Origin of the sequence: Rhodococcus sp. ARP2 (assembly GCF_001029585.1) — a bacterium.
Lineage (GTDB): Bacteria > Actinomycetota > Actinomycetes > Mycobacteriales > Mycobacteriaceae > Rhodococcus_F > Rhodococcus_F erythropolis.
On the sequence record NZ_LEKE01000023.1, the window covers coordinates 57672 to 112217 of the forward strand.

Annotated in this window: 63 protein-coding genes, 1 tRNA gene and 1 pseudogene (2 of these 65 running past the window's edge); 29 read left to right on the forward strand and 36 right to left on the reverse strand. The window is 63.0% G+C overall.

All coding sequences use genetic code 11. From position 1 onward, the window contains the following. On the forward strand, positions 1 to 164 hold the final stretch of the coding sequence (locus tag ABX74_RS04060) for a hypothetical protein (RefSeq protein WP_020970887.1). 280 nt of this gene lie to the left of the window's left edge; the window shows 164 of its 444 coding nt (coding positions 281-444); its start codon lies beyond the left edge, outside the window; the stop codon is at positions 162 to 164. Between the two features lie 4 nt (positions 165 to 168). Here ABX74_RS04060 and ABX74_RS04065 read toward each other — a convergent pair whose 3' ends face one another. Then, positions 169 to 1002 carry an alpha/beta fold hydrolase gene (locus ABX74_RS04065; RefSeq protein ID WP_047888295.1) on the reverse strand — a complete coding sequence of 278 codons (834 nt, stop codon included), beginning with the start codon at positions 1000 to 1002 and terminating at the stop codon, positions 169 to 171. Between the two features lie 75 nt (positions 1003 to 1077). Between ABX74_RS04065 and ABX74_RS04070 the strand changes: the two genes are divergently transcribed. The 5 genes from ABX74_RS04070 (at position 1078) to ABX74_RS04090 (ending at position 6972) form a co-directional block, all read left to right on the forward strand. Beyond that, complete coding sequence (locus ABX74_RS04070; protein WP_047888296.1) at positions 1078 to 1557, forward strand: MarR family winged helix-turn-helix transcriptional regulator; 480 nt, start codon at positions 1078 to 1080, stop codon at positions 1555 to 1557. Further along, positions 1554 to 2186 carry a 5-oxoprolinase subunit B family protein gene (locus ABX74_RS04075; protein ID WP_020909245.1) on the forward strand — a complete coding sequence of 211 codons (633 nt, stop codon included), beginning with the start codon at positions 1554 to 1556 and terminating at the stop codon, positions 2184 to 2186. The genes ABX74_RS04070 and ABX74_RS04075 overlap by 4 nt, the downstream gene beginning before the upstream one ends. Continuing rightward, the gene (locus ABX74_RS04080) at positions 2183 to 3046 is read left to right on the forward strand and encodes a biotin-dependent carboxyltransferase family protein (RefSeq protein ID WP_047888297.1); all 864 of its coding nucleotides are present in this window, start codon (positions 2183 to 2185) and stop codon (positions 3044 to 3046) included. Before ABX74_RS04075 ends, ABX74_RS04080 begins: the two co-directional genes overlap by 4 nt. Before the next feature lie 47 nt (positions 3047 to 3093). Next, positions 3094 to 4644: a bifunctional 3'-5' exonuclease/DNA polymerase gene (locus tag ABX74_RS04085; RefSeq protein WP_047888298.1), complete on the forward strand. Its 1551-nt coding sequence runs from the start codon at positions 3094 to 3096 to the stop codon at positions 4642 to 4644. A 102-nt stretch (positions 4645 to 4746) separates the two neighbouring features. Further along, complete coding sequence (locus ABX74_RS04090) at positions 4747 to 6972, forward strand: MMPL family transporter (RefSeq protein WP_047888299.1); 2226 nt, start codon at positions 4747 to 4749, stop codon at positions 6970 to 6972. A gap of 4 nt (positions 6973 to 6976) precedes the next feature. On the opposite strand, the gene ABX74_RS04095 is transcribed toward ABX74_RS04090, so the two are convergent. From ABX74_RS04095 to ABX74_RS04110, 4 genes are read right to left on the reverse strand one after another with little or no spacing between them, the layout of a single operon-like run. Continuing rightward, positions 6977 to 7822, reverse strand: a complete 846-nt coding sequence (locus tag ABX74_RS04095) for a DNA-3-methyladenine glycosylase family protein (protein ID WP_047888300.1) — start codon at positions 7820 to 7822, stop codon at positions 6977 to 6979. Next, positions 7819 to 8418, reverse strand: coding sequence for a methylated-DNA--[protein]-cysteine S-methyltransferase (locus ABX74_RS04100; RefSeq protein WP_046379350.1), 600 nt, complete (start codon positions 8416 to 8418; stop codon positions 7819 to 7821). Before ABX74_RS04100 ends, ABX74_RS04095 begins: the two co-directional genes overlap by 4 nt. Continuing rightward, the gene (locus tag ABX74_RS04105; protein WP_020909250.1) at positions 8415 to 8969 is read right to left on the reverse strand and encodes an RNA polymerase sigma factor; all 555 of its coding nucleotides are present in this window, start codon (positions 8967 to 8969) and stop codon (positions 8415 to 8417) included. The genes ABX74_RS04100 and ABX74_RS04105 overlap by 4 nt, the downstream gene beginning before the upstream one ends. Then, entirely contained in the window at positions 8956 to 9456 is a 501-nt protein-coding gene (locus ABX74_RS04110; protein WP_047888301.1) for a methylated-DNA--[protein]-cysteine S-methyltransferase, read from the reverse strand. Before ABX74_RS04110 ends, ABX74_RS04105 begins: the two co-directional genes overlap by 14 nt. Positions 9457 to 9600: 144 nt before the next feature. On the opposite strand from ABX74_RS04110, the gene ABX74_RS04115 reads away from it, so the two are divergent. Beyond that, positions 9601 to 10146 carry a hypothetical protein gene (locus tag ABX74_RS04115; RefSeq protein WP_046379352.1) on the forward strand — a complete coding sequence of 182 codons (546 nt, stop codon included), beginning with the start codon at positions 9601 to 9603 and terminating at the stop codon, positions 10144 to 10146. Positions 10147 to 10150: 4 nt separating this feature from the next. Here the strand turns inward: ABX74_RS04115 and ABX74_RS04120 are convergent, their stop codons facing one another. From ABX74_RS04120 to ABX74_RS04135, 4 genes are all read right to left on the reverse strand, one after another. Further along, on the reverse strand, positions 10151 to 10888 hold the full coding sequence (locus ABX74_RS04120; protein ID WP_047888302.1) for an SDR family NAD(P)-dependent oxidoreductase: 738 nt from the start codon (positions 10886 to 10888) through the stop codon (positions 10151 to 10153). Further along, on the reverse strand, positions 10885 to 11910 hold the full coding sequence (locus ABX74_RS04125; protein WP_021345641.1) for a phosphotransferase family protein: 1026 nt from the start codon (positions 11908 to 11910) through the stop codon (positions 10885 to 10887). The genes ABX74_RS04120 and ABX74_RS04125 overlap by 4 nt, the downstream gene beginning before the upstream one ends. After that, positions 11907 to 13118 carry an acyl-CoA dehydrogenase family protein gene (locus tag ABX74_RS04130; protein WP_047888319.1) on the reverse strand — a complete coding sequence of 404 codons (1212 nt, stop codon included), beginning with the start codon at positions 13116 to 13118 and terminating at the stop codon, positions 11907 to 11909. The genes ABX74_RS04125 and ABX74_RS04130 overlap by 4 nt, the downstream gene beginning before the upstream one ends. Before the next feature lie 75 nt (positions 13119 to 13193). Then, the gene (locus ABX74_RS04135; protein ID WP_047888320.1) at positions 13194 to 14972 is read right to left on the reverse strand and encodes an ABC transporter ATP-binding protein; all 1779 of its coding nucleotides are present in this window, start codon (positions 14970 to 14972) and stop codon (positions 13194 to 13196) included. A 95-nt stretch (positions 14973 to 15067) separates the two neighbouring features. Between ABX74_RS04135 and ABX74_RS04140 the strand changes: the two genes are divergently transcribed. Further along, positions 15068 to 15655, forward strand: a complete 588-nt coding sequence (locus ABX74_RS04140) for a TetR/AcrR family transcriptional regulator (protein WP_019745447.1) — start codon at positions 15068 to 15070, stop codon at positions 15653 to 15655. On the opposite strand, the gene ABX74_RS04145 is transcribed toward ABX74_RS04140, so the two are convergent. Next, on the reverse strand, positions 15590 to 17125 hold the full coding sequence (locus ABX74_RS04145) for a LuxR C-terminal-related transcriptional regulator (RefSeq protein ID WP_021345644.1): 1536 nt from the start codon (positions 17123 to 17125) through the stop codon (positions 15590 to 15592). The genes ABX74_RS04140 and ABX74_RS04145 overlap by 66 nt on opposite strands. A 168-nt stretch (positions 17126 to 17293) precedes the next feature. On the opposite strand from ABX74_RS04145, the gene ABX74_RS04150 reads away from it, so the two are divergent. The 6 genes from ABX74_RS04150 (at position 17294) to ABX74_RS04175 (ending at position 20744) form a co-directional block, all read left to right on the forward strand. Further along, positions 17294 to 17668 carry a PLDc N-terminal domain-containing protein gene (locus ABX74_RS04150; RefSeq protein WP_046379355.1) on the forward strand — a complete coding sequence of 125 codons (375 nt, stop codon included), beginning with the start codon at positions 17294 to 17296 and terminating at the stop codon, positions 17666 to 17668. Continuing rightward, positions 17665 to 18102 carry a DUF6325 family protein gene (locus ABX74_RS04155; RefSeq protein ID WP_019745451.1) on the forward strand — a complete coding sequence of 146 codons (438 nt, stop codon included), beginning with the start codon at positions 17665 to 17667 and terminating at the stop codon, positions 18100 to 18102. The genes ABX74_RS04150 and ABX74_RS04155 overlap by 4 nt, the downstream gene beginning before the upstream one ends. Before the next feature lies 1 nt (position 18103). Next, positions 18104 to 18400 carry an SHOCT domain-containing protein gene (locus ABX74_RS04160; protein ID WP_019745452.1) on the forward strand — a complete coding sequence of 99 codons (297 nt, stop codon included), beginning with the start codon at positions 18104 to 18106 and terminating at the stop codon, positions 18398 to 18400. 65 nt (positions 18401 to 18465) lie between these two features. Then, positions 18466 to 19443, forward strand: coding sequence for a DUF1214 domain-containing protein (locus tag ABX74_RS04165; protein WP_047888303.1), 978 nt, complete (start codon positions 18466 to 18468; stop codon positions 19441 to 19443). 27 nt (positions 19444 to 19470) lie between these two features. Continuing rightward, positions 19471 to 19884, forward strand: a complete 414-nt coding sequence (locus ABX74_RS04170; RefSeq protein ID WP_020970904.1) for a phage holin family protein — start codon at positions 19471 to 19473, stop codon at positions 19882 to 19884. Positions 19885 to 19922: 38 nt separating this feature from the next. Then, positions 19923 to 20744 carry a tyrosine-protein phosphatase gene (locus ABX74_RS04175; protein WP_047888321.1) on the forward strand — a complete coding sequence of 274 codons (822 nt, stop codon included), beginning with the start codon at positions 19923 to 19925 and terminating at the stop codon, positions 20742 to 20744. Here ABX74_RS04175 and ABX74_RS04180 read toward each other — a convergent pair. Further along, positions 20731 to 21660: a DMT family transporter gene (locus ABX74_RS04180; RefSeq protein ID WP_053061979.1), complete on the reverse strand. Its 930-nt coding sequence runs from the start codon at positions 21658 to 21660 to the stop codon at positions 20731 to 20733. The two genes, ABX74_RS04175 and ABX74_RS04180, sit on opposite strands and share 14 nt — an antisense overlap. 82 nt (positions 21661 to 21742) lie before the next feature. On the opposite strand from ABX74_RS04180, the gene ABX74_RS04185 reads away from it, so the two are divergent. Beyond that, a complete protein-coding gene (locus tag ABX74_RS04185) occupies positions 21743 to 22321 on the forward strand; it encodes a TetR/AcrR family transcriptional regulator (RefSeq protein ID WP_029256349.1) in 579 nt (192 codons plus the stop codon). A 6-nt stretch (positions 22322 to 22327) separates the two neighbouring features. Here ABX74_RS04185 and ABX74_RS04190 read toward each other — a convergent pair whose 3' ends face one another. Continuing rightward, on the reverse strand, positions 22328 to 22939 hold the full coding sequence (locus ABX74_RS04190) for a TetR/AcrR family transcriptional regulator (RefSeq protein WP_021345650.1): 612 nt from the start codon (positions 22937 to 22939) through the stop codon (positions 22328 to 22330). A gap of 89 nt (positions 22940 to 23028) precedes the next feature. Here ABX74_RS04190 and ABX74_RS04195 point away from each other — a divergent pair, with 89 nt between their 5' ends. Further along, positions 23029 to 23490, forward strand: a complete 462-nt coding sequence (locus ABX74_RS04195) for an SRPBCC family protein (RefSeq protein WP_029256351.1) — start codon at positions 23029 to 23031, stop codon at positions 23488 to 23490. Positions 23491 to 23492: 2 nt separating this feature from the next. On the opposite strand, the gene ABX74_RS04200 is transcribed toward ABX74_RS04195, so the two are convergent. The 3 genes from ABX74_RS04200 to ABX74_RS04210 form a co-directional block, all read right to left on the reverse strand. Continuing rightward, entirely contained in the window at positions 23493 to 24140 is a 648-nt protein-coding gene (locus ABX74_RS04200) for a TetR/AcrR family transcriptional regulator (RefSeq protein ID WP_019745481.1), read from the reverse strand. 97 nt (positions 24141 to 24237) lie between these two features. Then, positions 24238 to 24999 (reverse strand): SDR family NAD(P)-dependent oxidoreductase, encoded by a 762-nt coding sequence (locus ABX74_RS04205; protein ID WP_003939707.1) that lies wholly within the window; start codon positions 24997 to 24999, stop codon positions 24238 to 24240. A gap of 95 nt (positions 25000 to 25094) precedes the next feature. Continuing rightward, a complete protein-coding gene (locus ABX74_RS04210; RefSeq protein ID WP_007730036.1) occupies positions 25095 to 26240 on the reverse strand; it encodes an acyl-CoA dehydrogenase family protein in 1146 nt (381 codons plus the stop codon). A gap of 140 nt (positions 26241 to 26380) precedes the next feature. Here ABX74_RS04210 and ABX74_RS04215 point away from each other — a divergent pair, with 140 nt between their 5' ends. Continuing rightward, positions 26381 to 26980, forward strand: a complete 600-nt coding sequence (locus tag ABX74_RS04215; RefSeq protein ID WP_020970923.1) for a TetR/AcrR family transcriptional regulator — start codon at positions 26381 to 26383, stop codon at positions 26978 to 26980. Between the two features lie 35 nt (positions 26981 to 27015). Further along, positions 27016 to 27594, forward strand: coding sequence for a hypothetical protein (locus tag ABX74_RS04220; protein WP_029256353.1), 579 nt, complete (start codon positions 27016 to 27018; stop codon positions 27592 to 27594). Positions 27595 to 27601: 7 nt separating this feature from the next. Here the strand turns inward: ABX74_RS04220 and ABX74_RS04225 are convergent, their stop codons facing one another. Together ABX74_RS04225 and ABX74_RS04230 are read right to left on the reverse strand one after the other, a co-directional pair. Further along, positions 27602 to 28843 carry an RNA polymerase sigma factor gene (locus tag ABX74_RS04225; protein WP_029256354.1) on the reverse strand — a complete coding sequence of 414 codons (1242 nt, stop codon included), beginning with the start codon at positions 28841 to 28843 and terminating at the stop codon, positions 27602 to 27604. A gap of 6 nt (positions 28844 to 28849) precedes the next feature. After that, a complete protein-coding gene (locus ABX74_RS04230) occupies positions 28850 to 29194 on the reverse strand; it encodes a YciI family protein (RefSeq protein WP_007730031.1) in 345 nt (114 codons plus the stop codon). 140 nt (positions 29195 to 29334) lie between these two features. Here ABX74_RS04230 and ABX74_RS04235 point away from each other — a divergent pair, with 140 nt between their 5' ends. Together ABX74_RS04235 and ABX74_RS04240 are read left to right on the forward strand one after the other, a co-directional pair. Next, a complete protein-coding gene (locus tag ABX74_RS04235) occupies positions 29335 to 29811 on the forward strand; it encodes a DUF309 domain-containing protein (RefSeq protein WP_020970927.1) in 477 nt (158 codons plus the stop codon). Then, positions 29811 to 30449: an LON peptidase substrate-binding domain-containing protein gene (locus ABX74_RS04240; protein WP_029256355.1), complete on the forward strand. Its 639-nt coding sequence runs from the start codon at positions 29811 to 29813 to the stop codon at positions 30447 to 30449. Before ABX74_RS04235 ends, ABX74_RS04240 begins: the two co-directional genes overlap by 1 nt. Positions 30450 to 30455: 6 nt before the next feature. Here ABX74_RS04240 and ABX74_RS04245 read toward each other — a convergent pair whose 3' ends face one another. The 5 genes and pseudogenes from ABX74_RS04245 to ABX74_RS04265 all read right to left on the reverse strand — a co-directional run bounded on the left by ABX74_RS04245 (position 30456) and on the right by ABX74_RS04265 (position 34419). Next, positions 30456 to 31271 carry a mycofactocin-coupled SDR family oxidoreductase gene (locus tag ABX74_RS04245; RefSeq protein WP_019745487.1) on the reverse strand — a complete coding sequence of 272 codons (816 nt, stop codon included), beginning with the start codon at positions 31269 to 31271 and terminating at the stop codon, positions 30456 to 30458. Positions 31272 to 31329: 58 nt separating this feature from the next. Next, positions 31330 to 31956 (reverse strand): lactate utilization protein C, encoded by a 627-nt coding sequence (locus ABX74_RS04250; RefSeq protein WP_029256356.1) that lies wholly within the window; start codon positions 31954 to 31956, stop codon positions 31330 to 31332. Continuing rightward, positions 31953 to 32135: pseudogene (locus ABX74_RS04255) on the reverse strand ((4Fe-4S)-binding protein); the annotation flags it as partial. The gene ABX74_RS04250 and the pseudogene ABX74_RS04255, both read right to left, overlap by 4 nt. Before the next feature lie 17 nt (positions 32136 to 32152). After that, positions 32153 to 33673, reverse strand: a complete 1521-nt coding sequence (locus ABX74_RS04260; RefSeq protein WP_029256357.1) for a LutB/LldF family L-lactate oxidation iron-sulfur protein — start codon at positions 33671 to 33673, stop codon at positions 32153 to 32155. After that, positions 33670 to 34419: a (Fe-S)-binding protein gene (locus ABX74_RS04265; protein WP_019745490.1), complete on the reverse strand. Its 750-nt coding sequence runs from the start codon at positions 34417 to 34419 to the stop codon at positions 33670 to 33672. The genes ABX74_RS04260 and ABX74_RS04265 overlap by 4 nt, the downstream gene beginning before the upstream one ends. Before the next feature lie 98 nt (positions 34420 to 34517). Here ABX74_RS04265 and ABX74_RS04270 point away from each other — a divergent pair, with 98 nt between their 5' ends. Beyond that, entirely contained in the window at positions 34518 to 35228 is a 711-nt protein-coding gene (locus ABX74_RS04270) for a FadR/GntR family transcriptional regulator (RefSeq protein ID WP_029256358.1), read from the forward strand. A gap of 53 nt (positions 35229 to 35281) precedes the next feature. Continuing rightward, positions 35282 to 35355: transfer RNA gene (locus ABX74_RS04275), tRNA-Met, on the forward strand. Positions 35356 to 35452: 97 nt separating this feature from the next. Here ABX74_RS04275 and ABX74_RS04280 read toward each other — a convergent pair. The 8 genes from ABX74_RS04280 to ABX74_RS04315 are packed head-to-tail and all read right to left on the reverse strand — an operon-like array spanning position 35453 to position 42428. Then, positions 35453 to 36079, reverse strand: coding sequence for a TenA family protein (locus ABX74_RS04280; RefSeq protein WP_029256359.1), 627 nt, complete (start codon positions 36077 to 36079; stop codon positions 35453 to 35455). Then, positions 36076 to 36828 carry a glutamine amidotransferase gene (locus tag ABX74_RS04285; protein ID WP_003939869.1) on the reverse strand — a complete coding sequence of 251 codons (753 nt, stop codon included), beginning with the start codon at positions 36826 to 36828 and terminating at the stop codon, positions 36076 to 36078. The genes ABX74_RS04280 and ABX74_RS04285 overlap by 4 nt, the downstream gene beginning before the upstream one ends. Further along, positions 36821 to 37870 carry a phosphotriesterase gene (locus ABX74_RS04290; RefSeq protein WP_003940279.1) on the reverse strand — a complete coding sequence of 350 codons (1050 nt, stop codon included), beginning with the start codon at positions 37868 to 37870 and terminating at the stop codon, positions 36821 to 36823. Before ABX74_RS04290 ends, ABX74_RS04285 begins: the two co-directional genes overlap by 8 nt. Then, the gene (locus ABX74_RS04295) at positions 37867 to 38910 is read right to left on the reverse strand and encodes an ABC transporter permease (protein ID WP_003939698.1); all 1044 of its coding nucleotides are present in this window, start codon (positions 38908 to 38910) and stop codon (positions 37867 to 37869) included. Before ABX74_RS04295 ends, ABX74_RS04290 begins: the two co-directional genes overlap by 4 nt. Then, the gene (locus tag ABX74_RS04300; RefSeq protein WP_003939830.1) at positions 38907 to 39677 is read right to left on the reverse strand and encodes an ATP-binding cassette domain-containing protein; all 771 of its coding nucleotides are present in this window, start codon (positions 39675 to 39677) and stop codon (positions 38907 to 38909) included. Before ABX74_RS04300 ends, ABX74_RS04295 begins: the two co-directional genes overlap by 4 nt. A gap of 2 nt (positions 39678 to 39679) precedes the next feature. Continuing rightward, positions 39680 to 40687: a substrate-binding domain-containing protein gene (locus tag ABX74_RS04305; protein WP_019745494.1), complete on the reverse strand. Its 1008-nt coding sequence runs from the start codon at positions 40685 to 40687 to the stop codon at positions 39680 to 39682. Next, on the reverse strand, positions 40684 to 41583 hold the full coding sequence (locus tag ABX74_RS04310; protein ID WP_029256361.1) for a carbohydrate kinase family protein: 900 nt from the start codon (positions 41581 to 41583) through the stop codon (positions 40684 to 40686). The genes ABX74_RS04305 and ABX74_RS04310 overlap by 4 nt, the downstream gene beginning before the upstream one ends. 2 nt (positions 41584 to 41585) lie before the next feature. After that, positions 41586 to 42428, reverse strand: coding sequence for a BtpA/SgcQ family protein (locus ABX74_RS04315; RefSeq protein ID WP_029256362.1), 843 nt, complete (start codon positions 42426 to 42428; stop codon positions 41586 to 41588). A 234-nt stretch (positions 42429 to 42662) separates the two neighbouring features. On the opposite strand from ABX74_RS04315, the gene ABX74_RS04320 reads away from it, so the two are divergent. After that, complete coding sequence (locus tag ABX74_RS04320) at positions 42663 to 43688, forward strand: LacI family DNA-binding transcriptional regulator (RefSeq protein WP_019745496.1); 1026 nt, start codon at positions 42663 to 42665, stop codon at positions 43686 to 43688. Here ABX74_RS04320 and ABX74_RS04325 read toward each other — a convergent pair. From ABX74_RS04325 to ABX74_RS04340, 4 genes are all read right to left on the reverse strand, one after another. Further along, a complete protein-coding gene (locus ABX74_RS04325; protein WP_047888305.1) occupies positions 43649 to 44731 on the reverse strand; it encodes a M20/M25/M40 family metallo-hydrolase in 1083 nt (360 codons plus the stop codon). The genes ABX74_RS04320 and ABX74_RS04325 overlap by 40 nt on opposite strands. Positions 44732 to 44757: 26 nt before the next feature. Beyond that, positions 44758 to 45375: a sortase domain-bontaining protein gene (locus ABX74_RS04330; protein ID WP_041815307.1), complete on the reverse strand. Its 618-nt coding sequence runs from the start codon at positions 45373 to 45375 to the stop codon at positions 44758 to 44760. Beyond that, positions 45347 to 47041: a hypothetical protein gene (locus tag ABX74_RS04335; protein WP_047888306.1), complete on the reverse strand. Its 1695-nt coding sequence runs from the start codon at positions 47039 to 47041 to the stop codon at positions 45347 to 45349. The genes ABX74_RS04330 and ABX74_RS04335 overlap by 29 nt, the downstream gene beginning before the upstream one ends. A 133-nt stretch (positions 47042 to 47174) precedes the next feature. Next, positions 47175 to 47747, reverse strand: coding sequence for a peroxidase-related enzyme (locus ABX74_RS04340; protein ID WP_047888307.1), 573 nt, complete (start codon positions 47745 to 47747; stop codon positions 47175 to 47177). Between the two features lie 154 nt (positions 47748 to 47901). Here ABX74_RS04340 and ABX74_RS04345 point away from each other — a divergent pair, with 154 nt between their 5' ends. Then, on the forward strand, positions 47902 to 48780 hold the full coding sequence (locus tag ABX74_RS04345) for an AraC family transcriptional regulator (protein ID WP_047888308.1): 879 nt from the start codon (positions 47902 to 47904) through the stop codon (positions 48778 to 48780). A 63-nt stretch (positions 48781 to 48843) separates the two neighbouring features. Here ABX74_RS04345 and ABX74_RS04350 read toward each other — a convergent pair whose 3' ends face one another. Together ABX74_RS04350 and ABX74_RS04355 are read right to left on the reverse strand one after the other, a co-directional pair. Then, positions 48844 to 49491 carry a CoA transferase subunit B gene (locus ABX74_RS04350; RefSeq protein WP_019745502.1) on the reverse strand — a complete coding sequence of 216 codons (648 nt, stop codon included), beginning with the start codon at positions 49489 to 49491 and terminating at the stop codon, positions 48844 to 48846. Continuing rightward, complete coding sequence (locus tag ABX74_RS04355; RefSeq protein WP_007730016.1) at positions 49488 to 50234, reverse strand: CoA transferase subunit A; 747 nt, start codon at positions 50232 to 50234, stop codon at positions 49488 to 49490. The genes ABX74_RS04350 and ABX74_RS04355 overlap by 4 nt, the downstream gene beginning before the upstream one ends. Positions 50235 to 50405: 171 nt before the next feature. Here ABX74_RS04355 and pcaH point away from each other — a divergent pair, with 171 nt between their 5' ends. The 5 genes in view from pcaH to ABX74_RS04380 are tightly spaced (at most 11 nt apart) and all read left to right on the forward strand, a layout consistent with a single transcriptional unit that may run on beyond the window. Beyond that, positions 50406 to 51125, forward strand: coding sequence for a protocatechuate 3,4-dioxygenase subunit beta (gene pcaH, locus ABX74_RS04360; protein ID WP_046379373.1), 720 nt, complete (start codon positions 50406 to 50408; stop codon positions 51123 to 51125). Beyond that, entirely contained in the window at positions 51118 to 51759 is a 642-nt protein-coding gene (pcaG, locus tag ABX74_RS04365) for a protocatechuate 3,4-dioxygenase subunit alpha (protein WP_021331870.1), read from the forward strand. Before pcaH ends, pcaG begins: the two co-directional genes overlap by 8 nt. An 11-nt stretch (positions 51760 to 51770) precedes the next feature. Further along, positions 51771 to 53099: a 3-carboxy-cis,cis-muconate cycloisomerase gene (gene pcaB, locus ABX74_RS04370; protein ID WP_047888309.1), complete on the forward strand. Its 1329-nt coding sequence runs from the start codon at positions 51771 to 51773 to the stop codon at positions 53097 to 53099. Continuing rightward, the gene (gene pcaD / locus ABX74_RS04375) at positions 53096 to 54277 is read left to right on the forward strand and encodes a 3-oxoadipate enol-lactonase (RefSeq protein ID WP_047888310.1); all 1182 of its coding nucleotides are present in this window, start codon (positions 53096 to 53098) and stop codon (positions 54275 to 54277) included. The genes pcaB and pcaD overlap by 4 nt, the downstream gene beginning before the upstream one ends. Beyond that, on the forward strand, positions 54274 to 54546 hold the 5' portion of the coding sequence (locus tag ABX74_RS04380) for an IclR family transcriptional regulator C-terminal domain-containing protein (RefSeq protein ID WP_020909283.1). It continues 552 nt past the right edge of the window; only the first 273 of its 825 coding nucleotides appear in the window; it begins with the start codon at positions 54274 to 54276; its stop codon lies off the right edge, out of view. The genes pcaD and ABX74_RS04380 overlap by 4 nt, the downstream gene beginning before the upstream one ends.

Genomic DNA, 54546 nt, shown 5'->3' on the forward strand with positions numbered 1-54546 from the left:
TCACCTTGCCGGTTGTACTCGGCCACGCCGTCACGCTGTGGACTCCGACCGCACCCGGCGAACATTCTCTGATGGCCTACCAGACGTCCGCGGGCGGGCCGGTCACAACGGTCGATGTCAATCCGGCCACCCCGATCGGTCCGGGGTGTGTCGTCGCACCCTGATCCGCTAGCCCTCCAAGAAGTCGACGAGCACCCGGTTGAGTTCATCGGCGGGAACCATCGGAATACTGTGATGTGAAGCATCTTTCAGCACCTCGACACGTGCTGCGGGAATCCTCTCCCGCACCGACTTCGACACCGTTTCCGCATCATGCACCCGTCCGTCCTGTGCGAGGACCACCAGCAACTCGACATCCAGTGCGCTCAAGTCCTCTTTCGAAGGACGTTGAGGCACTACGAGATCGGGTCGCGGTAGATCCGAAGTGCCCACTTCCACAAGAGACAGCCAGTCGGAGTCGATACTCGACTCACCTGTCTCCCACTCCAACAGTCGTCGTCGGCGTGCTCGCGACGGGGACAGCAACAGCGGAAGCGCACGCAGAAGGTAGCCCGCCTTCATGCCGGCGAAACTCGAATTAGGATCGAGCAGAACAAGTTTCCCGACACGATCCGGTCGATGCAGCGCAAAGGCCAACGCAATCATTGCGCCGTAGGAATGTCCGATCACATCGACGGTGTCGGCGCCGGTGCAATCGACTATCGAGTCCATCCACTCGATCAGATCGTCGACGGACTTCATCGGATCACCATTGGGAATGCTGAGTCCGGCATCGCCCAGGGTGTCGACGGCAAAAACACGCCGGGATTTCGACAGCGCCGCAACGTTGTCGAACCACACCGTCGAAGTGGCACCTCCCCCGGGCAGAAGGATCAACGGCCGCGAGTCTTCAGGTCCACAGACGTTCACATGCGTTCGGCCGAACCGGCCTGAGAGATCCACACCCAGCGGTTTTTGCGGCCATTTGGTCAGTACGGCGTCGTATGCGCGATTGAAGTCCATTCCCCACCCCCATTTTCTCTCGACTATCGAGATAGTAGACAATCGAGAGACAACACACCAGGGCTGGAGGCATCCATGAGCGTCGGCGATGCAGAAGACGAAGCGATGGCGATCGTCCACTCGCTTCGCGCACTGACCGTCGACTTGAACGTGGCGGTTTCCGGCTTTGCGAACAAATACAAAATGCACTCCACCGACGTCCGCGCACTGATCTGCCTTCTCGATGCCGAGCGCTCGGACACACCGGCGACGCCTGGTTGGTTGGGCTCACAGCTCGGGATCAACTCGGCGTCGGTGACTGCACTGGTCGACCGGATGGTCAAAGCGAGGCACGTAGCTCGGGAGCGAGATTCAGCGGACCGTCGACGGGTGCTCTTGCAGGTCACACCATCGGCGGTCACTCTGGGCGAGAGCTTCTTCGGCCCCCTCATTTCACGGGCTGCGAGCACCGTCGGGAATTACACCGCGGCCGAGCGAGCTACCATCGCGAGTTTCATCGTGGCGATGCGAGCGGACGTGGAGCGGACTCGAATCGATCGGGAGCCCTCCCTGTGACTCGCATACTTCCCGCGGGAGAACGCGCATTTCTCGTAGACCTCGATTCCGAAGCTGACGTTCTCGCGTTCACCGAAGCACTGACGCGTAACACCCCGGTCGGGGTCGAAGACTTCCTCCCCGCAGCTCGCACGGTCCTGGTCACGTGCACCCAGGCGGCAGATCTCACGTACGTCCGGAAGTGCTTGAACGATCTCGAGCAAACCAATTCTGCCGCGACCACAGACGAGCATTCCGAGACGGATGCACTCACCATCGCCGTCAGGTACGACGGGCCCGACCTCGACGACGTCGCACAGTCACTCGGAATGAGCCGTTCCGAGGTGGTTGCGGCCCATACCGGGGCGATGTGGCGTTGCGCCTTCATCGGATTCGCACCCGGCTTCGCCTACCTGACTTCAGGCGACACTCGGCTCGACGTTCCACGTCGAACTCAGTCGCGAACCGCAGTGCCAGCCGGTTCCGTCGCCCTGGCCGCTGGATACAGCGCGATCTACCCGCGGGCATCGCCGGGTGGCTGGCAGATCATCGGGAGCACCGACGCCGTGATGTGGGATCTGAACGCCACACCACCGGCCGCCGTTCAGCCCGGGTGCCGCGTGCGCTTCGTCAACGAGGACGACCGATGAACGGTCTGGAGATACTCGACACCGGGCCGCTGAGTTTGATCCAGGACCTCGGACGGACCGGACACCTTCGCTCGGGCGTCGGGGTTTCCGGTGCTGCGGACAGGCGATCGCTCAAACTCGGCAACCGGCTCGTCGGCAACGACGAGGGCGCGGCAGGCGTCGAGGTCCTTCTGGGCGGACTGAGCATTCGAGCGCAGCAACAGGCAACGATCGCGTTCACCGGGGCGCCCGCACAGGCCTACCGCGACGGCATTCCGGTCGGGCATTCGAGCGTGATCGCTCTCGACGTCGGTCAGGCCGTCCGCCTCGACTACGCACCGAGTGGCCTGCGGACGTATCTGACCGTTCGAGGCGGCATTGTGGTTCCCGAGATCCTGGGATCGCGCAGCACCGACACCATGTCCGGGATAGGTCCGGCGCCTCTCGAGCCCAAGGTTGTTCTCCCGATCGGGCCTTCGCCGACCGCGTTCTCGCTCGTCGACCTTGCACCGGTTCCACCGATGACAAACGAGACTCTCGACATTCGAGTCGTATTCGGGCCGCGCGCAGATCGATTCACCAACCCCGAATCGCTCCTGCGGGGGCAGTGGGCGGTCTCGACCGACTCGGACCGAATCGGGGCGCGACTCGATCGTGTCGGCACCGACGAACTGCTGCAACAAACGAATGACGCCGAACTCCCCACCGAAGGCGTAGCGCTCGGATCGATCCAGGTCCCACCCAGCGGCCAACCTGTCGTGTTCCTCGCCGATCACCCGATCACCGGCGGGTATCCGGTGGTCGGAGTGGTCGCGGACGCAGATATCGACCGACTCGGCCAAGCCCGCCCGGGTCAGCACATCCGGTTCGTCGGGGCCTGAGCAGCGCCGAGCGATGGCGTGTCGGACCCTGCCGTCACACTGATGTCGTGCGAGTTGTCCTGGTCCCCGGTAGTACGACGTCCACGGGAGCTGTGACGGCAACTGTCCTACGGACCGATCCCGGTGGAACGCCGCTCGCCGATCCCGTCGAATACCCCGACCTGATCGCAGCGGTGCGCACCATCGAGGAAGCCGAGCACCCTCGGTGGGTGTGGCCGAGTACGGCGACCGTGTACCCACCGCTATTGCGGGCAGGCGTACGGGTTCAGCGGTGCCACGACATCTCCCTGACCCGCGCGATACTCGGAATGCGCGTCGGCAAACCGTCACCGCCTGCCGAGGAGTTCGACGACGATCGACTCGGACTCTTCGACACTGCACCCGTTCTCGATCCCCTCGCCGTCGTCACCGAATTCGCCGAGCAGCGCGCAACCATCGGCGCGGACGCTCGACTGGACTTGTTGATCGCAGCAGAATCGGCCGGCGCTCTCAGCGCCGCCGAGATGACGCACACGGGCCTTCCGTTCTCGACGCAGAAGCATCGCGAACTCCTCGAAGAACGGCTGGGGCCGCGGCCGACGGGATACGACCTCCCCGCTCGTATGCAGGAACTTGCCGCACAGATCAGCGAGGTCTTCGGGCGCACCGTCAATCCTTCGTCTTCGGTGGAGATCACCGAGGCGTTCGGGCGTCAGGGCATCGAACTTCCGTCGACGCGCAAGTGGTTTCTGCAGGAGATCGATCATCCGGCTGTGCCGCTACTCCTTCGTCATCGCGAACTCGCCAAGCTGTACAGCACCAACGGGTGGCAGTGGATGGACAGTTGGGTGCGGGGAGATCGATTCCGTCCGATCTACGTTCCTGGTGGTGTCGTGTCCGGCAGGTGGGCGAGTCGAGGCGGCGGGGCCCTCCAGATTCCGAAGACAATGCGCTCGAGCGTCGTCGCAGATCCGGGCCACGTGTTCGTCGTCGCCGACGCCGGTCAGCTCGAACCCCGAATTCTGGCCGCCATGTCCGGCGACCGCCGCATGATGGCTGCCGCCGGCGACGACGATCTGTACGCACTTGTCGGTGCAGAAGCCTTCGGCGGGGATCGCGCAAAAGCCAAGGTCGCAATCCTCGGAGTCCTGTACGGGGCGACGGCGGGTGAAGCCAAAGCACTGCTCATCTTGTTGCGGAAGCGATTCCCGGTCGCCGTCGAGTACGTCGAGCAAGCTGCCAAGGCAGGTGAGCGCGGCGAGGTGGTGAAGTCACTGCTCGGCCGGGCCTGTCCCCCACCGTCTCCCGACTTCTACTCCCACGGCGACGCTCATGCCCGCGGTCGTTTCACGCGAAACTTCGTCGTTCAGGCCACTGCGTCCGAGTGGGCGTTGTGCCTGCTCGCCGACCTCAGGCGCCGCCTCGCCGAAGATCCGGACGGCGAGTTGGTCTTCTTCCAGCACGACGAAGTGGTCGTGCATACCCGAAACCCCGAGTCAGGTGCCGCCCACGTGCTGGCCGCCGCGGCTTCGGCAACTCGATTGTTGTTCGGCGACACAGTCGTTCGTTTTCCCATGGACGTCGCAGCCCGCGAGACTTACGGCAAAGGCACTTCGTAGCGTCGTCAATTCCACTCCAAGTGGTTCCACCGCGCCCGTATTGCGTGTTCTACTGGAAAACGTTGCTTTGTTGGTGCTGGTCGACTGCGTTCGAGGAGAACCATGACCAAGCTGGATACAACTGATGCAGAACGGAACGAGCGCGGAACGGTCAAACGCCGTCGACTGCCGATCTTCACCGTGATCGCGCTTGCAATCTTTGCCTTCGTCGCAGGCGGATTCGGCGGTTCGTTCCAAGGCAAACTCGCCGAGGTTCAGAAGAACGACAACGCCTCGTACCTGCCGAGTTCCGCAGAATCGACGATCGTCAGCAATCAATCCGCGAACTTCCTCGCGGTCGAGACGATCCCTGGTTTTGTTCTGTTCCATCGAGATTCGGCCCTCACCGAGGCGGACAAATCTGCAATCAACTCGGCGTACGGCGCTATTGCCGGCATCTCCGGAGTAGACGCCGACGGAATGCAACCCACTCAGTACTCCGCCGACGGCACAACTGCGTCGATCTTCGTGCCACTCGTCGCCAAGGACGGAGACACATCCGTGGCAGGCGATGTCCTGGCGACCACCGAGCAGAACGTCATCGACGCAGCAAAACAAGCAGCTGGTGATGTCGAGGTACTCCCAGCCGGGCCAGGTGGGCTACTCGTTGCGTTCATCGACGCCTTTGCCGGTCTGGACGGAGCGCTCCTTGGCGCGGCACTCCTGGTCGTGATCCTCATCCTGCTTGTCGTGTACCGATCGCCGGTGTTGTGGTTCTTCCCGCTGTTCTCCGCGCTCCTCGCCATCGGCTTGTCGTCGATGGTGATCTATTTCCTCGCGAAAGCCGAATTACTCACTCTGACCGGACAATCTCAAGGCATCCTTTTCGTGTTGGTGATCGGTGCCGGTACCGACTACGCCCTACTCTTGATCTCTCGCTATCGCGAAGAACTACACACGTATCCCAACCGCTTCGACGCGATGATCAAGGCCTGGCGCGAGTCTGCGCCGGCCATCACCGCTTCGGCTGTCACCGTCATTCTCGGTCTGCTCTGCCTGACGTTCTCTCAACTCAACTCCAACAAGAGCCTCGGACCCGTCGCCGCCATCGGGATCGCCTGCACCTATCTGGTGATGATGACGTTCATGCCGGTCGCTCTGGCCGCCACCGGACGGTGGGTCTTCTGGCCGCGCAAGCCCAAGGTCGATCACGCCGCAGACCTTACGACGCACGGGATGTGGGGCAAGATCGCCGAGGCCGTCGGCAGCAAGGACCGCCCACTGTGGATCGGCGCCACAGTCTTGTTGATCATCCTGTTCGCGGCCGGGATCGGCAGTCTCAAAACCGATGGCCTGACATCCACCGAAAGCTTCACCAATCGTCCGGACGCTGTTGTCGGACAGGAACTCTACGACTCGAAGTTCGATCCCGGAGCCGGCGCACCGGCCGTGATCACCGCAAACGCCGACCAGGCCGACGCCGTCATCAAAGCAGCCAGCGGCGTCGAAGGTATCTCGCAGGATCCCGGCGCCGTCTGCACCCAGGTGGACGTCGCAAAGGTCAGCGAGCTGATCAAGACCAACCCCGCTGCCGTCGCACAAGCCGCCGCTGCGGGTTGCGCCCCTGCGGCTTTCACCGTTGCACCGATCGACGGCCGAACCATGATCAATGCAACCCTCGCCGACTCTTACGATTCGCCGCAGGCACTCGAAACTGTCAAGCGACTGCGGACTGCCGTCCACGACGTGCCCGGCGCCGACGCACTCGTCGGCGGCAGCACGGCCACCACCCTTGATGTCCAGGCGGCCTCGGTCCGCGACAGAAACCTGATCATCCCGATCGTGTTGGTGGTGATCTTCCTGGTCTTGGCCGCTTTGCTCCGCGCTCTGCTGATCCCGGTGATTCTCATTGTCACCGTGGTACTTTCCTTCGCGGCGACCCTCGGTGTGAGCGGATTCTTCTTCACACACGTATTCGGGTTCGCCGGGGCGGATCAATCGTTCCCACTGTTCGCCTTCGTGTTCCTGGTCGCTCTGGGTATCGACTACAACATCTTCCTGATGACCAGAGTCCGGGAGGAGACCGGAGAATTCGGTACCCGTGCAGGTGTCCTGCGCGGTCTTGCGGTGACCGGGGGTGTGATCACCTCAGCCGGAATCGTCTTGGCCGCAACATTTGCCGTACTGGGCATCCTGCCGCTGGTCTTCCTCGCCGAGATCGGATTTGCCGTGGCCTTCGGTGTGCTGCTCGATACGATCATCGTGCGCAGTGTCCTGGTGCCTGCGCTCTCTCACGACGTCGGGAAACGTATATGGTGGCCGTCCGAACTGGCCCGCGCGAAAGACTGACCGACTACAGAAACGCTTCCTTTGTCCACAGATGAAAGAGTGCGTACGCTCGCCAGGGTCGCCAGCGCTCGGACAACGCTGCGGCTTCTTTGCCCGACGAGACCCCCAACGCTCGCTTCAACACCAGATCGTCGGGTACGAAGGCGTCGCGATCACCGAGAATTCGAACAGTGAGATAGTCAGCGGTCCACGGCCCGATTCCCGATAGCGCCAACAGCTCTCGCCGAAATTGGACAGGATCCGCATCCCAGGAGAGATCGAGACCGTTCGCTGCCGCAGTTGCCAACGTGTGCACTGTTCTTGCACGCACTGTGGTCAATCCGACGGCTTTCTGTATGTCCTCCGGCGATTGCGCTGCAACCGCGTCCGGATCCGGGAAGGCAAGAAACTCCCCTTCCACCGGCGCTCCGAATGCGCTGACAAAACGACCACCGAACGTCCTCGCCGCGCCGAGCGAAACCTGTTGTCCCAGAACGGTGAGCACTGCGGTCTCGAACCCGTCCACCGAACCGAGCACCCGCAATCCCGGACGGGCGGCAACGAGTGGGGCCAACAACTCGTCGCTACCGAACGCTGCTTCGACAGCAGTGTGATCGGCGTCGAGGTCGAGCCAACGACGCACGATCACCTCCAGCACTGCGGAATCCCCCGCTGGCACATCGGAATCCACGACGACGCCGCCGTCTGTCCACGACACCGACATAACTGCCGGGCCGGAAGGCAACGGTATGACTCTGGTGTGAACACCGTCGTCGTGACGCTCGAGGCCTGCGACGCAGTGAGCCCGCAAGGCACCGGTGAGCGGTTCGACTGCATAGGGCGCCTGAAAGCGCAGCGTCACTGCGCTCACCGGCCGGCTTCCAGATCCAGCAGAATCGCTTTCAGTTCGGGGCCGCCGGCGTACTGCCCGAGGCTGCCGTCGCTGCGCACCACCCGGTGACACGGGACCACCAACGGCAGCGGATTCTTTGCGCATGCGGTCCCGACGGCACGCACCGCACGCGGGCTTCCCGACGCTGCTGCGACCACCGAATAGCTTGCAGTGTGGCCGTATTCGATCTCGGGGAGATGACGCAACACTTCGCGTCGGAACCCCTTCGCGAGTTGGAAGTCCAAGCGCAGATCGAATTCTCGACGCGCACCGGCAAAGTACTCGTCCAACTCGCGAGCGACAGTGTCCAGCCTGCGCGGGTAATGAAGCACACGGGGGCTGACGGTGTCCGCCAAACGTTCCAGAACGAGGTCGTGCCCTTCGACGGCAAAGGCAACCCGCACCAGGCCGGCATCGGTCGCCGCCAGCAGTAGCTTTCCGACCGGCGAATCGACGGTTCGATATGCCACGTCGATCAATTCAGCTTCGGACGCCTGAGCAGCCAGGCGCGCCCGTAGGCGGATCATGGCGTCAGCGTCAACGGCTGGAAGCGCCTCGAACACATCGTTACTCATGAGTGACTCCCTTCCGCAGCGGTAGCGGACAAGTAGGTTCTTCGTAGTGTGGCGATACCGTCGGCACCCGCGCGTCTGGCGGCCGCCGGGGTGTTGCCGAGGATGTCCGCGATCTCTGCGTACGGCAGCCCACCCAGAAAGTGATAGGCGACTGCCGCACGTTGTTTGAGCGGTAACTGTTCGAGTGCGTCCCAGAGTTCGTGATCCCACGTTCCGGGTACGCCGATTCGCGTCGGCAACTCCGGAACCTCGTCTGTCGGCACGGCCACGCGGGCGCGCACTCGGGTGATGTCGATTGCCTTGCGGTGCGCGATGGTCACCAGCCAGGCTTCGATGTTCGCGTCCGGATTCAGATCCGGATATGCCCGCATCGCTGCGATGAACGTCTCGGACCACGCGTCCTCGGCGTCGACGGGACCGACCACCGCGCGGCAGACACGGAGGACCACTGCACCGTATTCGGTCACGACGTCTTCGAACGGTTTGAGTCTCACGATCGGTAGACGTTCCCGATCACCGAATTGTGAGCCGAGCGCATCAGAAGAGGACATCCGATTCGCCGCCGTGCTCGCGGTCGAGCAGGAACCGCTTGCGTTCGAGGCCGCCGGCGAAACCGGTCAGACTTCCGTCGCTACCGACCACACGATGACAGGGAACGATGATGCTGATCGGATTCTTGCCGTTTGCCGCGGCGGCGGCACGGATCGCAAGCGGGTTACCCAAAGTTTGCGCGAGCTCCATGTATGTCCAGGTTTCGCCGTACGGGATCGTTCGCAAGGTATCCCACACCCGCTTCTGGAACTCGGTACCCACGGGCGCCAGCGGCACGGAGAACTCCGTGCGATCACCCTCGAAGTACTCGGTGAGCTGCGATTCGACTTCACTGAAGACCGCCGCGGAACGATCACCGAACGTGGACTCGTCCGGCTTGTGGCGATGCTCCGACATGTACAGCCCGCAGAGGTCGTCACCTGCTGCTACCAGCGTCAACGCCCCGATCGGCGAGTCGATCACGGTGTGCGTACGGATAGCCGTCATGTCTCGATCCTTCCAGGTTGCGCGGTGCAGCAGGCAGCGGGTGAATTGATTGTCCGCGCCGGCACCGACACCTCGAAGACGCCGCTGGCCTCGTGAATGTGAGATTTACCTGTACTTTGACGTCACATCAGGCAGTATCGAGGGATGGCTCTAGTTTTGCCCGGCAGCTCCACCGTCGTCCGCTCCGTCGGCGACGTGGTGCACTGGTCCCTGTCCACGGTCGCTTTTGCGGTCACCCTGCCCGCTCGACTCGAGGCGCTCCTCTTCTCGGTCGAGAGGTTGGTGGCACGCATCAACCAGATCGCCGACAACGCCGACCGCGTCGTCATCGGAGCCGCCGCCGTGACCGTTCGAGCTGAGACGCTGGTCGAGGCCGTCGAGCAGACCTCGGACATTGCGGGACAACTCCTCGAGATCTACGAGCCCATCGCCCTACAGCTCGCGCCGCTGGCCGCCAGGTTCGCCGACGACCTTTCCGAGGCAGAGGTCAGCGCCGCGATCAAGCTGATCGACCAACTACCGGAGCTCACCGACCGGGTGGCCGCGGTGCTGCCCATCCTCGGAACTCTCGACTCCGTCTCACCCGAGATCCACGAACTCCTCGGAGTGGTCAAGGACCTGCGGCAGGCAATCGTCGGAGTGCCTGGCTTTCACTTCTTTCGCAAGCGGGGCGAAGCCAAGCTGGATTGAAATTTCAGGCGGAGTAGCCGTTGGTCCCAGCACGCGTCATGACGACCTTCGGAACTACCGCTCGAGACGAGAGCTTGAGCAGACCGTCCACCAACTCCACGATGTCGTCGACCTTGATCATGGTGTCCGGTGTGATCCGATCGCGCGTCCACGCCGACATGTCGGTATCGACGTAACCGGGAGCGATGGCCGTCGCACTGACGCCGTTTCCGGATTCCTCGGCGTTGAGTGCCTCGACCATCGAAATCAGCGCAGCTTTGGTGGCTCCGTAGACGGCCAGGCCGCTCTCGGCATACACACCGGCCATCGAGGCGAGAGCGATCACCTTTGCTCCGCCGGCGAGGTCCGCGTCCGCCGCTGTACGCAGGAGCGGCAGCGACGCTTGCAATAGTGCGAACGGTGTCCGGAGATTGACGGCGACGGTCTTGTCGAAACGGCGCATCGGGTAATCCGCCACTCGCCCACTGGTTCCCACTCCGGCGTTGAGGACGAGGGCTCGCATGGAGCCGAATCGCTCGCCGTGCGTGGCTACGAGTGCTGCGGCGAAGTTCTCGTCCGCCATGTCGCCGGCCGAGACGACGACGTCCGGCGATCCGGCGCGCGTAAGTTCTTCGGCGACAACGGCGAGCCGTTCGGCATCACGCGCCGTGATGGTCAGCCCGTACCCTTGCGAAGCCAAGCGTGTTGCGATGCCGAGCCCGATTCCCTTGGAGGCGCCGGTGACCAGTGCTGATCGAGTCATTCGAATTTCCCTTGCAGTGCGTTGAGTCCGGCCGAGATCAGTTCCGGCACAGAAGATCCAGCCTTGTCGAATCCCCCGCCGACGGTGGCTCCTGCTCGGAATCGGTGATCGATGCCCTGCGCCACGACGGCGAGTTTGAAGAACCCGAGCGCCATGTAGAAGTTCCAATGCGCCAATTCACGACCCGAAACGGACGAATACCGTTGCGCCAGATCGACAACGGACGGTAGCGACGGGCTCGTCCACGCAGCAGGCTCACCCAGAACCAGATCCAGCGCGGGATGCCGATAGACGCACATCATCGCGATGTCCGCCAGCGGATCACCCAGCGTCGACAGTTCCCAGTCCACCACTGCGGCAACCTTGGTGACGTCGTTCGCCGCGAGAATCGTGTTGTCGATCCGGTAGTCGCCGTGCACGATCGACGAAGCCGATTCAGCCGGAATCAATTCCGCGAGGCTCGACGCCAACCTGTCCACATCGGCCGAGTCCTCGGTCTTGACGCGTGACCATTGACCGGCCCACAACTTCACCTGACGGGCTACGTAACCGTCGGGTCGGCCGAGTTCGCCGAGACCCACTGCGTTGTAGTCGACGTCGTGCAGGGCAGCGAGAACACGCACCAACTCGTCGGTGCACTGCGTGACCAGCTCTGCCGGAACAGCTTCCAACTCGGTTTTGGTCCGGATCACTTGACCGGTGACGAACTCGACCACCGTGAACGACGCACCCATCACCGAGGCGTCCTCGCACAGCACGACGGTCGGGGCGACCGGCACGGCGGTGTTCTGCAACGCCGAGGTGATTCGGAACTCGCGCGCAACGTCGTGCGCCGACGGCGTGAGGCCGGCCGTGGGTGGACGACGCAGAATCCACTTCGAGTTGTCGTCGAAGATTCCGTAGGTGAGATTGGATTTGCCGCCTGAAATCAGTTCGGCTCGCAACTCACCGCTCACCTCGACGCCTGCGGCTTGCAGATACTTGTGGAGCGCCGCGAGATCGAGTCCTGGGAAGTCCGTCACTTCGCCTCCTCCCGAGCAGCGCGCTTCGCAGCGCCGACAACACGTTTCGCAATTGCCCAGCGATGAACCTCGGACGGACCGTCGTAAACGCGGAAGGGACGCACTTCGCGGGACAACCGTGCCAGCGGCAGATCGCCGGACACGCCCATTCCGCCACACATCTGAATGGAGCGGTCGACGATCCGGAAGATCGCCTCGGCCGCGTAGGTCTTGGCGATGGACGTCGCGTTGCTCGCGTGCCCGCCCTGATCGAGTTCGAAGCAGGCCTGCACCAGAAGTGCGCGACTGGCTGCGATGTCGATCTCGTTGTCGGCGACCATCTTCTGGATCATTCCGAGATCACCGAGTTTCGAGCCGAAGCCTTCTCGTTCGGCAACCCTGGCCACGGCGACGTCGTGGCCGCGGCGTGCTGCACCGAGCCAGCGCATCACGTGCGTCATGCGGGCGGGACCGAGACGAACCTGCGCGTAGGCGAATCCCTGATCGACCTCACCGAGAACGGCCTCGTCGGGAACGAAGAGATCCTCGAACGTGACCTCGCAGTGCCCGCCGATCATGGACTTGTCGAGAGTGTCGATGTGTCGACCCACGATGAGACCCGCTGTGTCCGTCGGCGTCAGGAACATGGTCGCTCCGCCGCGCTGCCCGGGCTCGCCGGAGGTGCGCGCCATGATGATGAAGAATCCGGCGCCGTCGGCGCCGGTGATGAACCATTTCTTACCGTTGATCTTCCAGCCACCGGGGACTTTCTCGGCGCGGGTGTTCAAAGCCGAGGGATCGGATCCCGCTCCGGGCGCGGGTTCGGTCATGGCGAATGCCGACCGCATGTCCCCGCTTGCGAGCGGCGCGAGGAACTGCTGCTTCTGTGCTTCGTTCGCGACGTGGGCCAGCATGTGAACGTTGCCCTCGTCCGGCGCAGCGATGTTGAGCGCCGTCGGCCCGAAGAGCGAGTAGCCGGCTTCCTCGAAGACAGGCGCGCGATCACTCATGTTGAGTCCGTGGCCGCCGTACTCGATCGGTGCATGCGGTGCGAAGACACCGGCTTCTTTTGCTGCCGCCTGCATCTCGATGCGGATGGCATCGCCACCCGCGACGGCGATGTCACCGGCGTGTTCGTCTTCGATGGGGAGCACTACGTTGCGCGTGAAGTCGCGCGTCTTCTCGATCAGCGCCACCACCTCGGGCGCGTACGTCAGATCGATTGCCACCAGCCACCTCCGAAAGAACATCCCGACCGAGCGATCGCTCGGTAACAGCACTCTCGCACATGCCGATGCGCCGGGTCAACAATCTTCGAGCATCGCCTCGCCCTGATCGAGCCGGCCGGCAACCACCATGTCGCGGTACAGATCGTCCTTGTCCATGAGCTCGTCATGGTTGCCGATGTTGCGGATCCGACCGTCTTCCATGACCACGATCCAGTCGGCGTCACGCACCGTTGAGAGCCGGTGAGCGATGGTCACCACGGCCCCGGTACGTGCACGTTCGTTGATCGCGTCGACAATCGCGGCTTCGGTGAGTGTGTCGACCTGGGCAGTGGCTTCGTCGAGCAGAAGCAAAGCACTCGGTCGCAGAACTGCGCGTGCCATCGCGATCCGCTGACGTTGGCCGCCCGACAGCGAGGTGGCCGTCAGAGCGGTGTCGAGTCCGTTCGGCAGGGCCTCGATCGCGTCGTCGAGTCGGAGCAAGCGCAGAACGGCCTGGACTTCTTCGTCCGTCGCGTCGGGATGGCTGAAGACGACGTTCTCCCGAATCGTTCCGGGCACCACCGGCGTCTCTTGCTCCACGTACGCGAGACTCTCGCGCACAGCGCGGTGATCGAGCGCGTCGTAACCGACTCCATGCAGGAGAACCTCACCCGATCGCGGTTCGACAAATCGCAGCACAGTCGAGAGCAAGGTCGTCTTTCCGGCACCCGACGGGCCGACGATGGCCATGTGCCCACGCGTCGGAATGACCAGCGAGACATCGCGCAACGCCGGCTGGTTCGATCCGTGATAACTCACGGTGACGTCGCGCAACTCGATCAGCGGCGCGGCAGCGCTTGTTTTCGCGACCACGTCCACGACCTCGTCGTACTGCTCGGTGGGCAACGACTGCATCTCGCGAATCCGGATAGCTGCCGCGATTCCCGACTGAACGGAAGTCACGTTCTGCGCCAGCTCCGACACCGGCCCCATCAGGGTGAAGGCGTAGAGCAGAAACGCGATGAGCGTCGAGACTGCCATTTCGCCGTCGGCGACTCGCCACGCACCGAAGCCCAGGATGGCAATGATCGATCCTTGAATGGCGGTCCACGCGACAGTCCACGCGGTTGCCGACACTCGAACCGCCGTGATCGCATGCTTTTTCGCATCGGACGCATTGTTCGTCACCAGAGCGCCGACGCGATCCTCGGCGAGGGAAACCTTGACCGTCCGGATCGCACGCAAGCCACCCTCGAGTACGCCGCCAAGCTGACCGAGCGATTCCTGGGTTCGCGCTTCGGCTGCGGAAATCCGAGGCATCAGAACGGCAAAGAGTATGGAGGCGAACACGATTGCCACCATGGTGACCCCCAACAACGGCAGATCCAGAACGCCCATCAGAACAATCGTTCCGATGGTCAACGCGGCTGCGTTCAGAATATTCACCGCGGCCGACGACGCCGCCTCCCGCAGCAGCAAGGTGTCCGACGTGACCCGGGTGACCAATTCACCCACGGATCGCGATTGCAGCGAAGGTACGGTCGCCGCCAGGAATCGCCTCACCAGCGAAGACCTGGCGTCGAAGACAACCTTCTCGGCGGCGGTTCCGAGAACGATCCACTGAGCACAACCGAGCACAGCACCGACGATCAGAAGGACGACGAGCGTGAGGATCGGTCCCTTCAGCGACGCACCGGTATCGAGGGTGTCGAGAACCCACTTGGTGACCATCGGCGTTGCCAGCGTCGCCGCCGAGCCGCACAGCGCCAGTACCAATCCGAGGAGGAGCGACGGCAGATGCGGTCGAGCGAACTCCGAGAGGACGCGGAGATTGCTCCATTTCGGTGCGGGCTGAGGAGCGTCGGATTCAAGCATGAATTTATGGAACACGAATGTTCCATAAAGGGCAAGAGAAATTCCGATTCGGAAACACTGGATACCGAAACCGGACACGGCTACGCTTCGAATTCGTGACAACGATCCACAGCGCACCAGAACAAAGCGCGACCCGCGAGCGCACACGGAAGGCCATCCTCGATGCTGCCGTTTCGGTGTTCGCATCCAAGCCTGCTGCGACCCTCAGCGAGATCGCTTCGGCCGCGAAGGTCGGCCGGACCACTTTGCACCGCTACTTTCCCGAACGATCCGACCTGGTCGACGCAGTCGCGGCCGAGGCCACTCGCGCCGTCGGTGAGGCCGCAGCAGCGGCGCGACTCGGTGAGGGCACCGGAGCCGAGGCACTGGTTCGCCTCTGCCACGAATACTTCGAACTGGCCGACCTTTTGACGGTCCTGTTCTTCACTCCCGGCGTCTATCAAGAAGATTCGTTTGCCGAGTCCGCGTCGAACGACGACGGAGTCACCGACGCCATCGAACGCGGACACTCCGACGGGTCCATCGACCCCGACATGGGTTCGGACTGGGTGCAGAACCTACTGTGGTCACTGCTTTACACGTCGATGGACTACGTGAACCGCGGTTCCGGGACTCGACTACAAGCCTTGGATCTGACGGTTCGCAGCCTCCGTCGCGGAATCGCCCCCGATCCCGCGGTCTAGGTTGTCGGCTGCTTGAACAGCGGCACGCCGCTTGGCCACACCTAATTTGCGGTAAATCGAGCGAATGTGAGTCTTCACAGTGGGATAGGCGATGCCGAGGTGCGCAGCGATCTCGTCTGCAGTCATCGTGGTGCGCAGAAAAGTGAGAATCTCGTTCTCGCGTTCGGTCAGGACTCCGGCGAGCTGGGCAGAGAGCCGGCTCCGTTTTTCCAGAATCGTGCGCAGGAGGTCCTGGTGTCTCGACCCCTGTATTGCGTGCGCGTTCAAGAGATCGACAATTACCGGATCGCCGCTGAGAAAGGGGGCGAGGATCTGCTCCGGGATTGCCTCAGCCAGCGCACGATCCAGCTGCTCGTGCGCCTGCGGCCCACGCCCTGCGACGGAGCTCAGCGCTGCAGAGGTGACAAGTGTGCTCACCAGCGCATATCGCGGCAGCGCGGCCGAGCTTGCCAACCGAAGCGCCTGCGCCGACGGTTCCGGATCCCCCAAGACTCGATAGAGCTCGGCGAGCAGCGCGTGAGCGACCGCAGCACCTGTTCTGGTCAGCGTGGGCTTCGCGATGCGGCGCGCTTGCTCGTCCTGCCCCTGAGCGTGGGCGAGCCAGGCCGTGGTGACGCGCCGCAGCGTATCCCAAGGAATGCCGTGCTTGTCCGCAGTGCTCACGCCTCGCAGCAGCCGAGCGGCGTTGTGGTACCGGTCTTTCCGGTTCAGAGCGATCAGGCTCATCACCAGGTACAGACGGGCGAGCGCCTCGAAGTTGGTTCCGGGACTGCCCTCCACGATTATCGAGTCGAACTGAGCGATCGCTTCCTCGAAGTCGCCACGCCAATAGGCGATGCACCCTCGATTCGACTGTGGGAGTCCACCTTCGAAGCGTTCCCAGTCGGATGCAACCTCTCGGGCAGGAAGGCCGTCGAGGATCTGTTCGGCTTCGGTGAACACTCCCGCGTGGGTGAGTGCAAAAGCCAAATTGGATTGCGCGAGACGCAACGTCTCCGCACGCGACTGCAACCGCGCTTCATCGCCGGCGGAGCGAAGTAGCGCGATGGCGCGAGGTAGATCACGACGAAGCCTGATCTCGGTCCACCCGAGGAGGAAAAGTGCGGACGGGTAATCGTCCTCGGGCTCGCACTGGGCGAGGGCGTGACGCGCGCGATCGGCGATGACGGCCTTGGTCGAGGTGTCCGGAGCGAGCAGTAGGTCGGTGAAACAGACGACAAAATCGTCGGACGCGACCCGTAGACCCTGCCCGCGTAGAAACTCCGCGCCGTACGGATCGCCGCTGAGGTCGCGGCAGCACGCCCGTATCAGCAGGATGTGTGGATCGTGCGGATCGGGATGCGCAAGGCAGAGTTGCTCGAGTTCCCTGGTATGAGATTCGAGAATCAGACGGAGCCAGTTCTTCCGCAGGACGCGTCGAGCCTGCTCCGCCTCACCGGAGGCAAGTGCGTCACGCACGGCTTCGATCATGTGTCGAAGATACTCGAGACGTTCGACGGCCGTGGAAATCCCGTCTCATCCGCTTCGGATGAGACAGCGATCGAAGCATGCGGAAACCGGTGAGAATTGCCGGAATCAACTGAAAGCGCGAGTCGGCGGAATGCCGATGCGCAGGCCTGACACGAACGGACAAGACACATGAGTTTCTGGGAAAGCCTCGGCTGGATGCTGTGGGCGACCGTCTTCGTCGGATATCTTTTCGCGCTGTTCGCGATCGTCGCCGACCTGTTCCGCGACCACAAGCTGAGCGGCTGGTTGAAAGCTGTTTGGATATTTTTCCTGCTCTTCCTACCCATCCTCACCGCGCTCGTCTATCTCGTCGCCCGCGGCGATGGGATGACGGAACGCAGCAACAAGGCCGCACGCGAGGCCGAGAGCGCGGCCGAATCGTATATCCGCGAAGTCGCAGGAAAGAGTCCCAGCGAGGAAATCGCCGCAGCTGCAGCACTCCTCGAAGCCGGATCGATCAGCGAGGAAGAGTTCGCCGCACTCAAGCTGAAGGTGCTCTCGTGAGTGCCGCGCGTTTCGGCCCCGTCGACTTCTACCTTCTCGGTCTGCCGGGGCAGAGCCTCGACCCCGCCGCGTTCTCCGCGCTCACCGACATCACGGATACCGGCCTGGTACGACTCCTCGATCTGATCGTCATCTCCAAGTCCGACGACGGTGAACTCACCCTCGTCGAGGTCGAGGAATTGCCGAACGGCTTCGAGATCAACGTCGAAATGCTCGGCGCGTCCGGTCTGCTCGGGCATGAAGACATCACCGAACTCGCGGAGGCGATTCCCGCCGGCGCTTCAGCGCTGCTGGTCGCGCTCGAGCTGGTCTATCAGCGCGAACTCGCCGCCCGGACCGCCGAGTCCGGCGCGGTGTTGCTGGGTTACGAGCGGATACCCGCACCCGTCGTCAATGCCCTCATGGACACGATCATCCCGAAATTGGAGGTCTGACATGCCGTACATCCCGAGACGAGGACGCCCTGGACTGCTGGGCCTCGCCGCCCGCACCGCGGTCGTGACCGGTACCGCGACCGCCGTCAGCGACGGTATGGCCACCCGCCGGCAAAGGAGAGCTCAGGCCGACTACGAGCAGGCGCAGTACGAATTCGCCCAGCAGCAGGCCGTACTCCCCACACCCGCACCCCCGGTCGATCTCGTCGCCGAGTTGCAGAAACTCGGCGATCTCAAATCACAAGGCCTACTGAGCGACGCCGAGTTCCAAGCCGCGAAAGCACGACTGCTGGGCTGATTCACCCCGACGGGCCATGGATTACCGCGCCAGCTTCCGTACCCCGACACCGATTGGAATCCGCTATGTCCACGATCGCCGTCAACGTCCTGAACTTCAATCGGGCAGAATCCGATCTCATGTTCGCTCGCCTGGCCGCGGGCGTCGGCCTGGGCACGTGGAACCACACTCGCGAGCTCGGGTCACTCGACAACCAGCCGATCATCCGCCAGAACCGCGACACCCTGTACAGCAGCGCGATCATCGACGTGCGCGAAAACGTCACGATCACGGTGCCCGATACCGGCAAGCGCTACATCTCCGTCTGGGTGGTCAGTCAAGATCATTTCGGTCCCGTCATCCTGCGCGATCCGGGAGAGCACCTGCTCACACGCGAATTGGTCGGGACCGACTACGCCGCACTGATCGTGCGCATCCTCGTCGATCCGAACAGCCCCGAAGACGTCGCCGAGGTGAACCGGTTGCAAGACGCCCTCACCATCGACGGCGGCGGAACGGGCGAGTTCCCGTTGCCCGACTACGACGAACAGTCGCAGACCGAGACCCGCGACGCGCTCCTCGCACTCGCTCGTGGCATCACCACCTACGACCATTCATTCGGCACCGCGGCGGAAGTCGACCCGATCAGGCACCTGCTCGGTACCGCATCCGGCTGGGGTGGCCTTCCCGAGTACGAGGCCACCTACGTCAACTTCGACGAACGTCTCCCGGTCGGGGAATACCGTCTCCGCCTGAACGTTGTTCCCGTGGAAGCGTTCTGGTCGGTCTCGCTGTACAACGCAGCCGGATACTTCGAAGAGAACGCCTTGGGCGTCAACAGCATCAACAGCCTCACAGCCACCCCCGACTCCGACGGCAGCACCACCATCCGGTTCGGCGTCAATCTCGACGGCGTCGCGAACGCACTGCCCATCATGCCGGGCTGGAACTACGTACTGCGCCTGTACCGCCCCCGCCCCGACGTGCTCGACGGCACCTGGACGGCGCCTCGTCCCGAGGCCCTCCAGCAAAGCGTTCCCCACGCACACACCACTCTCGGGTGACTCGACCTGATCACGGAGGTACAAGCCATGCGTCTGTTATTTCAGCTCATTTCGCAATGTGTACTCGGCGCGATCGCGCTGATCGTCGTGCATTTCGCTCTTCCCGGGGTCAGCCTGAGCGTGAACGGTTTCTTGGCCGCTATCGGTGTATTCACCCTCGCCCACATGATTCTCGGCCCATTCGTGCTCAGCGTGGCACTGCACTACGCGGCTCCGCTCGCGGGCGGTGTCGGCTTGGTCGCCACGCTGCTCGCGCTCTGGGTTGCGACCCTGGTCCCCGACGGTATTGAGATCAGCGGCGTCGGGTCCTGGATCCTCGCCCCGATCATCGTGTGGGTGATCACGGCGTTGGGAGGGTGGATCTTCATGGCTCTCGTCATCGACAAGTGGATCAAGAGACGCAATGCCGAAAAGCTCGTGCGCAGTGTGCAGAAGGCATGAATGATCAGTTCGGAAACGGAACCCACAAGGAGTCAGCCATGCCAACTCACCCGCTCGATCGTCGCGTTCTCCTGAAGACCGCTCCGAACTTCCGGGATCTCGGTGGCATTCCCGTTGCTGATGGCACCGTCCGCGCCGGCGCGCTCTACCGTTCGGCGACGCTTGCGAAACTCGACGGCGACGACGTCGCCGCGGTCGCCGACTTGGACGTCCGGACGGTCTACGACCTGAGGACCGCTGCCGAGCGCGACGGCGCACTCGACAATCTCCCTGACTCGACGCGGACGGTCTGGCTCGACGTTCTCGCCGACAATGCCCAAAACGCCGCGGCCACCGGACTACTCATGACGGACCCGGTCGCGTACGCCGAGACCATCAGCGATGGACGTGGGATCGCACAGATGGAGGAAGCGAACCGCAACTTCGTCAGCCTGCCGTCCGCCCTCGACGCCTACCGCGCGTTCTATCTCGACCTCATCGACGAAACAAGAACCGGTGCAGCACTTTTCCACTGCACCACCGGCAAAGATCGCACCGGGTGGGCCGCGACCTCTTTCTTGCTCCTCCTCGGCGCCGACGAAGCCGATGTACGCGCCGACTACCTGGAGACGAACACCGATCTGGCGCCCATGACGGAACCGATCCTCGACTTCGCCGCAAGCAAAGGCGTTGACGGAGAACTGCTCCGGCCGCTCCTCGGAGTCCGTGACAGCTACTTCGACGCCGCGCTCGACGAAATGCGCACGCGCTTCGGCACAGTCGAGGACTACGCAATCAACGGACTCAAGCTCACCGCAGAACAAATCACCACGCTCCGCGAGCGGTTCACATCGCGATCGGGCTTCGTCAGCGCGACGTGATCGGAGCTCTTGCCGGGCAGGAATCCGTGCTCTCGTCATGCTTCTTCGGTCGATTGTCCACCCGGGTGACCACGACGACGGCGACGATGCCCACCGCCAAGCCGAGAGCGGTGAACGGAGTGAAGGATTCTCCGAACATCAGTGCGCCCCAGACCGCGGTGACGGGGGCGATCAAGAACATCAAGGTGTTGACGGACGTGATGCCGATGCGGCGGAGCAACAACCAGTACAGCCCGTATCCGCCGAAGGTGGACAACACGATCAACCAGAGCAATGCGATCCAGAATGTGCTGACACTCGGCGGTACGGCAGCACCCGAGACGATCGCCAGAGTTGTGAAAACTATTGCGCTGGTTGAGCAGTGGATGGCTAAAGCCTGCAGTGGCGGCGTGGACGCGGGAGCGCGTTGCTGGACGAAGGTGGATGCAACGAGGCTGAGCATTCCCAGGAACGGAATCGCGTACGCCCACCACGGGGCCGATGTACCCGCCCCGGCGTCGGCTGCCGTGACCATCGCGACGCCGGCCAGTCCGATCGCCAATCCGATCCACTGCATCCGCGGGACCGCGACGCCGAGGACCGGACCGAGTAGCGCGGCTGCCACCAGCGGCTGAATACCGTCGATCAGCGCTGTGGTTCCGGTGTTCACGCCGAGATCGACTGCCCAGTAAGCGGACAACAGATAGCCGCTCTGGGAGAGTATTCCGATCACCACCTGCCTGCCGAGAGCCCGCGGTGTCGGTGTCGTTTTCCGGCGCCGGGCGGACAGCCAGACAATCGGGACCAGTACCGCCGCAAGCGGGAGAAAACGCCACATCAGCAGCGTGGAGACCTCGGCACTGCCGGCGCCGAGTTTGGCTCCGATGAATCCCGAACTCCAGCACGCGACGAACAGGACCGACAAGGTAGCCGTCACGGCAGATCTCGAGGTCACGATCCGAGGTATACCGATCTGTTTACTCATGAGCTCGACTATACAGATCGGTATACTTTTGTCCATGGCAGACGAATCCGTACCCGAATTGACTCCGAAAGCACGTCGCATCCTGGAGTCGGCGTCGAAGCTGTTCTACGAAAAGGGAATTCACGCCGTAGGCGTGGATACCGTCGCACTGGACGCCGGGGTCACGAAGAAGACTCTGTACGAGCGGTTCGGCTCGAAAGACGGCCTCGTCGTGGAATATCTGAAGGATCGAGATCGGCGGTGGCGAGCCTTTCGCGACAAGAAGCTCGCATCAGCCGGGCACAGCCGCGCCGAGCAGTTGAGTGCGGCATTCGACGCTTCCGCCTCCTGGTCCAAGGCGAGCGGAGGCAAGGGTTGCAGCATGGTCAACGCTCACGCCGAGTTCAGCGATCGGTCACATCCGGTGTTCGCTGTCATCGCCGAACAGAAGCAGGAAATGTTGGACGTCTTTCGGCGCATTCTGGCGACGGACGGGGAAGCCGACGAACGTCTCGTCGAGGCAATCATGCTGCTTCACGAAGGCGCCCTCGTCGCAGACGGTATCGGTATCGGCACCGACCCCTTCGACGTCGGCCGGGATGCGGCCCTCGAAATGCTGAAGCATTCCGGGTGATCGCTCCTACGCCCCCACCATCCGACGCGCTATCTCCAGATACCTCTCCACCAACTCGTCCGGAGACAACTCACCGTCCGGTCGGTACCACACCGCGACGGCGACGCACATCGTCACGACAGCTCGGCTGGCATCCTCGGGATGGTCGGCATCGAACACGCCCGAAGCAACGCCGTCGAGGACGATCCGGTCCACCTGCTTCTGCTGTTCGTCGCGCTGCGCGATGTAACCAGCCCGACTGTCGGGCTCCATGCTGCGGATCTCGGAGGAAGCGACGAACGACTGCTCGCGTCGAAACATGTGGAACCGCAACAGAGATTCGATCACCGCGTCGAAGCGATCAGAGGGATCGTCCCCGGCGTCGAGTTCGGCGGCGCGGCTTCGCTCCAACAACTCCGTCATCACCACGGTCGCCAGACCGATCAACAGAGCCTGCTTGGACGGGTAGTGATGGTAGAGCCCCGGCACCGACAGCCCGGACCGCGACGCGACGTCACGGATCGAAGTCCCGTGATAGCCCTGCTCGACGAACGCCTCCAGCGCCGCAGCGAGCGGTTTCGGCAGTCCCAGGTCTTCGTAATCGCGCCAGGACCCGCGTACCGGAAGCTCGTTCGTCATACCGATACCGTAGATCGCCGTTGCGCCGCCGCCGAACGCGTCGGTGCCATTGGTTACAGTCGATGTTCACCGAAAGACAGGGACCAGTCATGATCCATGTTCGCCACTCCGCGGTTGCTGCCGTGCCGGTTGATGTCGCCTTCGACTACATCGACGACTACCGCAACGTCCCGACGTGGATGTTCGGTGTTTCCGAGTTCACACCGTTCGGAGAGTTCGATCAGGGGCTCGGCGCCACGTTCGACGCGGCCATGCAGATCGGGCCAAGCACGTTGCGCTCCAAGCTCGAGGTCACCGAGTGGGAGAAGAATCGGATCATCAAGCTGTCTTCGCTCGGCGGTGTATCCAACTCGTCCACGTGGGAGTTCGCCGCGATCGACGATTCCAAGACCGCGCTTTCCGTCGACTTCGCCTACAAACTCCCCGGCGGCATTGCCGGCAAAGCTCTCGGCCGCTTGATCGGGCCGTTCGTCGAAAACGCTGTCAGGAACAGCGAGGAGACGTTGCGCCACAGCCTCGAGCAGCAGTTCGCGGCCCGCGGCGAAGGCTGAAACTACCCGCGGTCGCCTTCGAGGCCCAGCGCGTTGGCCCACACCTGAGTAGCCGTCTTGACGACGTCCTCGAACGGGACGGGGTTGCCGTCGGCGCCAGGTTCCTCGGAGACGAACGAACTGTAGGCAAGACGGCTCACCATCGCCGACAGTGCTCGGGAAGCCAACAGCGGATCCAACGAGCCGTCTGCCTTGCCAGCTGCTTGCAAGCGTTCGATGGCTCGGGCATTACGAGAAATGAAGGTCTCGGCTCGGTCCCGACGCAGTTTCGCGAAGGCCGGATCGATGTGCGATACCTGCTCGAGCAGACCCATCAGTTTGGCGTTGCGGCGAAAAGCAGTCAGGTAGGCACGGTTGCTCGATTCGAGGACCGCATACGGATTGTCGACGTCGCGGACCCGTCCCATGCCGGGGTGCAGCATGTCTTCCTGCGCAACGTCGAGAACTGCGGCGAAGATCTGCTCTTTGTTGTCGAAGTAGGTGTAGAACGTGCCGGTGGAGCAGTTCGCTTCCTTGGTGATGTCCGTCAGACGGGCATCGAGATACCCTGCGCGCTCGAACACCGTTCGAGCCGCTGCGACCAGAGAAGCCCTGGTCCGGACGCCGCGGGCAGTCACCGGCAGGTCACGCAGAAGCTCCGTCGCAGCCATGGATGGTGGCGGACGGTCTTCCCAGTTCTCCTGAGGCTCGGCGCGAGAGGTCACCAGCTACTTATACGGCAAAGCCGGCGACATCTCGGCATCGGCGTCAGGTGATGGTGATTCCTCCGTCGACGGCGATGGTCTGACCGGTGACGTATCCGCCGGCCTCGGACGCGAGCCACACCATGGTGGCCGCGAGCTCTTCCGGATCGCCCATGCGGCCGAGGATCAGGCGCGGAGCCATCGCGTCCAAGTAGCCGTCGTTGTATTGGTCGGTCATTTCCGACTTGAAGAAGCCTGGCGCGATCGCGTTGACGCGAATGCCCTTGCGCGTTCCCCACTGCTGTGCGAGGTCACGGGTCAATCCGACGACGCCTGCCTTGCTCGCCGCATAGGCGGCCTGTGGGAGTCCGGCGGTCGTCAATCCGAGAATGCTCGAGATATTGACGATGGAGCTGCCCGGGAGCATGACGCGGCCGCAGGCCTGCGCTGCCCAGTAGGACCCATTGAGGTTGATGTCGATGACGGCGCGGAACTGGTCCGGGGTCTCACGGGTTGCCGGAACAGCGGTTCCGACGCCGGCGTTGTTGACCAGTACGTCCACGCGGCCGAACTTCTCCATCGCGGCGTCGACCATGTTCTGAGCCTGAGCCGGATCGACGATGTCGGTGGCCACGCACAACGCTTCGCGGCCTGCGTCACGCACGAGCTTGGCCGTGTCTTCGAGCTTGTCGACGCGGCGAGCAGCGAGGACGACGTCCGCGCCGGCCTCTGCTGCGGCTTTCGCAAACGCCACCCCGAGGCCCGACGACGCACCGGTCACAATGACCACTCGATCGGTCAGAGAGAACTTGTCGAGAACAGACATGCGCGGTGATGCTCCTGTGTCGTCGGGTTCGGGAAGTGACGTATGGACTGCAGTGACGTATCGACTGCAGTGACATATGGACTGCAGTTGCGAAATTACAGGCCGAGATCGCGGCCGATGAGTTCCTTCATGATCTCGTTGGATCCGGCCCAGATCTTGGTGACGCGGGCGTCCATCCACGCGCGAGCGGCGCGGTACTCGGTCATGAAGCCGTAGCCGCCGTGCAACTGAACACAGTGATCGAGGACCTCGTTCTGCACCTGCGCGGTCCACCACTTCGCCTTGGCGGCGTCGATGGCGGTCAGCTCGCCGGCAGCGTGTGCTGCGACGCAGTTGTCGACATAGGCCTGGGTGACCTCGATGCGGGTGACGAGATCCGCAAGAAGGAATTTGTTCCACTGCAGCGAGCCGATCGGCTGACCGAAAGCCTTGCGGTCCTTGGCATATTGCAGCGTCTCTTCGAGGATCGGAGCGGCGTGCGCGATGTTGGACACCGCAGCGCCGACGCGCTCCTGCGGCAGCATTTCCATCATGTGGATAAAGCCGCGGTCGATCTCACCGATGATGTTGGTGGACGGCACGCGAACGTTCTCGAAGAACAGTTCGGCGGTATCGGACTCGTGCTGGCCGACCTTGTCGAGCTTGCGTCCGCGCTCGAAACCTTCCATGCCGGTTTCGACGGCAAAGAGCGTGATGCCCTTGGACTTCTTCTCGGGACTGGTCCGCGCCGCCACGATCACGAGATCGGCGTTGTAGCCGTTGGTGATGAAGGTCTTGGAGCCGTTGATGATCCAGTCGTCGCCGTCCTTGACCGCAGTGGTCTTGAGCGAGGCGAGGTCGGATCCGCCGGAAGGCTCGGTCATGCCGATGGCCGTCAGCATCTCACCGGTGCAGAACTTGGGCAGCCAACGCTGCTTCTGCTCTTCGGTGGTGAGCTGAACGAGGTACGGAGCAACGACGTCGGCGTGGATACCGAAGCTCGAGGCAACAGCGGCACTGGCACGCGAGAGTTCTTCGGCCAGAACAGCGTTGAAGCGGTAGTCGCCGGCTTCGCTTCCGCCGTACGCCTCTGGAACCTCGAGTCCGAGGAAGCCGTTGCGTCCCGCTTCGAGCCAGATTTCACGATCGATGAAGCGCTGGTCGATCAGCTTCTCTGCGACCGGAAGGATGTTCCGGTTGACGAATTCGCGGGCAGATTCGCGAAATGCCTCGTGATCGGGTCCGTACAGAGTGCGACGCATGACGAGTTGCTTCCTTTCGGCGTGGCAATGCCACACGTAACGATGTTCCTAAGCATTCGCTTAGAATCTAAGCATCTGCTTATAGTGAATCGAGAGCGGGATATTGTCAACATCGAAATCCGTCACACCTGGAGGAAACCGTGAGCGATTCACCTGACGTGGTGATCAGCCCCTCCAAAGCTGCGGCCCGTATCCGCGCGGCAGCCGTGGACGCTTTTGCCTCCGCGGGCTACGGCGGCACCACCACGCGTGACATCGCCGCACGACTCGACATGAGTCCCGCCGCCATGTACCCGCACTATCGCTCGAAAGAAGAGCTGCTTTTCGCGATCAGCTTCGAAGGGCACACCGAAGCGTTGAAGGTGGTCGAGGGCGCCGACAGACCGGGTGAAGAGCCGTCCGTTCGCCTCCAGGAACTGGTCAGCACCTTCGCCAGTTGGCAGGCCGGGCACCACTCACTCGCTCGCGTCGTCCAATACGAACTCACTGCACTCACACCAGAGCACTACCGAACCGTCGTCGCGCTTCGCCGCAGCACGACGCGGGTGGTCCGGGAGGTTGTCGACGCCGGCGTCCAGTCGGGCGACTTCACGATCCCCGATGCCGAAGGCGTCACCCTCGCCTTGATGTCCCTGTGCGTCGACGTGTGCCGCTGGTTCCCGGCCGGCAATTACACGAATCCGGAAGACATTGGAAAACTGTACGGAGACCTGGCATTGAGGATGGTGGGCGCCGCCTGAATCAGGTGACACCGACCGCAGAAAGGACTCGGCCAGTGGCCAACCGCACCTATCTCTACTCGACCCCTGTTGCTCCGCATGAGAATCCGGCTGCCGCTCGCGCCCGAGGTCTCACCGGTATCTCCGAGTGGTCGTACGCGATTCCGCTGGTCCCGAGGATCCTTGTGTCCGTGAATCCCTTCGCCCACCAGTCGGTCATCTGGGACGACACCCCAGACCTGATCGCGGTCACCGCGGCCTGTGGTCCTGGTATCGCCCGGCTCGAAGACTTCCTCGGCAGAATCGATCACCCCGAACTCGGCACGATGGCCGGCGATGCGCTGCGTTTCCTGCGCAGCCACACCGAGCCCGACCACTACTTCGTCCTCGAGTGTGGCGAGATCTTCGACATGGACGACGAACCGTTCGCCGAACAGGGTACGGCCCTGATGACCGGTCTGGCGGACATCGACGCCGAGATGGAGGCGGCGCTGGCCACGCTCGCACCCGCCAAGCCGCGCTTCTGGGAGCGGCTGTTCACGCCGACTCAGGAGAGCGTCGAGGAACCGCTACGCGACCTCGGCCTCGGTTACTGGTCCGAGACCCTGTACTTCGATCTCGACGTCCCGCAATAACCACCGATCAGTCAGATATCTCACCGAGCCGACGCTCCAAGTAGGCCCGCTCCGGTTCCGTACCAACCAGATTCAGCGCACGTCGGTATGCAGACATTGCCGCGTCGGTGCGCCCCAACCGCGCGAGCAGTTCGGCGCGCGCGAGGTGATACGGGTGGTAGTCGGCAAGTTTGGGCTCCGCTGCCAGTTCTTCCAACGCTGCCAGCCCAACCTCCTCGCCGTCGCGCATCGCCAGCGCCACTGCCCTGTTGACTGCGACGACAGGCGAAGGCGTCAACGTGAGGAGCACTCCGTAGAGCGCGCAGATCTGCGGCCAGTCGGTGCTCTCCACATCCGCCGCCTCGTCATGCAATGCGGCGATGGCAGCCTGCACCCCGTACGGCCCCGGCGCTCCCCCGGTCAACGCGACCACGACGAGGTCGCTGCCTTCCTCGATCATCGGCTGGTCCCAGCACCCTCGATCCTGGTCCTCGAGGAGGACGATCCCGCCACCGGCGTCAGTACGGGCATCTCGACGCGCGTGGACGAGGAGCATCAACGCCAGCAACCCGGCGATCTCGCGCTCATCGGGAAGCAAAGCGCGCAAGATCCTCGCCAGCCTGATCGCCTCTACCGCTAAGTCGACGCGTTGCAGATCCGGACCCGAACTGGCGGCATACCCTTCGGTGAACACCGAATAGATCACCTGCAGAACACCGGGCAGACGGTCCGGGAGTTCTTCGGCGCTGGGAGTTCGGAAGGGAATCCGAGCCTGACGTATCTTCTTCTTCGCACGCACGATCCGCTGCGCCATGGTCGCCGAAGGCACGAGGAAGGCCCGAGCAACCTCGGGCGTCGTCAACCCGCCGAGGCAACGCAAGGTGAGTGCGATTCGGTCGTCCTCGGCCAGCGCAGGGTGCGAGCAGGTGAAGAACAGCTGCAACCGCTCGTCGGGAAGTTCTCCGTCGACCGTGGGCGGCGCCGGGTCGGCACGATCGGCGTCCACCTGCATCACCGCCAATCGCGCCGCATAGGCCTGATCACGACGAAGCCTGTCGACGGCTTTGCGACGCGCCGTGGTCAGCAGCCAGGCGCCGGGTTTGGCCGGCACTCCGTCCACCGGCCAGTGCACCAACGCGGCCTCGACGGCTTCGGAGGTAACTTCCTCGGCCAGATCCAGGTCACCGAAACGGCGGACGAGCGAGGCCAAGAGTCGTCCACGTTCCTCCCGGAACACTGACTCGATGGAGTTCTCGGCCTGCTCGTCCACGGCGAATCAGTCCCCGAACCCGGCCAGCGGACGCACCTCAACGCTTCCACCGTCGCGCGCGCCGGGGCACCGCGCGGCCCAGGCCAGCGCCGCATCCAGATCAGGAACGTCGATGACGTCGTAGCCGCCGAGGATCTCACGGGTTTCAGCGAAGGGTCCGTCGGTGACGGTCTTTTCCCCGGACTGCGAGACCCGAACCGTCGTCGTAGTCGTCAGGTCGGCGAGGGCATCGCCGGACACCCAGATACCGGCATCCTTCATTTCCTTGTCATATTGCTGCCAGTCCTCGAACGTGCACTGGGGTTCGGTGTCTCCGCCGGGTGCGGTGTAGATGAGCAACATGTACTTCATGACTGACTCCTTGGTCTGTTGTTTCTCTTCCGGCCTTCTTGCCTTACAACATGACGACGAACGGTTCTCCCCGGAATCGACAGGCGACTCGAAAAAACTTTCGGCGGGTTCGTCCGAGATGCTGCCGTTAGGCTGAGTGTATGACCGAACGCGACCGGGACGCCGCTGGAAAGCCCCTCAATTCGCGGCCCCGCGACGGACTCGGCCGTCCACTGCCACGTGACGCAGCGGGCGGCGTCCCGCGCATTCCCGACGATGTGCGCCTCCCGCCGGACGAGTCGATCACCGAGGCTCAGCGTCTTCTCGACCACGGGATGCCTTTTCACGCGCACGAAATTTTCGAAGGAACGTGGAAGGACGCTCCCGCCGAGGAGCGTGACCTGTGGCAGGGACTGGCTCAATTGGCCGTCGGGCTCACCCATCTACTTCGGGGCAACAACACCGGTGCCGTCTCACTCCTCGGCCAGGGTCACGACCGCATCAGGCACTACGAAGTGGAAAGTCCGCACGGCCTCGACATCCCCGGCCTGCTGATGTGGTCCGAGCACCTGCTCGCTGAAATCGATCGCCCCGGCGATTTCCCCGCCCCTCCGATTCCGAGGTTGAGAATCCCCTGATGCCCATCTTCCCCATGTTTCCGCTCGGCTCTGCATTGCTTCCGGGTGAGGTGTTGCCACTGAACATCTTCGAGCCTCGGTACCGCGCACTGGTAGAGAACGTTCTCGAAGCTGCCGACGGCCCACTGTTCGGAGTAGTGCTCATCGCTCGTGGCCACGAGGTCGGTGGCGGCGAATCACGCCACGACATCGGCACTCTGGCTCGGATCGAGTCTCATGTCGCAATGGGCGCCGGACGGTATCAGTTGTATTGCCGGACCGAAGACCGCATCCGCGTCAATCGCTGGCTACCGGACGATCCTTACCCACTCGCCGAGGTCGAATTGTGGCCTGACGAGAACAACGGAACACCTGTCACCGCTTACGAATACGACTCTCTCCTCGAGCGCATCGAGTTCATGTACGGAATGCTGGGAAAGCTCGCACTTCGGGCCGGCGAACAGACTCCGCGAATGCCCGTCCCACCGGATCCCTTGGATCCGCTGGGTTCTCGGCTGTATGCCCTCGCCAGGAGCATTCCGATGGGTGACGCCGATCGCCTGGCGATTTTGACCGCGCCAGGCGCCGACGAACGTATTCGCACGCTCTCGGAGGCGGTCGAGAACACCATCGAGGTGGCGCAGTTCAATCTGCTCTGAGCGCGACTACGCCATCGTCTGACCCATGTCGATGACGATCTTCGTCCCGGTGACCGCGCGGGAGAGGTCCGTCGCAAGGTAGACCACGGCGTTGGAGATGTCCTCGACGGTGGTGCGTGGGACGGACGTGAGCGGCCACTTGTACGAGTTCATGTACTCCGGATGAGTAGTGAGCACCTTACCCACGTTGGGATCGTTACCCATCTCAGTCTCCACCGCGCCAGGGTGGATGCTGTTGACTCGAATGTCGAAGCTACCCAATTCCGTTGCCGCAGTGCGAGCCAAACCCACGAGACCGTGCTTGGCCGCCGAGTAGTGCGCACAACCAGGCGCTTCGGCGACGCCGGCAGCACTGCTGACGATCACGATGGAACCACCGTTGCCCGCCTCGATCATCGAGGGAACCGCAGCCGCCATCGTGCGCCACACACCATTGAGATTGATGTCCACCAGCGTCGACCACTGTTCTTCCGGCATCTCCCAGAAACGATTCCACGTAGCGATGCCCGCATTGGCGATCACGACGTCGAGGCGACCGAACTTGTCGACGCCCGACGCCACCGCCGCCCGCAGCGCCTCGAGGTCACGCACATCCGCTACCGCGGTGACGATCTCGCGCCCCTCTGCTCGCACGAGACGGGCCGTTTCTTCGAGGTCGGCTTCAGTTGCGGCCGCGTAACCCACGTCTTCAGACACCGACGCGCACACGTCGACAGCGATGACGTCGGCACCTTCCTGCGCGAGTCGGATCGCGTGATTGCGTCCCTGACCCCGCGCTGCACCGGTGATGAAGACGACCTTGCCTGCCAAGAGTTGTGTCATGGCCGGGACGTTAGACGCTGATGTGGCCCGCTGCCCCTGAGTTCCCGCTCGGCGGGAATCAGCCATCCACGATCACGACGTGCAGATTTCGCGGACCGTGTACACCTTCGACGCGTTCGAGTTCGATGTCGGAGGTTGCCGACGGGCCGCTGATCATGGTGGTGGGACGCTGCGGCGTCAGCCGCGCAATCGCCTCCGGCACTCCCACTTCCACACTGCTGCGATACACGACGCAGATGTGTGTGTCCGGTACCAGAGTCAACGCACGACGTCCCTGCTCCGGACCGGCGTCGAGGAAGATGGTGCCGGTCTCGGCGCACGCTACCTTCGAGCCGGTGACAACGGCGTCGAGGTTCTCGAGTTCAGGAGCCGGTACGTCCGGGCTGTCCACCACCAGCGTTCCGTCGAATCCGGCTACCCATGATCGGTCGAGGCCGGCGGGGATTCCCAGTGTGTGTAGACCGTGCACCCTTAGTATTCCGGTGACGGTCTCGGCGATTTCCATCGCCGCGCACTGGTGGACGTGCGCCTTGTAGTCCTCGAGGCGGTCGACGAACAAATCGATGAGCTCCCCGTCTGGCATGGTTCTGCCAGTCCGGTAGTTTCGCGGTATCTCGCCTTCGCAGGCGGGCGCCAAGGTGATGGCATCACGAATACGTCCGAGCACCAGTTCACGTGAATTCATCTGTCTGCCTTCCCGTCACGACGAGCCTCGTCCAATGCCGCGCGGCCTTCGTCGGAGTCCCACCAGGATCGGAAGGTCTGCTTGGGTGGAGCGGGAATGTCTCTGGCAGCTGTCCAACCGTTCAATGGAGGTGGCAATGTGGAGATCTTCCCCTTCTTGCCGGCCACGACGCGTCCGAGCACCAGTTCACGTGAATTCATCTGTCTGCCTTCCCGTCACGACGAGCCTCGTCCAATGCCGCGCGGCCTTCGTCGGAGTCCCACCAGGATCGGAAGGTCTGCTTGGGTGGAGCGGGAATGTCTCTGGCAGCTGTCCAACCGTTCAATGGAGGTGGCAATGTGGAGATCTTCCCCTTCTTGCCGGCCACGACGCGTCCGAGCCCGGCAGCTTTCTGAGCCAGCGTCCACCGGCCCTCGGTCGACATCGCCAGAGATGCGGCTTTCATCGCCAAAGACTCTGCCGTGACACCGGATTGCTCGACCTTCTGGTGACGCAATTCGACGAGCAGCGAGGGTATGTCGATCTTGACCGGGCAGGCGTCGAAGCACGCACCGCACAGACTCGAGGCAAAAGGAAGAGTCGAATTCGGATCGTCTTTGCCATGCATGCCCGCGAGCTGCGGAGTCAGTACCGCGCCGATCGGTCCCGGATAGGTGGATCCGTAGGCGTGGCCACCGGTGCGCTCGTAGACAGGGCACACGTTCAGGCACGCCGAGCACCGTATGCAGCTCAGGGCTTCCCTCCCGATCTTGTCGGCAAGCGCGGCGGTCCGGCCGTTGTCGAGGAGGACCAGGTGAAATTCCTGTGGACCGTCGTCAGGCGTGACGCCGGTCCACAGGGAGGTGTACGGGTTCATTCGCTCCCCTGTCGACGACCGCGGCAACAGTTGAAGGAAGACCTCCAGATCCTGATAGGTCGGCAGAATCTTCTCGATGCCCATGACGGTGATCAGTGTTTTCGGCAGCGTCAGGCACATTCGCCCGTTGCCCTCCGACTCCACGACGGTCAGAGTGCCCGTGTCCGCGATGCCGAAATTGGCGCCGGATACGGCGACGGGCGTCGTCATGAACTTGTGGCGTAAGAACTTTCGTGCAGCTTCGGCAAGTTCGGCCGGGTTCTCCCCGAGGTTCGGATCGACATCTGGCATCTCACGCAGGAAAATCTCGCGAATCTCTGACCTGTTGCGATGGATCGCAGGAACCAGGATGTGCGACGGTTTGTCGTGGCCGAGCTGGACGATCAATTCCGCGAGATCGGTCTCGTAGGCGATAATTCCCTGGGTTTCGAGATGCTCGTTGAGACCGATCTCCTGCGTTGCCATCGACTTGACCTTGATGACCTCGTCGGAGCCGGTGGCTTTGACAAGCTCGGTCACAATGGCGTTGGCCTCGTTGGCATCCGCTGCCCAATGCACCTGCCCACCGCGAGCGACTACTGCAGCTTCGAACTGTTCGAGCAGTTCCGGCAACCGCGCCATGACGTCGGCCTTGATCGCCGAACCCGCATCCCGCAGCTCCTCCCAATCGGGGAGCTCTCCAGTTACGTTGATGCGCTTGGCACGGATGGTATGCGTTGCCTTGCCGATATTGCGTCGCAGTTGCGCGTTGGCCAGCTCGTGATGTGCTGCGACAGGGAACTTCTCAGTACCTCGCAGGAACCCTGCACCTTCGGGTGACCTCGGCGGAAAGCTGGGCAGACCCAGCGTCACAGCGCTCATGCGTGCACCCGGCTTTCCACCGATGCCAGAATCTCCGCGAGGTGAATGGTCTTGGCGCCCATCTGCAGTCGTGACATCCCACCGCCGATGTGCATGAGACAGGACGAATCTCCGGCGCTGCAGAACTCTGCGCCGGTGTCGGCCACATGGCGAATCTTGTCAGCCAACATGGCCGTCGACGTCTCGGCGTTCTTGATGGCAAACGTGCCGCCGAAGCCGCAGCAGGAATCTGCTTCCGGGAGTTCGACCAGATCGATGTCGCGGACGTTGCGCAGCAACTGAAGTGGTTTGTCTCCCACTCTCAACATGCGCAGTGAGTGACAGGTCGGGTGATAGGTGACCCGGTGCGGGAAGTACGCGCCCACATCGGTGACACCGAGAACGTCCACGAGGAATTCCGAAAGCTCGTACGTCTTTGCCTTCACTGTCTGCACCTGCCCACACAGCGACGCGGTGCCGTAGCGCTCGGCAACGATCTCGTGTTGATGACGGATCGAACCGACGCACGATCCCGATGGTGCGACAACGGCGTCGATCGACGCATCACCGAACGTATCGGCGTAGTTCGCGACCAGTGGCAGCGCGCCCGGCTGGTAGCCGGTGTTGACGTGCATCTGCCCACAGCAGGTCTGCCCGGACGGAAACACGACGTCGTGCCCGAGACGGGTGAGCAGGAGGGCGGTGGCCTTGACGGCGTCGGGAAACATCGTGTCCCCGATGCAGGTGGCGAACAGCGCTACTCGCATGTGGTTCCCCGCAATCTGTCGGTGTGGTCTGACCACAGTAATACATCCCCGGACAGGCCACCCCGTTAACGGCGTCCACCCGGTTATGCTCTTGCCTCATGCCGACCGAGCCGAGCCCGCGAGCGTGGGAACAAGTACTGAGCCACCTCGAACGTCGGCTCGTTTCAGGCGAGGTGTCTCCTGGCCAGCGCCTGCCGGGAGAGAGAATTCTGGCAGCAGAGTTGGGCGTCGGACGGTCATCGGTCCGAGAAGCGTTGCGGGTCATGGAAGCACTCGGCCTCCTCAAGGCGCAGACTGGCTCCGGCCCGACGTCCGGCGCGATGATCGTGGCCAAACCGACCGGCGGCATGACCATGCTGATGCGGATGCAGGTTGCAGCACAAGGATTTCCGGTCTCGGATGTGGTGAAGACACGACTCGTTCTCGAATCCGAGGTGATGCAGTCCCTGGCATCGCGGACCCCGACGCCCGACCTCAGCACGGCCGTCGAACTGCTCGACTCGATGGATGACGTAGATCTGTCGGCCGAGGAATTCCTACTACTCGACGCGCAATTCCACGTAGCGCTCGCCGACGCGGCGGGCAATCAGGTGATCGCAGCCATGATGACCGGCCTACGAGAGTCCATCGAGGCCTACGTTCTCGCGGGCGTGCAGATCGACAGCTGGCCGAGCACCTGCATGCGACTGCGTCACGAACACCGAGGATTGGTCGATGCGGTCAACGCGGGTGACGGCGAACTCGCACGTCAGCGCATAGTCGGACACATCCGCGGTTACTACTCGGAAAGCGCTCACTCCAGCCGGTGACAGGGGGTGGTAATTGCACCTCCAGAAGTCGTGTACTGTTGGTTTCACACCGACGCGGGGTGGAGCAGCTCGGTAGCTCGCTGGGCTCATAACCCAGAGGTCGCAGGTTCAAATCCTGTCCCCGCTACAAAGAAGAGGCCCGTAGGTTGCGAAAGCGACCTACGGGCCTTTTGCTGTGCGCCTTTATTAACCGCCGGGGGTTAATAAAGGCGCACAGCAGTAGCTCACACCGCCACGTTGTGAAAATCGATCTCCGCGGCCAGCATGCCGGAGAACCACCGATCCAGGTCCTCGTCGGTGACGGACTCGGGCATGGCGTCCACCTCGCACGCCAGCACCGCCACCTGAGACACGAACGGCGGAGCGACATGCATGTCTACCCAGTCCTGCAACGCTGGTTCGCGCTGTACGTTCACTGCCGCCGCCTCCCGGCACCACGACAGATACAGGGTTTCCGCGGCGTACATGCCCACCAGGGCCGCCGCCCTGCCCTCTTCGCCAGCGAGGGTCAAGGCATGCGTCGACAGCACAGACGACTCCTCGACCAGAGCCGCTGCGTCCCCCGCGTACGGGAAGCGGGAACGCAACTGCGCGAAATACTCGCGCTGTTCGCCCACCAGGTTCGACATCGACGTCACGTGGTCGAGCGCGTCGTCGAGCGTCGGGGATTCGGCGACCACCAACCCCAACACCTTGACGGCCGTCAGTACGAATGCCTCTTCGATCACGAGGTACCGGCGGAATCCCTCATCACTCAACGTCCCGCCGATGGTGTCCTCGATGAATGGAACCGCCCGCGCGGCAGCGAGATTACTCTGCTGCCGCGCGAGCAGGTCTGAGGAGCGACTCATTCGCCGGCGACCCAACTGATCAAGCCGTCGAACAGGTCGGTGTATCCAGGCCACTGCTCACAGAACTCCGGCGGAGCCCAGTGCGGCGAGCAGTCCGAGGTGAAGACGATCGACCGTCCGGCGCCGTATTCACCGGCAGCGACAAGCGGATCGCCGTTGATGGTGGCGGGAACCACGGCACCGTCCTTCGCGACGACGCGGTTGTATCCCAGGAGCGCCGGCCAGGAATCGCCGGCACCACCGAGAGCCGGGTGAGCAGCATCGACGACGGTGGGAACGATCCCGGCCGGTGTCTCGACGCGATCGTCTTCGGCCAGCATCGTCACGGGTAGTACCTCGGCGATCGCGGTCTGGCGGAAAGCTGCTCGCGCCTGGAACCCGGAGAACGAGAGGTAGCCACCGATCATCATCAGTGAGCCGCCGGCGTTCACCCAGTCACGAAGCGCGACAAGGCGATCCTCCCCGGCGCGGAACTGGTCGAAGACACCGGGAGCCAACTGCAGCGAGTTCGCTCCGATGTCGGAGAGAACGACGACGTCGAACTGGGACAACGCTTCTGCGGTACCGGGGAACTGCGTGGGCACCAGGTGTGCGGGCATGTGTGTCACGTCGTGGCCACGTGAGGTGAGCGCATCCCGAAGCGGACCGACTCCCTCGACGTAGGAATGGACACTGAACTCGTCGACGCCCTTGACGTGCGTCGACGTCGTCATCCAGCTCTCGCCGGCGATCAGTACTCGTTTACCCATGACTGCTTCTGTTTCCTTTCGCGGCCTGCTCGAAGAGCGACCTCGGGTTGTCTCGCATCAGTGCGGACACTTGCTGGGGATCTACGCCTGCGCGCACCAACCGGGCGGCGAAGGCGAGTGGTACGTAGGAGAATCCGTTTCCGCCGTGCTTTCTGAGCATTGATTTGAGGAAGAGGTCGTGACTGAGCAGGAGCTGTGATGCGTGGCCGGAGGTGACCAATCCGGCTACCGCAGTGGCTGTTTCCGCCGGATGCGGCGAAAGACCCTCGCCTGGGAAATCGAAAGGCATCCCGATCATGTCGAACTCGAGAAAGACACCGCGGTCGGCGAGCGATCGTTGGTAGTCGGCGTCGTGTCCGGACGGGTCCATGTGGCACAGGACCACTGCTTGCGGATCGACGCCCATCTCGTCGACCACGATGTCGACGACGTGATGTCCGACGCGCTGCCATCCCGGAAGGTGGACGAACAGGGGCACGTCCACCTCGCGCTGGGCGATGCATGCCGCCCTCAACGCTTTCGCCTCGTTCTGAGTGAAGAGCGGGGAGACTCCGATCTCCCCGATCACGCCAGGTGCCAATTCCTTTGCCGGATCGAACTCCTCGACGAGCGAACCTGCCAGATCGTCGACACCGAGTTCGTGGACCTCGACCGGATGGGTCGTCTCGAGGTACCACCCTGAACCCATGATCACTCGCACGTCTGACTTTCGCGAGAACTCCGCCAACTTCTCCGGTGCCCGGCCCAGTCCCGGCGGTGTCAGATCAACGATCGTCCGACCACCGAGGCGGGCGAAGTCCACAAGGTCTTCCACCACGGCCGCTGCGTCGTCGACTCGACAATTGTCGAGACTGTAATACGGATTGTCGTGAAGAAGCCAGGCATCCTCGGCGCGCACCGGACCGGCCAGCCGCTGTGCCACAACCGGATCCGGGGCCTCGGTGTACGCACCGGTGACGTCGTTGTGCAGATGTTCGTGTGGGAGAACCAGTCCGAGTTCCGAACTGTCCACAGTTCCCGTGACAGTACGAACCTTGCTCATGAACGTGCAGGCCCCGAGGGTGCGGACTGCAGGTGTCGCCACAGCGCGCTCAGGGTGTGTCCCCGCATGTTGATCCAGATGGCCAGTAGCAGAACGACACCGGTGATGATCGGCGTCAGGAACGGGCTCACACCGAGCAGGGTCAGTCCGTTGGCGATGATTCCGGTCAGGACAGCGCCGATGACGGTACCGATCACGGTGCCGCGACCGCCGAAGAGGTTGGTGCCACCGAGAACCACCGCGGTGATCACCGTGAGCTCGAATCCCGTTGCGGAGTTGGCCGAACCCGAGCCCAGTCGAGCCGCGATCAGCAGTCCCGCGATACCGGCAGCCAAGCCGGTGAAGACGAGCGTCATCATGAGCACACGACGCGTGTTGACGCCGGACCGTCGCACGGATTCGACGTTGGATCCGATACCGGTGACGTAGCGCCCGAAGCGCATGCGGTTGAGCGCAATTGCTCCGATGACCACGACGACGAGAGCAATCCAGGCGCTGGCGGAGAACCCGAGGAACTCAGCAGTTCCGAGCTTCGCGAAGTAAGTGTCGGCCGGAACCGGAACGGAGAATCCTTCGGTCCGATACAGCGCGATACCGCGAATGACGGACATCGTCGCCAGAGTCACGATGAACGGCGGAATGCCCTGATAGGCAGCGAGCCATCCGTTGACCAGGCCCCAGGCCGCACCCATCACCGGGGCGGCGACGAAGACCAGGGACGAATCGACGCCGGCCTGGATAAGCTCGGCACTCATCGCCGCGACGAACGCGACGATCGCACCGACGGACAGGTCGATCTGACCTGCCGTGATCACGAAAGTCATCGCCACCGCGATGATCAGAACCGGAGCGATCTGGGTTGCCAGGTTCGACAGGTTCGTAAATGTCAGGAACGACGACGTGGTCGCCGAGAAGACGGCTGCGACAGCAACTGTCACCGCCAGCATCGCGAGGGTGGGCTTGTTGACGCTGTCCCACAAGGAGGGTTTCGCGGCGAGCTTGCGCTCGATCGGCGCCTGGGTCTTCTCGAGAGTGGTCATGCCGTGGCTCCCTGTGTTGCTGCCGATGTCCGTTGCGGCACCGGAGTTCGAGTGATGAGTCCGACGAGGGACTCGATGTTCAGGTCGCCGATCGGAACATCGTCGACACTCTGTCCCTCGTACATGACCGTGATTCGGTCACATACGCGGAACAGGTCCTGCAGGCGGTGTGTCACGAGAATGACGCCCACTCCGGCCGCTGCGACGTCCGTGATCAGCTTGAGCACCGACTCGACCTCGGCGACGGCAAGCGCTGCGGTGGGCTCGTCGAGGATCAGTACGTCTGGCCGAAAGGAAACAGCGCGGGCGATCGCGACGGTTTGCCGCTGCCCGCCGGACAGTTGCCCGATCTCCTGGTAGGTCGACTTCACCTTGACATGAAGGTCGGCGAGAATGTGAGCCGCCTTCTCGTGCATGGCATGCCGGTCGAGGAATGGACCTTTTCGCGGTTCTCTGCCGAGGAACAGGTTGCTCGCGACGTCGAGCGTGTCGCACAGCGCCAGGTCCTGGTAGACGATGCCGATCTTCTTCTGCTGCGCGTCGAGCGGCGTCGAGAAGCGCACTGGTTCACCGTTGACGCGCATTTCGCCGCCGTCGTGCTGGACGGCGCCCGCGAGGATCTTCATCAGGGTGGACTTGCCGGCGCCGTTGTCGCCGACGACTCCGAGTACTTCACCCTTCGCCAGCCGAAGGTCAACTCCTTGAAGGGACTTCACCGGTCCGTACGACTTGGTGATGCCCGAGAGTTCGATCAGTGGAGGTGCCATGATTACTTCTCCAAGTAGTACATGTAGTCGGCTACGTTCTCCGGGGTCACGATCTGGGTGGGGACGGGGATGTTCGCCGGAGCGCCGCGACCACAAGCCAGGTCGATTGCCGAATTCATTGCCTCGTGGCCGAATTCGAAGGTGTTCTGCTGGACCACGCCTTTAAGCCAACCGGCTTTGAGTCCGCCTACCGCCTGATCCGAAAGATCCCAACCGACTGCTTCGATGCGATCCTGCGCCTTCTGACTGTTGACCGCCGCAACGAGTCCGATCAAAGCCGGCTCACCGGTTGCGTAGACGTACTTCATGTCGCCACCGCCGGTCAGCAGGTTCTCCGCTGCGGTCTGTGCGTTCTCCTGAATGTTACGTCCGTCCACGACGGTGCCGACGGTCATTCCGCGGCCGGTCACGGTCTCCGTGAAGCCCTTCTGCCGCTCCAACTGGACAGTGCTGTTGAGCGCGCCGACGATACCGACCGTTCCGGTGTTGTTCGCGACGTCGGCCAAGGTGTTTCCGATCTTGGCACCGCCCTCGGCATTGGCCGTACCGACCTGAGTCGACAGCGCCGGATCGTCGATGGTCGCGTCGACCGCGACGACGGGGATGCCCGCGTTCTTGGCCTTGACCACCGACGGCTTGATTCCGTCCGTGTCGATTGCATCGACGATGATCGCGTCGACTCCGGCGGCGATCAGATTGTCGAAGGCGTTGGCCTGCGCCACGGAATCGTCGTTGCCACTGATGATCTGCAGGTCGACACCTGCCTTGTCCGCGACGTTCTTGGCGGCATTGTTGATCTGGTTGAAGTACAGCGCCTGAAGGTTGATGGTCACCAGACCGACCTTGAGCTTGCCGTTCGTCCCGTCGCAGCTTTCGGCGACTCGGGTCGGCTGCGGGATGGACGAGCCACCCGATGCGTCCTTCGAGTCACTCGACGAAGCCGAGTCACAAGCGGTGAGCGTGAGCGCGACTGCAGCTCCCAGCGCCAGAGGCAATGCACGTTTCATCATCGAGTCTCCAAAAGGGTGTGAGGGGTCAATGTTGCTGTGAAGCTGTCCAATTCATCTCGGGTGGGGCATCCGCGGGGTCCGGCAGTGGCGCAAGCCAAGGCAGCCGAGGCTCCCGCGAGTCGTGCAGCGTCCACCGGTGAGCGCCCGGCGTCGACAAAAGCGATGTACGTACCGCCGAAGCAATCACCGGCCCCGACGGCATCGACGACGTCGACCGCTACTGCCGGTTCGCTCGTCACCTCGCCGTCCGGTGTGGCCAGTGTCCAACCTCGCGAGCCGTCGGTCACCAGCAGGTGTGTGTTGTGCTCGGCGGCCAGTGCCTGCCACTGATCGAAACCGATCCCGAACTCGCCTTCCCACAGGGCACGCCCTACGACGACGTGGTCAGCGAGCGCGAATGCGCGCAGTGCCGCGGCTTTGTTTTCACAACCGTCCAGATCGATTACCAGACTTACGCTTCCCGGCAATCCCTCTGGCAGGAAGCCCGCACGGTATCCGTCGAGGAACAGCCGTCCACCACCGGCAGCAGCCAATCGGGTGATGACAACTCCGATTCGTTCGGCATCGTTCGGGTCGTCTTGACTGATGATGGAGCGATCGCCGTCCTGCGCGATGAGTACAACTGCCGTTGACAGGAACGCATCTCGCGGCGACCAACTGGTGTCGACGCCGTCAGCCTCGAGGGCTTCGAGAAACTCGGTGGATCGCGCGTCCGGGCCCACGGCACCGGCAAAGATCACCTGCGCGCCCATTCGGGCTGCGGATACCGCAGCATTTGCATTCATTCCACCGTCGATCTGACTGATGGCCGTTGCCTGCACGCGCTCTCCGAGCACCGGCACATGTGGAACATGTACCGTCACATCGTTGTTGGCGTATCCACAAAAGACAATCATGGTTACTTTCCTGCGGCCCGGGACACTTCGCGGACCTTCTCGCCTGCGACCCGTCCCCACCAGCGTCCATTGTCCTTGACCGAGGATGCAACTATGGCGCCGTCGCATTCCTTCATCAGCGCTGCGACATTGGCAGCCGTGATGCCGGATCCGATGATCACGGGAAGAACGGTGTTGTCTCGGATCACGGAAACCTCGTCGACCGAAGCGGCGTCACCGGTGCGCGAACCGGTCGCGATCAGGACATCTGCGTCGAAGAACTCGGCGTCTTCGGTCTGTTCCGCGACGGTGCGGTCCGCAACAATGGCATGCGCACCATGCTTGACGTGCACGTCAGCGAAGATCCGGACCGGGTCGGCGCCGATGCGATGGCGAAAGCGCGTCGTCTTGGCCGCCTGACCCTCGATGAAGCCCTCATTGGCAATGTAGGCATTGGCCCACTGATTGACGCGCACAAAACTCGCGCCTGCCGCCCACGCCGCGGCCACTCCGCACTCGCCGGCGTTGGACAGGATGCTGACGCCGACGGCCTTGCCGAACTCGCCGACCACCGCTGCCGTGATGACTCCCATGCTGGCGGCGGTTTCGTATCCGTGTTCGCCGGGCTTGAGGAACGGTATGTCCCAGTGATTTTCGACGATCACACCGTCGAAACCGTTGTCGACGTACGCGTGCGCTTCCTCCACAGCGAAGCGAGCAATTTCCGAAACCGGCTGCCCGGTGTAGTGCGGGCTGCCCGGCAGAGCAGGGAGGTGGATGGCCCCGATGAGAGAAGGCGTGCCGGTGAACATCTCTGCCAACGCCGAGGGCTTGGGCGGAAAGACTCCGAGCGGTGATGCGGTCACTTCAGCTACCCCATTCCATGCGCAAGATTTGCGCTGTATGTCCATGCACAAGATCTGCACACGATGTAATCGATTGCCCTGATGAATTAGCAGGTTATGCGATCAACACCGGGTTGTGTCAAGGATTTCACAATTCGAATTTGTAAACGATTGCCTCAATCGCGTTACATGCGGGACACTGGACCGTGCGGTTCGATAACCTCGGACCCGAATCGAGCAGAAAACGGGGGACGCATGCGCAAGGCGACCATTCGCGATGTCGCGGAACTGGCCGGGGTCTCGACTGCCACCGTGTCGCGGGCACTGTCCGGATCCCGCCCTGTCTCGGACGAGCTTGCAGCGACGATCAAACGAGCCGCGGATTCTCTCGGATACTCGGGAAACATCATCGCCAGCTCACTGCGTCGTAATCGGACGGACACTGTCGGCATGGTGGTTCCCAGTATCGCGAATCCCTTCTTCACTTCGCTGGTGGTCAATGTCGAACACGTCCTGGCTCAGCGCGGCCTACAACTGTTCCTGTGCGATTCTCGTTCCGATCCCGACGTGGAAGCGCAGCGGCTCAAGTCGCTCGTCTCGCGGCAGGTGGACGGAATCATCATCAGCCCGTGCCACGGCGAATTGAGTGCCGAAGCAGTACGAGCCAGCGCAGCAACGCTTCCGGTCGTTCAACTGGACCGGTTTGCAATGGATACCCAGACGGACTGGGTCGGTGTCGACGACGACGCCGCTCAATCACTCGTGATGGAGCATCTGTCCGAGCGCGGCGCGCGATCGGCTGCCTTCATCAGTTCCGAGCTGACCAATTCGTCGACCGAACTTCGCCGGGCCGGATTCTTCCGCCATGCGGATCGAATGGGAATCGAAACTCGTGACGAGTGGACACAACTCGGCGAGTATTCGATCGAATGGGGACGCACGGCGTCCAACACCATCCTGACCGGCAAGACTCGCCCCGACGCCTTGGTCTGCGCCGACGACCTGATCGCGCTCGGTGTGCTGCAGACCTGCCACGCATTGGGCATCGACGTCCCCGGCGACGTTCTGGTCACCGGTTTCGACAACATCCCCTTCTCCGAACTGTGCAATCCGCCGTTGACCACCGTCGGACAGCCGCAGGAGAGAATCGCGGAAGAAGCTGTGCGACTTCTGGATCAGGCGATGAACAACTCTTCCGAGTCGACAGCCCACATTGCGCTTGCTCCTGAACTGATTGTCCGTCAGTCCACCGTCGGCCAAGCAGCAGCCACCGCACCGTAAGCCGCAATGGCATCGTCCAGTTCCGAGACCTTGACGCTTTCGTTGGCTGCATGCATCAACGAGGGAGTGCCAGGGCCCCAGATCACGACGGGAGCGCCGGGGGCGGCCGCTGCCAGCACCGAAGCGTCGGTGAAGTACGAAACCGGTTCGGTTGCAACAGGGATCGGCAAGGTAGCCAACCACGGATCCGACGCGTCGGTACGCACACCTCCCAGGTGAATCGACGTCTCCACCGAGTCGACTTCCGGTTGGGCGCGCCACCATGCAAGCAGGTCTGCGCCGTCTCCCACCGTGCGGTGATCGATCACCGCACGTGCATTGTCCGGCACGATGTTCGGAGCCGAACCGCCGCCGACCAAACCGAGGTTCCAGGTTTCGGCGCCCAGAAACGCGTCGGACGACAGCGGAAGCTCACGCCGAGCTCGATCGACGACGTCAAGCAGTTTGAGGACAGCGTTTGTTCCTCGCTGCGGCGTACTCCCGTGCGCGGCTTTTCCTTTGACGGACACTTCGAGCCACAGTGCACCGCGGTGCCCCAGGTTGATGCGATTGCCGGTCGCCTCGGGAACGATGACAGCCCCGACCTCGAGATTCGCCACGGCGTCGGCCGAACGAACGGCCCCGAGCGATCCGATTTCCTCGTCGCTCGTCAGCAGTAGTGCGACCGGGACTCCACGTTCGAAAGCGTCGACAACCGCGGCAGTAGCGGCAACAAGGCCGGCCTTCATATCCGATGTCCCTCTGCCGAGGAACAATTCGCCGTCGACCTGTGCGGCGTACGGGTCGAACCCCCAGTCGGAGACAGTGCCCACTGGCACCGTGTCCACGTGGCAGGCGAACAGGAGTCTGGCTGCCGAGGGTGCAGCTTCGTTGGTGATCAAGGCCCAGGGATGATTGCCGGTCAGGTCTGACTCCACCTTCGCCTGTGGCGCACGTGAGAGAACCAACGAGACAATCGAATCCATCGCCCGCCGTTGAGGAGCGGCCTCCCCCGAGACCGTGTCGAGAGCTACCAGTTCCGAGAGAAGTCCGAGGGAATCCATGTACCTATTCTTGCACTGCCACGGATTCAGTGCGCTGCCAGCTGGGCGATGACGACGTAATTGTCGTCGGTCGACTCTCCTTCGACGACATCACAATTGGCGAGGATCAACCGTCCCGGAACCGATTCGCGCAACTCGTGAGTGCCCAGCAGCGAACCTTTGTGCAGCGGCCCGACGGTTTCGACGTCGTACTCGAGTGTGCCGTTCGGTGTAGCCAGGAGAATTCGATCGCCCGGCTCCACTACCCGGAGCGCCCGGAACGGTGCTTCGCGAGTGGTGTAGTTGTGCCCGACGACAACAACGGTCTGTGTGGTTTCCGTTCCCGGCATTCCGCTCTCGCCCCACCACACCGGCAGTTCGTCGACGGGATTCAGTTGCTGCCCACTCTCGCCGCCGCGCATCAGTTTCTCCGAGTGCAACGGACTGCTCAGGTACGTGACCCCGGACGCAGACCTCAACTCGATCCTCTCGGGTTCTGCCGGATCGACGGTCACCGAAGCCGGTGCAGCCGCGATATGCGACTGCACCGGCGAGCGGTCAGGTAGCGATCCCGCATTCTCGCCCGAACATCCGGATGCGAGGAGGGTGAGGATCGCTACCGCCGAGAGGCCGGCGCTACGCAGACGTGTTGCCCGGGCCGTCATGACGCTTGCGACGAACAACCACCGTCGTAGCTGCTGCGGCGGCAGCGCCCACGACTCCGACGCCGATCAGTACAGCCGGCAGGTTGGAACTGCTGCTGCCGCTGGTGCTGCTTGCAGTGTCACCGAGAGCAAGTTCGACGGGGGGCAGGCTTCCTGCAAGTGCCGGATCGCCGTCGGCATCGGTGACGTAGTAGTCGACGACGTCGAAGGCGCCCTTGTTGTTGTAGTAGCCGACCAGCTTGACGCCGGTCTTGTTCACTACAGCGGTGGTCTCGTCGACCTTCGTGACCCCGGAGCCGTCGTCGGTGTGCTCACCGATGATCACTTCACCGCCGACGCCTGTTCCGTTGTCGATCTCCTTCTCGCCCTTTGCCTTGAGCTCGTCGACGATCTTCTGCGCTGCATCCGCTTCGGCTTTCGCGGCGGCCGCGGCGGCCTGAGCTTCCTTGGCCTTTGCTGCTGCGGCGTCGGCTGCGGCCTTCGCGTCTTCGGCGGCCAGGTAGAGATCCTGCGCCTTCTTACTCGCTGCTTCGGCAGCTTCGGCCTTCTTGGCGGCTTCGGCAGCCTTTTCGTCGGCGATTGCTCGCTTGTCGGTGGCAGCCTCGCCCGCAGCATCGGCCTCGGCCTGGGCCGTCTCCGCGGCCTTCTGCGCAGCGGCGGCGTCCTTCTGTGCGGAAGCTGCGGTAGCTGCCGCTTCATCAGCAGCCTTACGGGCGGCGGTAGCAGCTTCTACCTCGGTGGCGGCTGCGGACTCGGCTGCCTTGGCCGTAGTTTCGGCGGCGGTGGCCACCTTCTGAGTTTCCTTGACGGTGATCGCGAGCTGCTTGGCATTCCAAGCTGCGGCCAACGCCTGAGCCTTTGCGGCGAGTCCCTTCGCGATGTCCCAGTTCTTGAAGGCTTCCTCGGCTTCCTTGTTCTTGTCCGCAACCAGCTTGGCGTTTGCATCCGCGGCAGCCTTCGCCTCATCGGCTTTGGCCTGCAGAGCATTAGCCTCGGCGCGAGCCTGTGCCGCCTCCTCGGTCTTGGTCCCCGAACCGGCGGCCTTCGCAGCTTCCTCGAGTTCGGCAGCCTTGGCTGCGGCGGCGTCTGCTTCTGCCTGAGCTGTTTTTGCTACCTCTTTCGCATCGGCCGCTGCGGACTCCGCAACCTTGGCTGCCTCTTCGGCTTCCTTGGCAGACTGTTCCGCGGCCCCTGCCTCCGCCTTGGCCTGGGTCGATTCGACCGCCGCCTTGGTTGCCTCGACGCTCGCCTGAGTCATTGCCTCGGTCGCCTTCACCGAAGTGTCTGTCGCTGCGGACGAGTCGACCCCTGCCGTCGCGGCTGCTTCGGCGGCCTTCGCTGCCGCGTCGGCTGCTGCTTGGGCTTTTGCTTCGGCTTCCGCCAGTGCTGCGGCGTCCGTACCTGCGGTTTCGGCACTGCCCGCGCCCGCGACCCCGGCTTCAACCTTCTCGGGTGTGGTCTCGGTGCTCGTCGCCGCGTCGGCGTCGGTGGTGGCAGCTGCCTCTTCCTCGGCGCAGGTCACCAGCGGATCGGCACTCGGGGTACACACGGTTTCGGGCTCTGCCGATGCAATTCCTGTGCCGCCCACCGCCAATCCGAGAGCTAGTACGGCACCGGCGGCCGCAGAGCGGACCCTCCGAGAATGGGCGATGGACTTCTCCGACATAGCGCTCAACCTTTCGGCCTTCTTTACGAAGACGGCAATTCCGGCGTGGACAGCCTTTACTTCGTCGGCTGAGTTCCAGACGTTACGACCGGTCGGTCCGAAAAATTGAGAGCTTATGTTCGGGACGCAGGAATCAGGACCGCGGAATGCGCCCCATCAGGTAGAACTCCGGATTGGGCAGCATGCCGGAGAAGCTCGCCATGCGATTGCTCAGCCCGAAGAATGCAGTGATCGCGGCGATGTCCCACGCGTCCTCGTCGCCGAAGCCGTGCACACGAAGGGCGTCGAAGTCGGCGTCGGCGATTTCGTGCGAGGCGGAGTTCACCTTGGTGGCGAAGTCGAGCATCGCGCGCTGACGATCGGAGATCTCTGCGGTGCGATAGTTGACCGCAACCTGGTCGGCAACCAGCGGCTTCTTCTCGTAGATACGCAGAATCGCGCCGTGCGCGACAACGCAGTACGTACATTTGTTGGCCGCAGAGATCGTGGTGACGATCATTTCTCGATCGCCCTTGGTGAGTGCGGAATCTTCCTTGAGCATGATCGCGTCGTGGTATGCGAAGAATGCCCGGAACTCGGCTGGCCGCCGAGCGAACATCAGGAAGACGTTGGGCACGAACCCTGACTTCTCCTGGATCTCGAGAATCCTGGCGGCGATGTCCTCGGGCACCTCGGTCAATTCAGCCTGCGGAAAACGGGTGCTCACTGTGCCTCCTGGTCAACCATCGATGTTCGATTCAAGATAATGATGATTAACTGAGTTGTCCAGATGCATTTCCTGCCCTACTTTTTCGGGCACGGATAGTCGGGTACGGCCCAAGTGATCTGCGTAGCGTGAAACCCGTGAACAGGAAGACACGATGATCGACGGACTGAACCGCGCGCTCGACTACATCGAAAACAATCTGAGCGGCGAGATCGACACAGCCGAGATGGCAAGGCTGGCAACCACCTCGGAGTATCACTTTCGGCGGATGTTCTCGGCCCTGGCCGGCATTCCCGTATCCGAATACATCCGTCGACGTCGACTCACCCTGGCCGGTGCCGAGTTGTCCGTCAGCAGATCAGGAGTGTTGGAGACCGCCGTGAAGTACGGCTACTCGTCCGCGGAAGCCTTCACACGAGCGTTCACCGCATTTCACGGCGTGAGCCCCGGCGCGGTCAAACGCGCTCCCGCCGTTCTCAAATCACAACCGAAACTTGTCATTCACGTGACGTTGGAAGGAGCCACACCGATGGACTACATGCTTGTGGACAAACCTGCCCTGACGGTAGTCGGGTTCAAGACCCGGGTTCCACTGGTTCACGAAGGTCCCAATTCTGCGATCGAAGATTTCACCCGCTCCGTGGACAAGGTTGCGCTGCGCGGTTTGCGCGAGCTGTCCGATCAGGAACCGGCGGGAATCGTCAGTGTCGTCGACAATTTGGCGCATCCCAGAACCGAAGGTACAGAACTGGATTACTACCTGGGAGTGGTCACCGGCAAACCTTCACCCACGGGTTTCGATGTGCTGACGGTCGACGCACACACGTGGGCCGTGTTCACCGCCGACGGGTCGGCAATCGAATCTGTGCAGTACTTGTGGCGAGATATCTACACGGAATGGTTCCCGGCCAACCCTTTTCGCTCCGTACCTGGTCCCGAGATCATGCGTACCGAATACAACGACGATTTCACCGTCGCGCGGTTCGAGCTCTGGATTCCGGTCGAGAGCGAGCTGAACGACGTCGGGGCGTAAAACAGCCGCCGGGTCGGATGGAAGTCACGACCCGGCGGCTGAGCCATCAGATGAAACAGACTGTCAAAGAATCAGTTTCGCTCCGGTAGCGGCAACCACGTCGTCGACGCTGATGCCCGGCGCCGTCTCCACCAGGCGGAGACCGTCGTCAGTCACGTCGATCACGGCCATGTCGGTGATGATTCGCTGGACGCAGCCCTTACCGGTCAGCGGAAGCGAGCACTCCTCGACGATCTTGTGCTCACCCTTCTTCGAGACGTGCTCCATCATCACGATGACGCGCTTTGCGCCGTGGACCAGATCCATCGCGCCGCCCATGCCTTTGACCATGTGGCCGGGGATCATCCAGTTCGCGAGGTCTCCGGTGGCACTGACCTGCATGGCACCGAGCACGGCAACGTCGACCTGGCCGCCGCGGATCATGCCGAACGACGCTGAGGAGTCGAAGAACGACGCACCGGGGAGAACGGTGATGGTCTCCTTGCCCGCATTGATCAGCTCGGGATCGAGTTCGTCCTCGGTCGGGTACGGCCCCACGCCCAGAACGCCGTTCTCCGAATGCAATACAACGGTGATGTCGGTCGGGAGGTAGTTCGGAACCAGCGTCGGCATACCGATGCCGAGGTTCACGTACTGCCCGTCCTCGAGTTCGCGCGCGACGCGGGCCGCCATCTCTTCGCGGGTGAGTTTGGTGGGTAGTACAGAAGTCATGCTCGTACCGTCCGATTCTCGATGCCGACCGTCACAGGGCCGACGTGGACAACACGCTGAACGTGAATGCCCGGCGTGTGGATCTCGGCAGGGTCGAGCTCACCCGGCTCGACGAGGTGCTCGACCTGCGCAATGGTGATGCGCCCCGACGTTGCTGCAGCCGGATTGAAGTTCTGGGTACTCGCGCGGTAGACGAGGTTGCCGTGCCGGTCACCTTTCCAGGCGTGGACCAGTGCATAGTCGGCGACGATGCCGCGCTCCATCACGTAGGTGACGCCGTCGAAGTCACGAGTTTCCTTGGGCGGACTGGCAACTGCGATGCCGCCGTTGCCGTCGTAACGCAGTGGCAGGCCACCGTCGGCGACCTGGGTGCCGACGCCGGCCGGGGTGAAGAACGCGGGGATGCCCGCTCCCCCGGCGCGCATGCGCTCGGCGAGCGTGCCCTGCGGCGTGAGTTCGACTTCCAGCTCACCGGAAAGGTACTGACGCGCGAACTCCTTGTTGGAGCCGACGTACGAGCTGACAGTACGACGGATACGCCCCTTCTCCAGAAGCACTCCGAGCCCGAACCCGTCGGTGCCGCAGTTGTTACTCACTGTTTCGAGTGATGTCGCGCCCTGCTCTAGGAGCGCATCGATGAGGATTTCCGGCACTCCGACGAGCCCGAAACCTCCGACAGCGATCGTGACGCCGTCCGGCACGTCGGCGACGGCCTCGGCAGCAGTGGGAATGACTTTGTCCATCATGTCGATCACAGTAGCGCGGTGCGTACGTATTGTGAACCCCCGTGCGCATCACGAACATTTTTCGCCCCCGGCATTGCCTGGGTCACATCTACGAACTATTCTGTTCGCAGAGCGCAACACATGTACACATTGCGAACAACTTCACGTAACCGAACGACGAGGTTCCCTATGCTGCATCTACCGCCGAGGTACCAGCGGCCGACTGGCGTCAACGCCCCGGCCGATTTCGCGGACTACAAGACCACTTCTCTTCGCCACCCGAAGCAACCGCTGAAGCTGCTCCCCCAGCGCCTCACGGAGCTCACCGGGCCGGTATTCGGCGAAGATCGCGTCGGCGCCGGCGAAAACGACCTGACCATTGCCAACGGCGGCGAAGCACAGGGACAGCGCATCGTCGTTCACGGCCGTGTACTCGACGGCGACGGAAAGCCGGTCCCCCACACACTGCTCGAGGTGTGGCAGGCCAACGCCGGTGGACGCTACCGCCACACCGGCGACAACTGGCCCGCGCCGCTGGACCCGTTCTTCAACGGGCTCGGTCGCTGCGTGACCGACGCGAACGGCCACTACAGCTTCACCACGATCAAGCCGGGCGCCTACCCGTGGATGAACCACGACAACGCCTGGCGACCGGCCCACATCCATTTCTCGCTGTTCGGCACGGCATTCACGCAGCGCCTCGTGACGCAGATGTACTTCCCCGAAGATCCGATGTTCTTCCAGGACCCGATCTACAACTCAGTGCCCGAAGAAGCCCGTCACCGCATGGTCAGCGTCTTCGACTACGACGCCACAGTCCCCAACTGGGCTCTCGGGTTCCGCTTCGACATCGTCCTGCGCGGCCGTAATGCCTCCGTATTCGAGAACGAGGAAGACCACGATGACTGATCGCACCGCGAAGCCCGCACCCACTTATCCGGTCGTCCCCGGCGACTTCACCACCGCCCCCTTCGGGGTCACGCCCTCTCAGACCGTCGGACCGTACTGGCACATCGGCCTCCCCTGGACGGACGGCCCCGACGCTGCCCCGACCGACACCCCCGGACGAATCACGCTGGCCATCACGGTGATCGACGGCGCCCGTACACCCGTCGCCGACGCGATGATCGAAACATGGCAGGCCGATACGCTCGGGCGCTTCAACCATCCGGACGATCCCCGCGGCGCAGTGGACCTCACTCCGGCGGGTTTTCGCGGATTCGCCCGCAGCGCAGCAGATTCCACCGGCACCGCACTGGTCCACACCGTCAAGCCCGGAGCGCAGCCCACTGAAACGGATGCGGACGAGGCGCCGCACGTCAACGTGTCGGTCTTCGCTCGCGGCATGCTCGACCGCCTGGTCACCCGCTTGTACTTCCCCGAGGACACCGACGCACATGCGACAGATCCGGTGCTGTCCTCACTGAGCGAAACCGAACGCGCGAAGTTGGTTGCAACCAAGGTCGACGGTGGGTACTCCTGGACGGTCTATGTTCAGGACGAGGACGCGAACGGCGTCGAGACGCCCTTCTTCGAGTTGTAAGAGGAGTACACATGCCCACTCGCGGCGCACTGTTCGACCCGGTGTTCGGGGCCACCCGAGTATCGGAGCACCTGTCCGACCAGGCGTGGGTCACCGCGTTGCTCGACGTGGAGGCCGCACTGAGTTGTGCGATGGCCACTGTCGGGTTGGCCGACGGGGAACATTGCGCCGCGGTGGCGACCGCCGCAGCTGAACTCTCACAACCGGGCGGCCTGGACATCGTGGCGCTCGGCCGCGCGTCGGCCGCCGGCGGAAATCCCGTCATTCCGCTGGTGAAGATGCTGCGCGAAAGGGTGGGACAGGAAGGTGTGCCTGCCTCCGTGGTGCACCCGGGCGCCACCAGTCAGGACATCATGGACTGTGCGCTGATGCTGTTGACGCGACGTGCGGGCGCGGTGGTTCTGGCCGACCTGACCCGCGCCGCCGATTCCGCCGCCCACCTCGCCCGCATCCATCGCTCTACTCCGATGGTCGCGAGAACCCTGGGACAACAAGCACTTCCGACCACCTTCGGGCTACTGGCATCGAGTTGGTTCACCGCACTCGACGCCGCAGCGATTCGTCTCGAAATCGTGCTGTCCACGTTGCCGGTTCAATTCGGCGGAGCCGCAGGAACACTCGCTGCGTTGTATCCCGACGGGCTCAGGATCGCGGACGCGCTGGCCGACGAACTCGGTCTGGCCAGGCAGGTCACTCCCTGGCACACCGACCGCGTGACCATCGCAGAACTCGCGACCACACTCGGTATCGTCGCCGGCACCGTTTCCAAGCCCGCCACCGACATCACCGTCATGGCGTCCACCGAGCTGTCCGAGGTCGCCGAGAGCGCTCCGGGCGGATCATCGGCCATGCCCCACAAGCAGAATCCGGTTGCCGCGATCACCGCCCGCGCGGCAGCGCGACGTACTCCCGCCCTGGTGGCCACAGCCCTGTCGAACATGGATCACGAATTCGCTCGCGCCGCAGGCCCCTGGCACGCCGAGTGGGAAACCGTCACCGATCTCCTGCGTCTGGCAGGCGGAGCAGCGCACCAGCTTTCCGTGAGCCTCACCGGCCTGCAAGTACACACCGAGTCGATGGCTCGTAATCTAGACATCACCGGTGGCCTGATTCTCGCCGAGCGTGTCACCAAGGCCCTGTCCGCACACACTGATCGAGCACGCGACATCGTCACCGCGGCAGCCACTTCCGGAACCAGGTTGGATCGTGATCCCGCCATCGCAGAGCACCTGAGCGAAACCGAGATCGCCGAACTACTCGACCCCGCACACTATCTGGGCCACGCCACCGATCTGGTCGACCGCGCCCTCGCCGAACGCCCCACAGGAGGATCTCGATGAGCGTCGCGCTCAACTTTCAACAGACCGGCAATCCCGATGCCCCGGCAGTGGTTCTCCTGGGTTCACTCGGATCCGATCTGTCCATGTGGCAGCCGCAGATTCACGCGCTGTCGAATCGCTACCGCGTCATCGCCGTCGACCATCGCGGCCACGGCAAGTCACCGGTGCCTGCGGGCCCCTACTCCATTGCCGATCTTGCCGGCGATGTCATCGCTCTCCTCGATTCGCTCGAACTCGAGTCCGTACATCTCGTTGGGCTCTCCCTCGGCGGCGCTGTCAGCCAGTGGATCGCCGCGCACCACCCCACTCGCGTCGAGACGTTGACGTTGATGTGCACGTCCTCGCAGTTCGCCCCGGCTCAGCCGTGGATCGATCGTGCGCAGGCTGTCCGTGCGGACGGCATCGCGTCCATCGCGGCCGCCGTCGTCGGACGCTGGTTCACGCCGGGACTGGCCGAAAACGATCCGGAGCTTGTCGCCCGCCACGTCGCGATGGTCGAAGCCACACCCGACGAGGGTTATGCCGCCTGCTGCGAGGCGCTTTCGATGTGGGACGGCCGCGCCGACCTGGCCCGCATCGTCGCTCCGACGCTCCTCGTCGCGGGCGAGCAGGATCCGTCGACACCTCCGGCGACGTTGAGCGCGATCGCCGACGGTATCGCCGATGCGGTACTGCACGTGGTCGATCCCGGCGCACACCTCGCCAACGTCGAACAGGCCGGGCGCGTCACCAAACTGCTTGCAACGCATATTGCCTCGCACACATCTGCGCTCGCCCAACGTAGCGCCGCGGTATCGGCAGGTATGATCGTACGACGTCAGGTGCTCGGCGACGCCCACGTCGATCGTTCCATCGCCGGTGCCACCGAGTTCACGGCCCCGTTCCAGGACTTCATCACTCGCACGGCGTGGGGTGACATCTGGTCACGCCCCGGCCTCGATCACCACACCCGCAGGCTCCTCACTCTCGCGATCCTCACTGCCGTCGGCAACGAACACGAACTCGACATGCACATTCGCGCTGCGCTGCGTGCCGGGATCGATCCCGACGAACTCGTGGAAGTATTTCTCCATACCGCGGTTTATGCGGGTGTGCCGAACAGCAACTTGGCTTTTGCGCTGGGAAAGCAAGCACTCGCGGACCTCTCGGCCGAACCTGAGGAGAACGAGACAACATGAGTGAGAACAGCAGCGAGCAAGCGCCGGGACCGTCACCGGACTACGTGCAGTCGCTGGCCCGTGGGCTGTCCGTCATCAAGGCTTTCGACGGTGAGCACCCGCGTCGGACCCTCAGCGAAGTTGCCAGGCACACCGATCTCACGCGTGCGACTGCTCGCCGCTTCCTGCTCACACTCGTCGAACTCGAATACGTACGTACTGACGGTTCAGTGTTCTGGTTGACGCCGCGAGTCCTCGAACTCGGCTACAGCTACCTCTCCAGTCTGTCC

Coding starts and splice junctions, on each gene's coding strand:
- ABX74_RS04240 (WP_029256355.1), top strand. CDS start 29,811: ATGCCCATCTTCCCCATGTTTCCGCTCGGCTCTGCATTGCTTCCGGGT.
- ABX74_RS04105 (WP_020909250.1), bottom strand. CDS start 8,969: ATGTCCTCTTCTGATGCGCTCGGCTCACAATTCGGTGATCGGGAACGT.
- ABX74_RS04265 (WP_019745490.1), bottom strand. CDS start 34,419: ATGCGAGTAGCGCTGTTCGCCACCTGCATCGGGGACACGATGTTTCCC.
- ABX74_RS04250 (WP_029256356.1), bottom strand. CDS start 31,956: ATGAATTCACGTGAACTGGTGCTCGGACGTATTCGTGATGCCATCACC.
- ABX74_RS04210 (WP_007730036.1), bottom strand. CDS start 26,240: ATGCGTCGCACTCTGTACGGACCCGATCACGAGGCATTTCGCGAATCT.
- ABX74_RS04260 (WP_029256357.1), bottom strand. CDS start 33,673: ATGAGCGCTGTGACGCTGGGTCTGCCCAGCTTTCCGCCGAGGTCACCC.
- ABX74_RS04185 (WP_029256349.1), top strand. CDS start 21,743: ATGGCAGACGAATCCGTACCCGAATTGACTCCGAAAGCACGTCGCATC.
- pcaG (WP_021331870.1), top strand. CDS start 51,118: ATGACTGATCGCACCGCGAAGCCCGCACCCACTTATCCGGTCGTCCCC.
- ABX74_RS04335 (WP_047888306.1), bottom strand. CDS start 47,041: ATGTCGGAGAAGTCCATCGCCCATTCTCGGAGGGTCCGCTCTGCGGCC.
- ABX74_RS04080 (WP_047888297.1), top strand. CDS start 2,183: ATGAACGGTCTGGAGATACTCGACACCGGGCCGCTGAGTTTGATCCAG.
- ABX74_RS04235 (WP_020970927.1), top strand. CDS start 29,335: ATGACCGAACGCGACCGGGACGCCGCTGGAAAGCCCCTCAATTCGCGG.
- ABX74_RS04245 (WP_019745487.1), bottom strand. CDS start 31,271: ATGACACAACTCTTGGCAGGCAAGGTCGTCTTCATCACCGGTGCAGCG.
- ABX74_RS04170 (WP_020970904.1), top strand. CDS start 19,471: ATGCGTCTGTTATTTCAGCTCATTTCGCAATGTGTACTCGGCGCGATC.
- ABX74_RS04330 (WP_041815307.1), bottom strand. CDS start 45,375: ATGACGGCCCGGGCAACACGTCTGCGTAGCGCCGGCCTCTCGGCGGTA.
- ABX74_RS04190 (WP_021345650.1), bottom strand. CDS start 22,939: ATGACGAACGAGCTTCCGGTACGCGGGTCCTGGCGCGATTACGAAGAC.
- ABX74_RS04135 (WP_047888320.1), bottom strand. CDS start 14,972: ATGCTTGAATCCGACGCTCCTCAGCCCGCACCGAAATGGAGCAATCTC.
- ABX74_RS04325 (WP_047888305.1), bottom strand. CDS start 44,731: ATGGATTCCCTCGGACTTCTCTCGGAACTGGTAGCTCTCGACACGGTC.
- ABX74_RS04145 (WP_021345644.1), bottom strand. CDS start 17,125: ATGATCGAAGCCGTGCGTGACGCACTTGCCTCCGGTGAGGCGGAGCAG.
- ABX74_RS04150 (WP_046379355.1), top strand. CDS start 17,294: ATGAGTTTCTGGGAAAGCCTCGGCTGGATGCTGTGGGCGACCGTCTTC.
- ABX74_RS04115 (WP_046379352.1), top strand. CDS start 9,601: ATGGCTCTAGTTTTGCCCGGCAGCTCCACCGTCGTCCGCTCCGTCGGC.
- ABX74_RS04160 (WP_019745452.1), top strand. CDS start 18,104: ATGCCGTACATCCCGAGACGAGGACGCCCTGGACTGCTGGGCCTCGCC.
- ABX74_RS04090 (WP_047888299.1), top strand. CDS start 4,747: ATGACCAAGCTGGATACAACTGATGCAGAACGGAACGAGCGCGGAACG.
- ABX74_RS04205 (WP_003939707.1), bottom strand. CDS start 24,999: ATGTCTGTTCTCGACAAGTTCTCTCTGACCGATCGAGTGGTCATTGTG.
- pcaH (WP_046379373.1), top strand. CDS start 50,406: ATGCTGCATCTACCGCCGAGGTACCAGCGGCCGACTGGCGTCAACGCC.
- ABX74_RS04290 (WP_003940279.1), bottom strand. CDS start 37,870: ATGAGCAAGGTTCGTACTGTCACGGGAACTGTGGACAGTTCGGAACTC.
- pcaD (WP_047888310.1), top strand. CDS start 53,096: ATGAGCGTCGCGCTCAACTTTCAACAGACCGGCAATCCCGATGCCCCG.
- ABX74_RS04300 (WP_003939830.1), bottom strand. CDS start 39,677: ATGGCACCTCCACTGATCGAACTCTCGGGCATCACCAAGTCGTACGGA.
- ABX74_RS04280 (WP_029256359.1), bottom strand. CDS start 36,079: ATGAGTCGCTCCTCAGACCTGCTCGCGCGGCAGCAGAGTAATCTCGCT.
- ABX74_RS04310 (WP_029256361.1), bottom strand. CDS start 41,583: ATGATTGTCTTTTGTGGATACGCCAACAACGATGTGACGGTACATGTT.
- ABX74_RS04345 (WP_047888308.1), top strand. CDS start 47,902: ATGATCGACGGACTGAACCGCGCGCTCGACTACATCGAAAACAATCTG.
- ABX74_RS04070 (WP_047888296.1), top strand. CDS start 1,078: ATGAGCGTCGGCGATGCAGAAGACGAAGCGATGGCGATCGTCCACTCG.
- ABX74_RS04230 (WP_007730031.1), bottom strand. CDS start 29,194: ATGAAGTACATGTTGCTCATCTACACCGCACCCGGCGGAGACACCGAA.
- ABX74_RS04175 (WP_047888321.1), top strand. CDS start 19,923: ATGCCAACTCACCCGCTCGATCGTCGCGTTCTCCTGAAGACCGCTCCG.
- ABX74_RS04200 (WP_019745481.1), bottom strand. CDS start 24,140: ATGGCTGCGACGGAGCTTCTGCGTGACCTGCCGGTGACTGCCCGCGGC.
- ABX74_RS04320 (WP_019745496.1), top strand. CDS start 42,663: ATGCGCAAGGCGACCATTCGCGATGTCGCGGAACTGGCCGGGGTCTCG.
- ABX74_RS04270 (WP_029256358.1), top strand. CDS start 34,518: ATGCCGACCGAGCCGAGCCCGCGAGCGTGGGAACAAGTACTGAGCCAC.
- ABX74_RS04100 (WP_046379350.1), bottom strand. CDS start 8,418: ATGAGTAACGATGTGTTCGAGGCGCTTCCAGCCGTTGACGCTGACGCC.
- ABX74_RS04285 (WP_003939869.1), bottom strand. CDS start 36,828: ATGGGTAAACGAGTACTGATCGCCGGCGAGAGCTGGATGACGACGTCG.
- ABX74_RS04165 (WP_047888303.1), top strand. CDS start 18,466: ATGTCCACGATCGCCGTCAACGTCCTGAACTTCAATCGGGCAGAATCC.
- ABX74_RS04195 (WP_029256351.1), top strand. CDS start 23,029: ATGATCCATGTTCGCCACTCCGCGGTTGCTGCCGTGCCGGTTGATGTC.
- ABX74_RS04305 (WP_019745494.1), bottom strand. CDS start 40,687: ATGATGAAACGTGCATTGCCTCTGGCGCTGGGAGCTGCAGTCGCGCTC.
- ABX74_RS04350 (WP_019745502.1), bottom strand. CDS start 49,491: ATGACTTCTGTACTACCCACCAAACTCACCCGCGAAGAGATGGCGGCC.
- ABX74_RS04120 (WP_047888302.1), bottom strand. CDS start 10,888: ATGACTCGATCAGCACTGGTCACCGGCGCCTCCAAGGGAATCGGGCTC.
- ABX74_RS04110 (WP_047888301.1), bottom strand. CDS start 9,456: ATGACGGCTATCCGTACGCACACCGTGATCGACTCGCCGATCGGGGCG.
- ABX74_RS04355 (WP_007730016.1), bottom strand. CDS start 50,234: ATGGACAAAGTCATTCCCACTGCTGCCGAGGCCGTCGCCGACGTGCCG.
- ABX74_RS04065 (WP_047888295.1), bottom strand. CDS start 1,002: ATGGACTTCAATCGCGCATACGACGCCGTACTGACCAAATGGCCGCAA.
- ABX74_RS04295 (WP_003939698.1), bottom strand. CDS start 38,910: ATGACCACTCTCGAGAAGACCCAGGCGCCGATCGAGCGCAAGCTCGCC.
- pcaB (WP_047888309.1), top strand. CDS start 51,771: ATGCCCACTCGCGGCGCACTGTTCGACCCGGTGTTCGGGGCCACCCGA.